Below are 57,671 nucleotides of genomic sequence, written 5' to 3'. Positions count from 1 at the left end.
TTCTGGGCCTCGCTGCCATAGGTGGCGAGGATTTCCATGTTGCCGACGTCGGGCGCGTTGCAGTTGAAGATCTCGGGCGCGGCGAGCGAACGGCCGAGAATCTCGCAGAGCTGCGAATACTCGAAGTTCGACAGCCCCTGCCCCTCCGGACCGTGATGGTAGAACAGGTTCCACAGGCCCTGCGCCTTCGCCTTCTCCATAAGGTCCATGGCGAGCGGCCGCGGCTGCCATTTCTCCGCCTCCGGCGGCGGCTCGAGAAGCGCGCGTTCGTTCGGATAGACGTGCTCGCGCATGAACGCGATGAGCCGTTCCCGCAGCGCGGCCGCGTGCGGGGAGAGTTCTGCAAACATGGTGTCCTCCGTCAGGCGCTCTTCAGCCCGACCTTCTCCCGTTTGATGACGATTCCGGCGGCGTCTCGGTCCCAGGTGTCGCCGGTGATGCCGGCTTCGCGCAGTTTCACTTTCTCGATCTTGGCGGTCGGCGTGCGCGGCAGGGCATCGACCACCCGCACGTAGCGGGGGATCATGAAGTGGGCCATGCGCGGCCGCAGGAACGCGATCAGTTCGGCCGGATCGAAGCTCTCGCCCTCGCGCAGGGCGACCACGGCCATGACTTCGTCCTCGGCGACCTCGCTCTTCACCGCGACGGCGGCCGCCTCGCGCACCGCCGGGAAGGCGAGCACCTCGGATTCGACCTCGAAGGAGGAGATGTTCTCGCCGCGGCGGCGGATCGCGTCCTTCAGCCGGTCGACGAAATAGTAGTTGCCTTCGGCATCCATGCGGAACCCGTCGCCGGTATGGAACCAGCCGTTGCGCCAGGCCCGCATCGTCGCTTCGGGATTGGCGGCATAGCCGTGGTTCAGCGCCCAGGGGCAATCGGTGCGCACGACGAGTTCGCCGACGGTGCCCACCGGCACCTCGCAGTCGTTCTCGTCGACGATGCGCACGTCGACGCCGTCGCGCTTGCGCCCGGCGCTGCCGAGCGCGGTCGGGTTGGGCTGCGAGACGATCGGCATGGAGATTTCGGTCATGTTGAAATGGGTGTGGATCTCGGTGCCGAAGCGTGCATGGAACTGCGGCGCGGTGTCGTTCAACGGCACGTAGGTGCAGGTCCGCAGCGTGTGGTTCCGGTCGTCGGACCCCGGCGGCTGCTTGAGCAGGAAGCTGCCCATCACGCCGAGCAGCACCGCCGTGGTGATGCCGGTCTCGCGCACGGTCCGCCAGAAGGTCTCGGTGTTGAAGGAATCGACCATGACGATCGAGCCGCCATGGATGAGCATGGCGGTGACCGGCATGACCCCGCCCGAATGGAACATCGGCAGGTTGATCATGTAGCGGTCGTCCGACCGCAGGAAGGGCGCCGCCGCCGCCATGGCGTAGAGGTGCATGTAGGACGACATCACCCCCTTGGACGGACCGGTCGTGCCCGAGGTGAAGATGATCGACTGCATGTCCCACGGCGCGATCGGCCGCTCCAGCGCGGGAGCGGTGTCGTCGTCGCTCTCCAGTGCAGCGGACGGGAGCACCTTCAGGCCATCGAGGGGTTCGCCCTCCCCGCACAGGACGACGATCTCTTCGAGCCTGGCACGCTCGATCTCGCCGAGCCGCCGGTAGAGGTCCGCGTGGACGATGCCGAGCCGGGCCTCGGTGAGCGACACCGCATGGCGCAGCAGGTTGCCGCGGTAGGCGAGATTGAGCGGCACGAAGACCGCGCCGAGATAATTGAGGCCGAACCAGACCTTCAGGCACTCCATGCCGTTGGGCAGCCAGACCATGACGCGCTCGCCCTGCCGCACGCCGAGCGCCCGCAGCGCGTTGGCGGTGCGGATCGTCTCGCGCAGCGTCTGCGCATAGGTCCAGCGCGTGCCGTCGGCGAAGATCGCGAACAGCTTGTCGGGCTGCGTCGCCGCCCATCGCTCGAGCATGTGGCGCTGGATGCAGGCTTCGGGCGCCGGCATGCGCGGATCGACGTGATAGTCCATCAGTCCCTCCCTCCGGTCATCGGGCTCACGCGCCCGCCCCGCCGCTGCCGCTGGCGATTTCGGCGAAGAGCGGCTTGCGGGTGATCTTCATTTCCGCGCGCATCTCGTCCTGGAGATGCGCCCTGATGCGTCGCGTCGCCTCGGCGCAGGGCGGCTCGCCGCGGCGCGGCCAGAGCGCGGCGACGACGTCGCCGACGACGGCGTCGAGCGCGGCCTTCTCCGCCGCGAGCGCCGCCGCGGCCGCATCCGGACCGGCCGCGGCGACGTCGGCGACCGGCAGTCCGGGCACGAGCGCGGCGACCTCGTCGAGCAGCCGGCGCTTGTCGGCGATGCGTCCGACGAGGGTGGCGTGCGACCACTCCACGCGGGGCGCGATGTTGTTGAGCAGGTCGATGACGGCGACGGCCTGTCCCCGCGCATAGGAATCGGCGACGTTGGGGATGACGTCGGCGCGCAGGGTGGCGATGATGCCGTCGATCAGGCGGGCGAGCGGAATGTTCACGACGCGCGCTCCATGGCGGATTCGACCTGCAGCAGCATGCGCGGGATCTGGGCGCCCATGCCGGCCATCCTGAGATCGTTGAACCCCCGGCGGGCGAAGCAGTCCGTCGCGCCGTAATGCATGATGGCGAGCTTGAACGTGCCGAAGGCTTCCCAATAGGCCATGTCGGCCAGCGACACCGCGTGCCCGGTCAGCACGGCATAGCGGTCGCGCAGTTCCTCGCGCTCGAAGAAGTGGCACATGTAGGGCGAGCGCCCGCGCCAGGCCTGCAGGCAGACCCAGCCGAGGTCCTCGATCGGGTCGCCGAGGCGGACCAGTTCCCAGTCGAGGATGGCGGTGATGCGGCCCTCGCGCTCCAGGAAGTTGCCGATGCGGAAGTCGCCATGCGTGATCGAGATGCGCCGCGCCACGGGCGCGCGTTCCCGCAGCCACGCCGCCGCCATCTCCAGGAGCGGCACCCGCTCGGGCGACCATCTCGCCAGGAGCCCCATCCAGTGCTCCACCTGGTCGGCCGCGGTGCGGGCGACGTCGGTGGTTCCGTCGATGCGGGCGACGTCGGTTCCCTGCCAGCGGAAATCGTGCAGCGCGGCCAGCGCCCCCACGAACTGCGTGCCGAGCAGCACGCGCCGTTCGTCGTCGAAGGCCGGGCCGCCGTCATGCGTCCACGGGATCGGCGCTTCGCCCTCGACCAGATCGCAGACGAAGAAGGGGGCGCCGAGGATGGAGGTGTCGTCGGAGTACCAGTAGACCCGCGGCACCGGGACACTGCTTCCGGCGAGCGCGGCGAGCGTCACGAATTCGGGGAAAGCCCTGTAGGGGCCGAAGATGCCGGCCGGCGGCCCCGCCCGCAGGATGAGGTCGCGCTCGAACGCGTCGCCGCCCTCGCTCCAGCGCGCCCGGAAGCCGTAAGTCACCCAGGAGAAGCCGACGGTGAAGCGGCGCAGCGGGCCGATCTCGACCGTGCTCCTCGTCTGCGCCGCGACGAAGGCGGCGAGTGCCGCCCGCACCGTCTCCGTGTCGGTCGGGTCGAAGACCGGTCCCTCGCGGTCGGCCGGCAGCGCGCGTGCCACGAGCCCGGTCATCGCGCGACGCCTTCCCGGGCCGGATCCTCGACGCCGAGGACGATCCGGACGTCGCGCCAGAACAGGCGCAGCATCTCGAGCAGCATGAGGCCGAAGGCGAGCGGCATCATCGCCATGATCGGCCAGACCGGCAGGAAGGACGTGCCGATCTGCATGGTGCGGTTCTGTTCGATGCCGACCCAGACGAACCGTGCGACGAACCAGAGGAAGACGGCATAGACCGCGATCTCGACCGCCAGCGCAAAGGCCATCAGGGCGGCGCGGCGGCGCGGCGGCTGCGAATCGGCCACGATCTCGAGCCGCGGGAACAGGCCTTCGCGGTGGGCGATCGGCAGCGCCCAGAAGACGAGAAGCGGAAACAGGACGCGCTCGATGATGTTGTAGGCACCGGGAATGAGGTCGGCCTGCAGGAAGTAGCGGCCGGCGACGCTGATCACGGTCACCATCATCATGGCGAACAGCATCGACCCCGCTCCGATCGCGGCGAGGCCCCATTCCAGTTTCCAGACGAGTTTCCAGAAGCGCATTGCGATGTCCGGTCAGTTGAGGTGGCTCGGCAGCCAGGTGGCGATGCCGGGAAACAGCATCATGGCGGCCACGACGACGGCTGCCGAGACGGCCGAAAATGTCATGCAAGGCCGGAACACGGGCCCGACCGGCGTGCGCGCCGCCGTCGCGGCGGTGAAGGCGACGAGGCCGACGGGCGGCGTCAGGAGGCCGAGCGAGATGACGAAGCAGGCGAGCACGCCGAACCAGATCCGGTCGACGCCGGCCGCCTCCACCATCGGGATGATGATGGGAATGGTGAGAACGATGATCGTCACCTCCTCCAGCACCATGCCGGCGAGGAACAGGCCGGCCATCAGCACCAGGATGAGCGCCGTCGGGCTGGCGATCAGCGGATCCGCGAAATGAAGGAGTTCGGTCGGCAGGCGGGAGAAGGACATGAAGCGCGAGAAGATCTGCGCGGCGATGAGCAGCATCAGGATCATGGCCGAGACCTTGACGGAATCGATCAGGGCGGCAGCGATGTCGGCCGCGCCGACCCGGCGCATGGCGATCATGCCGACGAAGGCTGCGAAGGCACCGAGCGCACCCGCCTCGCCGACGGTGACGACGCCGCCGTAGATGCCGCCGAAGACCACCGTCATCAGCACCACGACGAAGACGAAGGCGCTGAACGACCGGCGCAGGCGGGCGGGATCCTCCGGCTCGGCGGTGCCGAGCCCGTCGACGGCGCCGGTCTCCACCTCGCCGAGGAAGTAGAGGCAGCCGACATAGACCGCCATGCACAGCATGGCCGGGCCGATCGAGCCGATGAAGAGGTGGCCGATCGGCACTTCCGTCAGCGATCCGTAGATCATGATGAGCAGGCTCGGCGGGATGATGACCGAGAGCGAGCCGGAGATCGCCGCGAGCGCCACGGAGAAGCTGCGCGTGTAGCCCACGCGCTGCAGTTCGGGTCCGGCCAGCGTCGCCAGAGCCGCGGCGCTCGCCGTGCCGGAGCCCGAGACGGCGCCGAGCAGGCCGCCGGTGATCAGCGTCGCGACCCCGAGCGGAAAGCGGCGGTAGCCGGCGATCCGGTGGCCGACCCGGAACAGGTCGACGATCACGCCGCCCTTGAGCAGGAGCTGGGCCATCAGGAGATAGAGCGGGATGATCGACAGCGTGTAGCTCGACGCCGTGTAGAAGGTGTCGCCGCCGACGATGCCGTTCAGCACGCCCGGTCCCATCCACAGCATGATGCCGAGGAGGCCCGCGCCGAGCAGGCAGGTCGCGATCGCCTGGCCCGCCATCATGAAGACGACGGTCCAGAGCGTGACCGCCCAGATGATCCAGTCCTTCGACATTCCCGGTCTCCGGTTCGGAGAATGAAGCGGCGCCGCGGGTCAGTTCCCCGGCGCCGCGACGATCACTGCGCCAGATATTCGGCGACGCCGGCGGGCAGCTTGCCGCCCTCGGCCTGGATCAGTTCGGCATAGAGCTTCGCGGTGGCGCGGGCCGGATGGCCGTTGGCCTCGGTCTTCTCGATCCAGGCCTTCCAGGTCTCGGCCGCCGCGGTCTCGACATGCGCCTTCATCGCCGGCGACAGGTCGTTGATGGAGGTGAACTCGCCGCCGTCCTTGGCGATGGATTCATCGCGCACCGTGCCGACGCGTGCCTCCCATTCCTGCGCATTGGTCAGGGCGACCTCGCGCGCCGTCTTGTCGAACAGCGCCTTCTGGTCGTCGGTGAGGTCGTTCCAGGCCTGGTCGCTGATCGCCAGGTAGCTCTCCCAGTGGCCGATCGAGACGTCGACGATCGAATGGCGCAGCAATTGCTGCAGCGAATAGGACGGCCAGTCGGAGATGGCGATGACGAGCCCTTCGATGGTGCCGCGCGAGGCGGCCTCGAAGGCCTGCGACCCGGGCATGGTGACGGGCGTCGCGCCGAGCTTCTCCAGCATGATGGTGTGCAGGGCCGAGCCGGCCCGCAGCGGCACGCCGTTGAAGTCGGCCGGCTCCTTCAGCACCTTCTTCACGGTCGAGATCGAATAGGGCGCGGTGGCGCCGAGCGCCCAGACGTGGATCCCCTTCGAGGCGATCTCGTAATCGTGGAAGGTCTGGTCGCCCTTGATCTTGGCCTCGGAGTCCAGGAGCTTCTGGAAGGCACGCGTGACCATGGGCGAATCCGTACCGTAGGTCGGAAGCTGGGTCACGTCGGACAGCGGGAAGCGGCCCTCGTGATAGGGGGCGAGCAGCGGTGCGGCGACCGAGATCGTCCCGCTCGTCAGCGCGTCGAGCTCGCGGCCGACCGAGGTCAGCTCGCCGGCATAGAAGCGCGTGAACTTGACGTCGCCGTTGCTGCCCTTCTCGATGGCATCGGCGAACGGGTCCATATGGGCGCCGACCCACAGATGCGGCTTGCCGAGGCCGGTGGAGATGATGAGATCGGCGGCGTGCGCCGACAGGGTCAGCGCGACGGTGGCGACCGCGGTGGCGGCCAGCAGCTTACGGGCATGCGCAAACATTCTGTTCCCTCCCTTGGAACAGCCGGTGTCGTTTCGAGACGAGCTCGACCGAACGGCCTGGTTGTGGAAATCGGACCGGCCTCCACCGGTCCGCGGCATCCCTTCTCCCGGCAGGGAGCTCTCTCCCATGGGACTGCCGATGCGTCACATGCTAGACCGATTTCCGATTTTGTAAACAGAAATGAACGGTGACTCATAATTCATTTCGGATTTGACGACGCCGCTCCCGTCCCTTACCCTGTGCCCGACATGCCAGCAGCCATCTCGCCCTCCCGCGACGCGGTCGCCAGATTGAAGCCCGGCGCGCCGAAGCCGCGGCTGACGCGCGCCGAAAAGGCGGAGGCGACGCGCGCGCGCCTGTTCGAGGCCGCGATCGAGATCGTCGGTGAAATGGGCTACGCGGCGGCGTCGGTGGCGCTGATCACCGCCCGGGCCAAGGTCGCGCAGGGCACCTTCTACAACTACTTCGAATCGCGGCAGGACCTGCTCGACCAGCTGCTGCCCTCGCTCAGCCTGCGCCTGCACGCGCTGATCCGCCAGCGCGTGATGGAAGCGCCCGACGACGCGATCGAGCGCGAGAAGGCCCGCCTCGCCGGCTTCTTCGAGTTCCTCGAGAAGGAGCCGCATCTGTTCAAGATCATCAGCGAGGGCACGGTCCAGGCGCCGAAGGGCTTTCGCGCGCATCTGGAGATGCAGTCGGCGAGCTACCGGCGCGCGCTCGAGTACGAGCGCCGCCGCGGCAATCTCCTGATCGATGACCCGCTGGAGATCGACATCCTGTCGCAGATGCTGATCTCGACGCGCGAATATCTGTCGGGCCGCTTCTGCTACGAGGACGGGCAATTCGTCCGCCCCTCGGCCGACGTCGTCGACACCTACGAGAAGCTGCTGCGCGGCAGGATCTACAAGTGACGGAGCCTGCCGCGATCGCGTCACCGGACGTCGCCTCCTTCTTCCACGTCAACGTCAACTGCACGGACTTCGAGCGCTCGCTCGCCTTCTACCGGCTGATCGGCTTCGAGCCCGTGAACACCTTCGAGGGTGACGCAAGCTTCGGCGCCGTCGGCCTCGGGCCGGTGCTGCGCCTGCCGGACGACTGCGCCGGCCGCGCCGTCCTGCTGAAGCTTCGGGGCGACGGGCACGGCCCACGGCTCGACCTGATCGAGTGGACCGCCCCGCGCGAGGCCCCGCCGCCGCCGCGCAGCCTCGCCCAGCCCGGCGTCGGGCGGATCTGCCTGCGCGCCCTGGACGCCGATGCCGTCCATGCGCGCCTGGCGGCCGCGGGTCACCACGGCTACACCCCGCCGGTGCGGATCGTCCTCGGCGGCTCGGTCATCAAGGTCTTCTGCGTGGAGGACCCCGACGGCGCGATCATCGAGTTCATGGAGTTCCTCGGCCGCGCCTGAGCCCGCCCGACCTTCCGATCGCAGCGTCCCGCGCCGCCGCAGAGCGGGGTGCGAGCACTGCGGGCGATTTTAATGAAGTGCCTTCATCAGATCACCCGCCGCTTCTCTCTCGCGTGACTCCCGAGGGCTTGAGGCAGGAGTCGGCAAGCCGATGGCGAAAGCGCCGGGCTCACCGAAAGCGGGTTGACAGCACTGATGAGTTGAATTCATCTTCTTCCCAGCGGAGGAGGAGATAGCGTGAACCATCCCGTCAGGAGCAAGCCGCTCATTGCGCACCGGCGCGTTGCGCCGCGTCGCGAGATCGCCGGCCAACCGGGCCGCAGGCCGGACGCCGCCGGGACGGGGATGGTCGCGATCCGCCGGCCGGCCGAAGCGGGCAAGGCGCCGTCCATCGCCCTCCCCGCCTTCCCCCGCGCCGTCGCGGACGATCCGCGCTGCGCCGATTTCCGGTCTTGAGGAAGGGGCTGCCGACGATGTCTTCCCCGATCCGCTTCTACATGGACTTCGCCTCGCCCTACGCCTATTTCGCCAGCCGCGCGATCGAGGCGGTCGGGGCGGAGTTCGGCCGGCCGGTCGAATGGCGGCCGATCCTGATGTGGGCGGTGCTGAAGGCGCACGGCATCGCCGCGCCGATGGACGTGCCGGTCAAGCGGAGCTATCTCCTTGCCGACATGGAGCGGTCGGCGGCCTTCCACGGGCTGGATTACCGGCACCCGGTGAAGCTGCCGATGTCGGCGCATCTGGCCGCGCGGCTCCACCATGCGGTGGCGGCCGAGGACCCGGCCACCGCCGGCCTGCTCGCGCATGCCCTCTTCGAGGCCTTCTTCCGCGACCATCGCGACGTCGCCGACATGGAGACGCTGGTGGCGATCGGCGCCTCGGTCGGGCTGTCGCGCGAGACGGTCGTCGAGGGCGCGACCGGTACGGCCGGGCGCGCGCTCCTCGAAGCCGCCGTCGCCGAGGCGATCGGGGCCGGCGTGGTCGGATCGCCCTATTTCATCGTCGACGGCGAGGGCCTGTTTGGTGCAGACCGTCTGCCGCAGGTGCGGTGGCTGCTTTCTGGAGGACGGGCATGAGCGATTTCGCCGACGTGAACTACGGGGTCGAGGCGGGCGTGGCGCGGCTGGCCGTCAACCGGCCCGACAAGCTCAACGCCTATCGCGACCGGACCGCGGACGAGCTGCGGGCGGCGCTTGCGCGCGCCGAAGCGGATCCGTCCGTCAAGGCGGTGCTGCTCACCGGCGAAGGCCGCGCCTTCGGTGCCGGCTACGATCTCTCCACCATCGACCCGAACGCGACGCCCGCGCTCGACGACGTGCTGCAGATCCACTTCAACCCGCTGGTCGAGGCGATGCGCCGGTCGCGCCTGCCGATCGTGGCGGCCGTCAACGGTCCCTGCGCGGGGGCGGCGGTCGGCATCGCGCTCGCCGCCGACATCGTGCTGGCGGGGCGATCGACCTATTTCTACGAGCCCTTCGTCGGCATCGCACTGGTGCCGGACGCCGGCAACACGCTGTTCCTGTCGCGCATGCTGGGCCGTGTGCGCGCGTCCGGCATGATGCTGCTCGGCGACCGCATCGACGCCGCGCGGGCCCTGGACTGGGGGCTGCTCTGGGAGGTGGTCGACGACGAGCGCCTGCAGCCCCGCGCTTCCGAGATCTGCGCGAAGCTCGCGGGCCTCGACGGAGACGCCGTCGCGGCGACGAAGAGGCTGATCGCGAACGCCGCCGATTTCGGTGCCGCCGAGCAGCTCGCCCTCGAACGCGACCTGCAGGGCGAAGCCGGCCGCACGCCGGCGATGAAGCAGCGCATCGCCGCCTTCTTCGCGCGGCAGAAGAGCTGAACGCGCCCACCGGTCCGACTCGCCGCGCCTCCGTCCGCCCCGGTCCCGTCCGTCATCCGCGTCCTGGAGCGCGGCCGCCCGAGATCGCGACACTCGCGGCGTCCGCGCGGCGCCCTGCCCGCTCTTGCGTTCCACGTCCGCAGCGATCCGTCGACCGGTCCAGCCGCCGCCGTCGGAACGTTCATGCCGGTCCGACCGCGCAGACCTCGTCCCCGGCGGATGAAGAGGAAGCTTCGCCTCTATGGCTCAGTCATAGCCTATGATCTATGCCCGCCGATAGCGTGCAGGCAGGTTGCTCCGCCCGGGTCATGGTGAAACAGTCCCCGTGAGGCCGGCGGGAGGAAGCTGCCGGCAACACGCGATCCGGTCCGTCCGGCATCAGGGAGGAACAGCATGACACTGACCAGACGATCGGCCATGGCCGCCATTCTCGCAATCGGCGCGGGACTGCCACTGTCCGGTGCGGCGACCGCACAGGACCTCGACACGCTGCGCGTCGGCAAGTCGGTGACGAGTTCCCTCGCCTTCTCCGCGCTGCAGGTCGGCGAGGCGGCCGGCATCTGGGAGAAGGTCGGGCTCGACATCGAGTTCTTCGCCTTCGCCGGCGACGCCAAGATGCAGCAGGCCTTCGCCGCCGGCGAACTGGACATCGGCCTCGGCTCCGGTCCGAGCATGGCCTATGCCGCCAAGGGCGTCCCGATCACCACCGTTGCGACGCTCGCCGGCCCGCCGCGCAACATGGCGCTGGTCGTCGGGGGCAAGTCCGAAATGAAGGCGATCGACGATCTGAAGGGCAAGCGCGTCGGCGTCACCACCGCGGGCTCGCTGACGGCCTGGATCGTCGACGAACTCAACCGGCAGAAGGGCTGGGAAGGCGAGGACCGCCTCCAGCCGGTGGCGATGGGCGAGATGCGCACCCGTCTCGCCGCGATGGAATCGGGCGAACTGCCCGCGAGCGTCACCTCGACGGTGCAGGGCTACGATCTCGAGGATCGCGGGATGGCGCGCGTGCTGGTCGATTTCGGCGACCTCGTCCCGCATTTCCACACCCACGTCATCTTCGCGCATACCGACGTCGTCGAGGAACGCCCCGAGGTGATCGAGAAGTTCCTGAAGGGCTGGTTCATGACGGTCGAGCACATGAAGGCCAACAAGGACAGCTCGATCAAGGTCTCGGCGGCGGAGATGAAGGTCAGCGAGCACATCGTCGCCAAGGTGTTCGACACCGAGATGGGCATGATGTCGACGGACGGCAGCTTCGATCCGGACGCGATCGACGTGCTCAAGAAGTCCTTCGTCGAACTCGGCATCCTCGACTACGAGCCCGAGATCTCGGAACTCTATACCGACCGCTTCATTCCGGTCGCATACTGACGCGGCGCGCGCGGCCGGCCGGTCCGGCCGCGCTCCCATTCTCGAGAACAGGAATCACGATGAACGCGCCCGCCTTCCGCGCCACGACCGATGCTGCCTCGGCTCCGGTCGTCATCTCGGTCAAGAACGTCAGCAAGCGGTTCGGCGCCGCCGGATCGAGCCAGTCGGTCCTCGCGCTCGACGACGTGTCGCTCGACATCCGCAAGGGCGAGTTCGTCTGCCTGCTCGGGCCGTCCGGCTGCGGCAAGAGCACGCTCCTCAACATCATCGGCGGGCTGACCGACGCCAGCACGGGCAGCGCCCGCATCGAAGGGCGCGAGATCAAGGGCCCGACGCCCGACGCCATCTCCTTCGTGTTCCAGGAAAGCACGCTGTTCCCCTGGTACACGATCGTCGAGAACTTCAACATCGCGCTGAAATTCCAGGGCGTGCCGCCGTCCGAATGGTCCGACCGCACGATGAAGGCGCTGAAGTCGGTCGGCATGGCGACCTTCGCGAACCATTATCCGAACCAGCTGTCGGTCGGCATGCGCCAGCGCGTCAACATGGCCCGCGGCATCGCGCTGAAGACCGACGTGCTCCTGATGGACGAGCCCTTCGCCGCGCTCGACGAGCAGACCCGCATGGTGCTCGGCGAGGATCTCTCGACGCTGCTGGCCGAAACCGGCAAGACCATCGTCTTCGTCACCCACAGCCTCGCCGAGGCGGTCTTCCTGTCGGACCGCATCATCGTCATGACCGCCCGGCCGGGCCGGATCAAGACCGTGGTGGAGGTCGGCGAGCCGCATCCCCGCTCGCCCGACTTCATGCTGGAGCCGCGCTTCAGCGAACTGCGCAACGAACTCTACGCCCTGCTCCGCGACGAGATCCGCGCGGCCACCGCCGCGATGCGCGATCCGGTCGCCGCGCCCGTCTCACTGCACGGAGGCTGACATGGCGGGCAAGGACGCCAACACGCTCGGCACGCGCGCGATCCAGATCGGCTTCCTCGTCGCCGTCGGCCTCGTCTGGTGGGCGCTGGCCGCCAACCGCATGGTCCCGCCGCTGTTCCTGCCGCACCCGGAGGCGGTGTGGCGCGCCTTCGTGCGGCTGGTCTCCGGCGGCCAGTTCTGGTCGGCGGTGGGCGTCACGCTGACGTCGATCGTGCAGGCCTACGGCATCGCCGTCGTCTGCGGGCTCGCCGTCGGCTATCTCGTCAGCCGCTCGCGCTATTCCACCAGGCTGTTCGAGCCGCTGATCGCGGCCTGTTTCGCGGTGCCGATCACCCTGTTCTTCCCGATCTTCATCCTCGTCTTCGGCATCGGGCCTGCCTCGAAGGTCGCCTATGGCGCGGTCTACGGCTTCTTTCCGGTCGCCCTCAACACCATCGCGGGCTTTTCCGGCGTCGGCGCCCATTACGTGAAGGCGGCACGCTCGATGGGCGCCTCGCGTGCGCAGATGTTCCGCCACGTCCTCCTGCCCGCGGCCTTCCCGGTGGTGGTGACGGGGCTGCGGATCAGCTTCTTCATCTGCTTCGCGTCGGTCCTCGGCGGCGAGGCCATCTCATCGGCGTCGGGCGTCGGCAACAACATCGCCCATGCCGCCGAACTGATGGAGCCGGCGCGGATGTTCGCCTGGATCGTCTTCGTGATCGTCACCGCGATCATCCTCAACATGGTCGTCTCGCATGTCGAGAGCCGGGGCCGGGAGCACTAGGCGATGTCGATTGCCGATCATACGACGGTGCGGCCCGGGGCGCCCGCGCGGCGCATCGGCGCCTTCTTCGACGGTCCGGGCGGCATCGTCCGGGCACGGCTGGCGCTGATCGTCGTGGCGATCCTGGCGCTGGAAGTCTACGCCCGGCTGTTCGCCAATCCCACCTTCTTCCCGCCGCTGACGGAGGTGGGACGCAGCCTCTTCGACACCGTGCTCGCGGACCCCCAGATCCGCGGCGCCGTCGCGGCCGCGATCTGGCAGATCACCATCGCCTACGGACTGTCGATCGCGGTGGGGCTGGGGCTCGGCCTCGCCGTCGGCTGGACGAGCTTCGGCCGCCGGGCGACCTTCCCGATCGTCCTCCTCCTCTACGCCATCCCGCAGGTGGTCCTGCTGCCGCTGTTCGTGCTGGTCTTCGGCCTCGGCGCCGGCTCCAAGATCGCCTTCGGCTTCAGCCACGGCGTGTTCCCGATCCTGGTCAACGTCGTGGCCGGCATGCGCAACGTCAACCAGCTCTACGTGCGCGGCGCGCAGTCGATGGGTGCCAACCGGATCGACCTGTTCCGGCACGTGATCTTCCCGCACATGGTGCCGAGCTTCTTCGCCGGCCTGCGGCTCGGCATGACCATGACCCTGCTCGGCGTCATCCTGGCCGAACTCTACGTCTCGACCCAGGGCATCGGCTACTTCACCAAGGTCTTCGCCGAGACGATGGATCCCGCCCCCCTCTACGCGATCATCCTGCTTCTCGCGGCGATCGCCATCACCTTCAACGAAATCGTCCGCATCGCGGAACGACGCTTCACGCGCTGGCAGGCCTAGCGCGGGTCCTCCGGAGAAACATCGACATGAACATCGTAGGAACCGACATCGGTGGCACCTTCACCGATCTGGTGGGCTGCATCGACGGAAAGATCGTCACGTCGAAGACGTCCACCGTCCCCGCCGATCCGACCGAAGGGGTGGCGACCAGTCTCCGGCTCGCCGGCTGCGACATGAAGAGCCTGTCGGAAGTGCTGCACGGCTCGACGATCGCCATCAACACGGTGCTGGAACGCAAGGGCGCGCGCACCGCGCTGATCACGACGCGCGGCTTCCGCGACGTCTACGCCATCGGCCGCGGCAACCGGATCGAGGCGTTCAACCTGTTCTTCCACCGGCCGAAACCGCTGATCGAACGCGAGTTCCGCTACGAGATCGACGAGCGCATCAATGCCGCCGGCGAGGTGCTGACGCCGCTCGACACCGGCGCCCTGGAGACGATCCTCGACGACTTCCGTGCCAACGGCATCCAGGCCGTCGCCGTGTGCCTGCTGCATGCCTATGCCAATCCCGATCACGAGCGCCGCGTCGGGGAGATCCTGCGCAAGGCGCGGCCGGACCTCTTCGTGACGCTGTCGCACGAGATCCTGCGCGAGTATCGCGAGTACGAGCGGACCTCCACCACCGCGCTCAACGCCTTCATCGGCCCCCGCGTCAAGGCCTATCTCGGCAAGCTCGAAAGCCACCTGCGCGGCGCCGATTTCGGGGGCAAGGTCCACATCATGCGCTCCAACGGCGGCGTGATGTCGATCAACCTCGCGCAGGGCCAGCCCGTCTCGATGATGGAATCGGGACCCGTCGCCGGCATGATCGGCGCCGGGCGGCTGGCGTCGCTGCTCGGCTACGACCGCTGCATCGGCTTCGACATGGGCGGGACGACCGCCAAGTCGAGCCTCATCACCAACGGTGCGCCGGCGATCGAGGACGGCTACGTCATCGGCGACCATGCCAGCGGACAGCCGATGCAGCTTCCCGTCGTCGACATCGTCGAGGTCGGCGCCGGCGGCGGCTCGATCGCCTGGATCGACGAAGGCGGCGGGGCGCATGTCGGTCCGCAGAGCGCGGGCGCCGATCCCGGCCCCGCCTGCTACGGCAAGGGCAATGCCGACCCGGTGGTCACCGACGCCAACCTCGTCCTCGGCCGCATCAATCCCCGGCGTTTCCTAGACGGCGGCATGCCGCTCGACGTCGAGGCCGCGCGCCGCGCGATCCGCGAGAAGATCGCCGGCCCGCTCGGCCTGTCGGTCGAGCAGGCCGCGCTCGGCATCGTCCGCATCGCCGACAGCGCCATGTCACTGTCGGTGCGCGCGGTGTCCGTCAACAAGGGCGTCGACCCGCGCGACACGGCGATGATCGCCTTCGGCGGCGGCGGACCGCTGCATGCCGGCTCGATCGCGCGGGAGATCTTCATCCCGACGGTCATCGTTCCCAAGCTGCCCGGCACCTTCTCGGCGCTCGGCATGCTGATGGCCTCGTGGCGTCAGGACTTCGTCCGCACGCTGATCGGCCGGCTGGGCTCGCTCGACGTCGCGACCGTCCGCACCGTCTACGAGGAGTTGGACGAGGCCGGCCGGGCGCAGCTCGCCGCCGACGGCATCGCACCCGGCGCGGCGCGCTTCGAATTCTTCGCCGACCTGCGCTATGTCGGCCAGGAACACGCCATCCCCATCCCGATCTCGCGTCCGGACGATCTCACCGACGGCCATGCCGGCCTGAAGGCGGCCTTCGACGTCGAGCACGACCAGCGCTACGGCCAGTCCGCGCCCGACGAATCCATGGAGGTCGTCAACCTGCGGCTCATCGTCACCTCCGACCGTGCCGACACGCTCGCCGAGCGCTGGCTGAGCGAGCCCTGGCAGGCGGAGGCCGCGCGCGACGACACGACGCGCCCCGTGATCTTCGACGACGCCGCCAAGCCGCTCGACGCGCGCATCGTCTGGCGCCCGGCGCTCCGGCCCGGCGACGTGGTCGAAGGCCCCGCCGTGATCGAGGAGCAGAATTCGACGACGCTGGTCGCCCCCGGCGACCACGTCACGGTGGCCGACACCGGCCATCTGATCATCCGCATCGGACGTTCCCACTGAGGCCCCCCATGTCCCAGATCGACCCCATCACCGTGGAAGTGGTCCGCAACGCCATCGTCGCCTATGGCGACGAGATGGCGAACGTCCTGGCCAAGTCCGCCTACAACATGATGATCTACGAGGTCCGCGACTATTGCTGCGGCTTGATCGACACCAGCGGCCGGATGATCTCGCAGAACCGCGGCGGCCTGCCGATCTTCCTCGCCGACCTCGGCGTGGCCGTCGAGGACGGCATCGCCCGATACGGGCTCGACGGCTTCGAGCCCGGCGACGTGCTGGTCATGAACCACGGCTACGTCTGCGGCCAGCACCTGAACAACGTCGTGCTCTACGCGCCCTGCTTCCATGAAGGCCGCCTCGTCGGCTTCGCCGCCAACCGCGCCCACTGGGTCGACATCGGCGGCATGCGCCAGGGCTTCGGCTCCTCGGCGACGACCGAGATCTTCGGCGAGGGCCTGCAGATGCGCTCGCTCAAGATCTTCCAGGCCGGAAAGCCCAACCAGACGCTGTTCCAGATCATCCGCGACAACGTGCGCTATCCCGACGCGAGCCTCGGCGACATGCGCGCGCAGATCGCCTCCTGCCAGGTCGGCGCCCGGCGCTACGGCGAACTCCTCGCCCGCTACGGCCAGGCGACCGTTGAGGCATGCATCCGGGAGGTCTGGAACCAGGCCGAGGCGACGACGCGGCGCGTGATCGAGAACATTCCCGACGGCGTCTACGAAGCCGAGAGCTTCCTCGACAATGACGGCCGCAACCTCGACAAGCCGCTGCGCATCAAAATCACCGTGACGGTGAAGGGGTCCGACCTCACCATCGACTACACCGGCACCAATCCGCAGGTACAGAGCCCGCTGAACTCGGGCCGCTCCGGCGGCATCGCCGGCGCCCGCGTCGCCTTCAAGGCCCTGACGTCGCCCGACGTCGACGTCAACGAAGGCTGCTTCCGCCCGCTGAACGTCATCCTGCCGGAAGGCACCATGCTGAGCGCCAAGCCGCCGGCCGCGCTCGGCCAGTGGAGCATCGCGCTGCCCACCGTCATCGACACCATCCTCAGGGCGCTGGCGCCTGCCATGCCCGACAAGGTGCCGGCCGCGCACAAGGGCGACATGGGCGGCTGCTCGTTCTTCGGCTTCCGCGAGGACGGCACCCGGTTCCTGCTGATGAACATCTTCGGCGGCGGCTGGGGCGGCCGGCCGCACGAGGACGGCGAGTCGGCCGCGGTTTCCGTCTGCCAGGGCGACGTGCGCAATTCTCCCGTGGAACTGCAGGAGATCAAGTATCCGGTGCTGATCGAGCGCCATGCGCTGCGCCAGGACAGCGGCGGGCCCGGCGAGCACCGCGGCGGCCTCGGGCTCGAGCTCACCTACCGGGTGCTGCAGACCTGCAAGGTCAACATCAATTTCGAGCGGACGCTGAACCCGCCCTGGGGCCTGAACGGCGGCCACGAGGCGGCGATCAACGAGGGTCGCGTCCGCAAGAAGGGCGGCACCGAGCGGGTGGTCTACAAGGAGACCGAGATCCTGCTCGAGGAAGGCGACGAGGTGACCTTCCTGACGGCCGGCGGCGGCGGCTTCGGCGATCCCGCGCGCCGCGCGCGGCGCGCGGTCGAGGGCGACCTCCGGGCCGGCCTGATCTCGGACCGGGCGGCCCGCTCCGCCTATGGCTACGCGCCGGCCCCCGCCGGCGCCGAACTGGCCGGAGCGGAGTGATGGCGGCGTCCGGACTCGCGCGCGACCGGATCGATCGCGTCTCCTCGATGATGAAGGAGGCCGGCGTCGACACGCTCGTCGTCTACGGCAACGCCTGGCAGAACGACTGCATGCGCTACGTCGCCGATTTCGGCATCCTCGAAGGCCAGGGGCTGGCCGTGATGCGCCGGTCCGGCGAGGTAACGCTCTATCTCGACAGCCCGCTCGAGGCGGACCGTGCCGGCGTCGAGAGCCCGGATCTCACCATCGTCCACGTCACCGATCTCGTCGCCGCCGTCGGCAAGGTGATGGCGAATGCCGGCAATTCGCGCATCGCGGCCGCGCCCATGCACCTTCTGCCGCGCGGGATCGCGGCGCGCTCGGCACAGCTTCGCCTGACCGACCTGACGCCGCAGCTCGAACTCCTGCTGATGCGCAAGCTTAACGCGGAAGTGGACGCGATCCGCGCCGCCGCGCACCTCGCCGACGAGGGCTATGCGGTGTTCCTCGAGGCCGCCCGGCCAGGCCGCGCGGATTACGAACTCGTCGCCGAGGTCGAGGCCTTCTACCGCGCCAAGGGCGTCGACGACAACTTCATGATCCTCGGCTGCGGCGGCACCGAGGTGCGCGGCATGGCGCCGCCGAGCGGCAAGCGCCTGAAGAAGGGCGACCTCGTCACCACCGAACTCACGCCCTGCATCGGCGGCTACTACGTCCAGATCTGCCGCACCCTGGTGATGGGCGAGCCGAGCGCCGAGCAACGGGCGGCCTTTTCGGTCTACGACGCGGCGCTGGAAGCCGGCATCGCGGCGGTGCGCCACGGCGCGCTGGCCTCGGATGTCGCGCGTGCGGAGAACGACGTGTTCCGCCGCCACGGTCTCGGCGACTACGTCACCGACGCCTACACCCGCGTCCGCGGGCACGGCCTCGGGCTCTACGTCGACACCAAGCCGCAGATCCTGGAGGACGTCCACATCCCGCTCGAAGCGGGAATGACGATCATCGTCCATCCCAACACCTATCATCCGGCTGTCGGCTACATGGTGCACGGCGACGCGCTGATCGTGCGGCAGGACGGAGCGGACGTGCTGACGGCCACGCCGCGCCGTCTGTTCAGCGTACCCGCGTGAGGAGGACGGCATGCGTCGCGGACTGATCGTCTGGAACCCCGAGGAGATCACCCGGGCGGCGCTCGACGCCCGCCTGGAGCGGCTGCGCGCGGCCCTGTCGAGAGACGGGCTGGACGCGATCATCCTCTACACCAACTTCGTGCGGCCGGCTGCGGTCGCCTACATGAGTTCCTTCTCGCCCTACTGGGCGGACGGCCTGCTGTTCATTCCCGCCGCCGGAGAGCCGATCTTCTCGACCTCGATGTCGACGCGGATGAACGGCTGGATCAGGTCCGTGAACCCGGTGGGCGACGTCGTCAACACGCGCCGGCCGGGCGTCCACGTCGGCGCCTGGCTGAACGATCATCCGGACGTCCGCAAGGTCGGGGTGGTCGAGATCGAAGGGCTTCCCGCGGGCATCTACGACGACCTCGCGGCCACCGCCCCGCAGGTCGCGCTGGTCGATGCGACCGCCCTATTCGCGGAGTTCCGCGGCCATGTCGACGCTACGGAGCACGCCCTCCTGTCGCGGGCGGCCGCGCTCGCCGACGAAGGGCTCGCCGCGGTCGACCCCCGGACCATGACGGATGCCGGCGCCGCGGTCGGGCGCGTCGAGCAGGTGGCGCGGCTCGGCGGCGCGGAGGAGGCCTACGTCGCCATCGCGCCCGACACGGCGTCGGACCTGCGGCTCGCGCGATTGTCCGGACCGGTCCGGCTCGGCCGGAGCTTCGCGGTGCGGTCGTCCGTCGCCTACAAGGGCGCATGGGTGCGGCGCACGCGCAGCTTCTCGGCCGACCCGGCGATCGCCGGACGGATCGCGCAGCTCGACGTCTGGTTCAAAGACCTTCTCGCCGAACTCGATCCGGGCCGGGGTCTGGCGCCGCAGATCGAGGCGGCGGCGGTCGCTGCCGGCGGCAGCCATCCGCGCGTGCTGGTCGAAAGCTGCAGCGGGACCTATCCCCTGCAGGCCATCGCATCGCCGGCGCAGCCGCCCCGCCCCGGCACGCTCTACGTCATCAGCCTCGCCATGCGGGCCGGCGAGACCGGCTGGATGGCGGCGGCGCCGGTGGTTCCCGGCCTGCCCCTCGCCGCGGCGTCGCCGGCGTCGGACGCCGCCTGATGCTCGGGGCGCTGGCCGAAAGGGTGCTTGCCGAGGCGGCTCCCGCCGACCTCGACCTGCGCGTCGCCGATGCGCTCAACGGCGCCTTCGCCGGCCTCGCGGCGCAAGAGGGCGGGATGCTGCTCGACCGGCTCAGGCCAGACGACGCGGCCGGACGCGCCGCCCTCGCCGCCGCGCTCATCCGCCTCTCCGAGACGGACGACATCCATCTCGGCTCCTGCATCACGCCCGGTTCGGTGGTGATCCCGGTGGCGCTCGCCCTGTCGGCCGAAATCCGCGGCGACGATCCCGACCGCTTCTGCCGCGCGGTTGCGGCCGGCTATGCCGCCGGGCTGCGGCTCGGCACCGCGATCGGCGGCGCGCGCGCGATGGAGGCGGGCGTCTGGCCGACCTTCCTCGCTGCACCGCTGATGGCCGCGACGACGGCGGCCGTGCTGCGCGGCTGCGACGCGGCCGGGCTCGCCAATGCCATGGCGCTGGCGCTCATCGGGCGCAGCGGGCGGCTCGGCCGGCCGGTCGGCAACGACACCGCGCGCTGGATCGCCTTCGGCCGCGCGGTCGGCAGCGGGATCGAGGCAGAAGCGGACGCGGCCGCCGGCTTCGTCGCCGACACGGGCCTCGTCTCCGAGGCCTGGCTCGCCGCCCAGTCGGCACCGCATCTCGTCGACGCGGGCGCGCTGCTGCGGCCGGACGGCCCCGGCATCGACGACACGGGCTACAAGCCCTTCGCCACGGCCCGGCAGGGCGCGACCGCCGTGGCCGCGCTCCAGGCTCTGGTGGTCGAGGAAGGGCTGGACCCGGCGACGATCGACCGCGTCCTGGTCGAGGTGCCAACCGGCAGCCACATGCTGGTGTCGCGGCCGCTCGTGGCGAACGACCGGCTGAGCACGCTGTCGAGCGCGGGATATCAGCTCGCGGCTGCCGCGCTCGCCCCCGATCTCCTGTACGACGCCGCGCGGCTCTACGCACCCGATGCCCGCATCCTCGCCTTCGCCGGACGGGTGGAGACGCGGGCCGCCGCCGACCTCGATGCCGACTGGCCGCGCTCCTGGCCGGGTCGGGTCAGCGTCGCCGTCGGCGGCCGGACGCTGCGGCGCGAAGTGAACCGGCTGGCGACCGATGCCGGCGCGGAGGGCGCCGAAGCGGCCGTTCGGCTGAAATTCGATCGCATGGCGGGCTGCCGTCCCGGAGGGCTGCGGCTCGAGCGCGGGTCCTGCGCCACCGGCGCAGGGCGGGCGGGGCTCTGGGAGGCGTTCCGGTCGCACTGCGACGACGGACGGAAGGAGTTCGACGGCCATGCACATCGTTGATTCGCATTTCCACTGGTGGCCGCGGCCGTTCTTCGAGGACCTGTGCCGCCGCACCGGCTTCCCGCGCGCGGTCGTCAACGATCTCGGCGGGTATACCTACCGGCGGCGGGCCGACGGCGCCGGCGACATCCGCAGCTGGGCGGCCTGGTACGACCTCGACGAGCAGTTCGCGCACATGGACGGCCTCGGCCACCAGGTCGACGTCGTCTCGTCGATCGGCCCCTTCTCGGTCTATTTCTCCGAGCTCGAGCCCGCGCACGGCCGCGACGAGGCGATGAAGTGGAACGAGCACATGGCCGGCGCCCAGCGCGCCTATCCCGGGCGGTTCTGGGGCAGCGCGGCGGTCCCGCTCGCCGACACGCAGGTCGCCCTCGACGTGCTGGAGCACGCGGTCGGAACGCTCGGCCTGATCGGCGTCAATCTGCCGGGCAGCATCGGCAGCGATCCGAACATCGACGCCCCGCGTCTCGAACCCTTCTACGCGCGGCTGGCCGAGCTCGGCGTCCCTGCCTTCCTCCATCCCACCGACGCGATCTTCGCCGACATGCTTTCCGGCTACGGCGGCGCGCTGCATCTCAGCCTCGGGCGGGTCATCGAGGTGAGCGTGGCGGCCTCGCGCCTCGTCCTGTCGGGCATCATGGAGCGCCATCCGGGGCTCAAGCTGGTGCTGTCGCATACCGGCGGCGCCCTGCCCTACCAGTCAGGCCGCATGGACAAGAACACGAAGAACGCCCGGCTGCCGCAGCCGGCCAGCACCTATCTCCGGCGCATGCACACGGATACGGTGTCGCCGCATTCGGCCGGCATGCGCTTCGCGATCGAGTACTACGGCATCGACAACGTCATGTACGGCACCGACTACCCGTGCTGGGATCCGGCCACCTGCCTGGCGCTCCTGGACGAGCTCGACCTTCCGGACGAAGACCGGACGAAACTGTTCCGGACCAACGCGGTCCGCATCCTCGGCCTGGCGGGCGCCGACGACCGCCGCTGACGGCGCCTATCGCGGCGGCGGCGCCGATCCCGCCGGATCGGACCGCAGGAAGGCGAGGAAGGGTTCGGCCGCCGCCGGCAGCGGCCGGTGCTCGGTCAGGGCGATGCGGACGTCGAGGAGCATGGGCTCGCAATCGACGTCCAGCAGCGCGAGCCGCCCCGATTTCACGTCCTGCTCGACGCTCGTCCAGAACGAGCACGTCAGGCCGACGCCCGCCAGCACGAGTTCGCGCAGCGGCGTGTATTCGTTGGTCTGCGCCACGACGTTGACCTCCGGCACACCCGCATTGTGCAGGACCTGGCGGACCGCCCGGCCGAACATCGACGGCGGCGGCCCGACGAAGGGAAAGGTGGCGAGCACCGAGGGCGCGATGCGCCTGGCGCCGGCCAGCGGATGTCCGGGCGCCGCGACCACCACCAGCCTTGTCCGGGTGAGGATGTTCGAGCTGACGTCGGTGACCGGGTCGTAGCTCACGAACTGGCCGATGTCGGCGGTACCGGAGCGGATGTCGCCGATCACGTCCTCGATGGTGCCGATGCGCAGCACCAGTTCGACCCCGCGGTTCTGCGAAGCGAACTTCGCCAGATCCGCCTGCATCCGCAGCGCCAGCGACCGCTGGCACGAGAAGACGATGCGGGTCACGTCCCGCCGCGCCGACTGGTCGAGGCTCTGCTCCAGCGCACGGGCGGAGGCGAGGATCTGGCGGGCGTGGCGAAGCACGAGTTCGCCGGCTTCGGTCAGCGCAGGACGCCGGCCCGGGCGGCGCTCGAACAGCGGCGCGCCGACCTGGGCTTCCAGGCTGGTGATGTGGGCGCTGACGGAGGCCTGCGAGATGTCGAGCCGGGTCGACGCGGCGCCGAAACCGCCGAACCGCACCACCGCTTCAAGCACCTCGAGCTGTCGCAGCGTGAGTGACAGCATCAGGGCCGCTCCGCCCCCGGAACAGCCGGAACGCCCGACACCGCCTCGCGACGAACCGCGGCACATCTTCGCCCGACACCGCCCGGCCAGGGCGCGCGCACGTCTCCCTGCCTCATTCCTTCGGTCCCGCCCGCAGGTCGCGGGCCTTGCGGCCGACATATTTCGCCGCGACCTCCGGATCGACGTCGGCCGCGTCCACCACGCCGATCAGGACACCCGTCCGGTCCGACCGGCCGCGCGCGGCGCGCAGCGCCTCGCTGGAGATCGTGGTGCGGGCGGCCGGCCGCCGCGCCCAGGCGGCCAGCCGGTCGACCAGCGCCGCGCGCACCGCCTCGTGGGCGGGCGACGCCCCCAGATCGTCCAGTTCGCCCGGGTCGGCGTCGAGGTCGAACAGCATCGGCCTGAAGCCGCCCTCGAAATGGATCAGTTTGAAGCGCCCGTCGAAGACCATGAACATGCGCGCCTCGGCGGGGCCGAGACCGAGCGTTCCGGCGAGCGTCGTCGCCGCATAGTCGTATTCGCAGAACACCGCCGCGCGGGCCGGCGCCGCCCCGCCGCGCAGAACCGGCAGCAGCGAGAAGCCCTCGAGCACGTGGTCGAGGCGGGCCGGGTCGCCGCCTGCCGCCTCCACGAAGGTCGGCAGCAGGTCGATGCTCTCGACCAGCGCGTCGCAGGTGGTGCCGCGCGTTGAGTCCGCCGCCGGCGACGGGTCGTAGACGATCAGCGGCACCTTCACGCTGGCGTCGTGGAAGAAGGTCTTCTCCCCCATCCAGTGGTCGCCCATGAAGTCGCCGTGATCGGAGGTGACGACGATCATCGTCTCGTCCATCCGCCCGGTCTTCTCCAGCCAGTCGATGAGGACGCCCATCTGGTCGTCGCACTGCTTGATCAGGCCCATATAGGCCCGCAGCACCTTGTCGCGGACGTCGTCGCGCGACAGGGCCCGGCCGACCGGGGCGTTCTGGAAGCCGCGGAACACCGGATGGTCGGTCTCGCGTTCGGCCTGCGCGCGGACCGGCGGCAGCACGTCCTGCGGGCCGTACATCGAGGCATAGGGCTCCGGTGCGATGTAGGGCCAGTGCGGCTTGATGTAGCTCAGATGGCAGAGCCAGCGCCGGTCGCCCTGGCTCTCGATGAACTCCATGCCGCGGCGCGTCAGGTACGGCGTCTCGCTGTCCTCCTCGCGAATGTTGGCGGGACGATCGGCATTCGTCAGGAACCAGCCGGACAGGACCTTGCCGGCCTCGTCGATCCCGGAATTGGCATGATCGTGCCAGGGGTTGTCGCCCTCGTAGCCTCTCCCGCGCAGATAGTCGTTGTAGGCCAGCGCCCCGCGCGGATCGTAGAACCCGTCCGGACCTTCCGGGCGCATGCCGTCGTCGCGCTCGAAGACGTCGAAGCCGCATTCGCCGACGCGGGCGCCGATCACGCTGTCGGGTTCGAGGCCCAGCCGCCGCATGCCTTCGGCGTCGGCTGCCATGTGCGTCTTGCCGACCAGCCAGCAGCCCATGCCGAGATCGCGCAGATGGTCGCCCATGGTGCGTTCTCCGACCTTCAGCGGAACGTTGTTGAAGGAGGCACCGTGGCTGTGCACGTAGCGCCCTGTATAGGTCGACATGCGCGAGGGGCCGCACAGCGGCGACTGGATGTAGGCCCGCGTGAAGCGCACGCCCCTCCCCGCCAGCCGGTCGATGTGCGGCGTCTTCAGGAAGGGGTGGCCGGAACAGCTCAGATAGTCCCACCGAAGCTGATCGAACATGATGAAGAGGATGTTCCTGGGCTCCGCCATGCGGCTCTCACTCCCTTCGTCGACGCCCTCGCGCGACGGACCGGCGCAGGGCTTGCGCCGCGACCGTAGCGGCGATCCCCGCGCAAGGGAAACCGGAAACCGCGATCGGCCGCCGCGCGGGTGGCCTTCGGGCGAGAAACGCGCCGGCGGCGCGCAGGTCCGTCCGGCCGCGGCCTCTTTACGCGCCGTTTATGCCGCGCCCTCGCCTTCCACATCGCGCGTTGATGGCGCCGAGGCCTAGATCGGGGGCTCCCGAAACCCCGGAGCCTCCCATGCTGGACATCCTCTTCATCGCGCTTGCCGCCGGCTTCTTCCTCGCCGCAACCCTCGGCGTTCGCCTGCTCGAACGGCTGTGAGGCGCGCCATGACGATCGATCTCATCGTCGGCGGCGCCGTCGCGGCCCTCCTCCTCGTCTATCTCGGCATCGCGCTGGTCAGGCCGGAACGGTTCTGACCGCACAGGCCGCGGTCCGGTCCGCCCGGACGTCGCGCAAGGATATCCCTCATGGCACCCGACATTCTACAGTTCATCCTCTACGCGGTCGTCCTGACCGCGCTCGCCTGGCCGCTCGGCCTCCATCTCGCAGCCGTCTACGAAGGCCGGCCGACCGTGCTCTCGCCGGTGCTGGCACCGGTCGAGCGCGGCATCCTGGCGCTCGCGGGCGTCCGTGCCGGCGAGCGCCAGCACTGGACGCGCTATGCGCTGTCGGTGCTCGCCTTCAGCCTCGGCTCGGTGCTGCTGCTCTACGCCATCCTGCGGCTGCAGCACCTCCTGCCCTTCAATCCGCAGGGCTTTGCCGCGCTGCCGCCCGACCTCGCCTTCAACACCGCCGTCTCCTTCGCCACCAACACCAACTGGCAGGCCTATGGCGGCGAGACCACGATGTCGTCGCTCAGCCAGATGGCGGGCCTCACCGTGCAGAACTTCGTCTCGGCCGGTGCCGGCATGGCGGTCTGCGCGGCTGTCATCCGCGGCTTCTTCGGCCGCGAGCAGAAGGTCCTCGGCAATTTCTGGGTCGACCTGACCCGATCCGTGCTCCACGTCCTGCTGCCGCTCGCCATCCTCCTGACGCTCTTCCTGGTCTGGCAGGGCGTGCCGCAGAACCTCGTCGCCTCGGCGACCGCCACGACCGTGGAAGGCGCGCAGCAGACCCTCGCCCAGGGCCCGGCCGCCTCGCAGATCGCCATCAAGCAGCTCGGCACCAATGGCGGCGGCTATTTCAACGCCAATTCGTCCGTCCCCTACGAGAACCCCACCCCGCTCTCGAACTTCGCCGAGATGATTGCGATCCTGCTCGTCCCGGCCGCCTTCTGCTTCATGTTCGGCCGCATGGTGCGCGACATGCGCCAGGGGGTCGCGATCTTCGCGGCGATGGGCGTCCTGTTCCTCGCCGCGCTCGCGCTCACCTACGGCTCGGAGATCGCCGGCAACCCCGCCTTCGCGCCGCTGCCGGTCGAGCAGGCGGCCGGCAACATGGAGGGTAAGGAGGTCCGCTTCGGCGTCGGCAATTCCGCGCTCTGGGCCACCGCCACGACGGCCGCCTCCAACGGCTCGGTCAATGCCATGCACGACAGCTTCATGCCGCTCGGCGCCCTGGCGCCCATGCTCCTGATGCAGGTCGGCGAGGTCGTGTTCGGCGGCGTCGGCTCCGGCTTCTACGGCATGCTGTCCTTCGTCGTGCTCACCGTCTTCCTCGCCGGGCTGATGGTCGGCCGCACCCCCGAATATCTCGGCAAGAAGATCGAGGCGCGCGAGGTCAAGCTCGCGGTGATCGCCTTCCTCGTCATGCCCTTCGGCGTGCTGGGGCTCGGCGCGCTCGCCGCCGTGCTGCCGGTCGCCCTCGCCTCGCTGCAGGACGCCGGACCGCACGGGCTCTCCGAGATCCTCTACGCCTATTCCTCGGCGACGGGGAACAACGGCTCGGCCTTCGCCGGTTTCGGCGCGAACACGCCCTACCAGAACGCCATGCTCGGCATCGCCATGCTTCTCGGCCGCTTCGCCACCATCGTGCCGATGCTGGCGATGGCCGGGTCGCTGGCGGCCAGGAAGTCGGCGCCGGCCTCGTCGGGCACCTTCCCGACGCACGGTCCGCTCTTCGTCACCCTGCTCGTCGCCGTGATCCTCATCCTCGGCGGCCTCACCTTCTTCCCGGCGCTGGCGCTGGGCCCCATCGCCGAGCACGTCTCGATGCTCGCCGGCCGGACCTTCTGAGCCCCGCCCCCGGAGACCTTCCCATGCGCACCCCATCCGACATGTCCCTCTTCGACCGGCGCGTCACCGGTCCCGCCCTGCGGGCCGCCTTCGCCAAGCTCCACCCGCGCGTCATGGCGAAAAACCCCGTCATGTTCGTCACCGAAGTGGTGGCCGCACTGTCGACGCTGCTCTTCCTGCGCGACCTCGCCGTCGGCGGCGTGAACCTCGCGGTGTCCGGCCAGATCGCGGCCTGGCTCTGGTTCACCGTCTATTTCGCCAATATCGCCGAGGCGATCGCGGAGGGCCGCGGCAAGGCCCGCGCCGACACGCTGCGCGCCACCCAGTCCGAGACGCCGGCGCGCAAGCTGGCGTCGCCCGGCGCGGACACCCATGAGGTGGTGTCCAGCCGCTCGCTCAGATCAGGCGACCTCGTGCTGGTCGAGACCGGCGACATCGTGCCCGCCGACGGCGAGATCGTCGCGGGCATCGCCTCGGTCGACGAAAGCGCGATCACGGGCGAATCCGCCCCCGTCATCCGCGAGGCCGGCGGCGACCGCTCGGCGGTCACGGGCGGCACGCGGGTCGTGTCGGACCGGATCACGGTCCGCATCACCGCCCGGGCCGGCGAAAGCTTTCTCGACCGCATGATCGCGATGGTCGAGGGCGCGGAGCGCCAGAAGACGCCGAACGAGATCGCGCTCGACATCCTGCTCGCCGGCATGACGATCATCTTCCTTGTCGTGGTGGTGACGCTGCAGCCCTTCGTCATCCATTCCGGCGCCTTCGTGCCGGTGATCTTCCTCGTCGCCCTGCTCGTCACGCTGATCCCCACCACGATCGGCGGGCTGCTCTCGGCCATCGGCATCGCCGGCATGGACCGGCTGGTGAAGGCCAACGTCATCGCCAAGTCGGGCCGTGCGGTGGAGGCGGCCGGCGACGTCGACGTGCTGCTTCTCGACAAGACCGGCACCATCACCTTCGGCGCGCGCATGGCCGACGCCTTCGACACGCTGCCGGGCGTCGCGCCGCGGGCGATGGCCGAGGCCGCGCTGCTGTCCTCGCTCGCCGACGAGACGCCGGAGGGCCGCTCGATCGTCGACTTCGCCCGCAAGCTGCTCGGCGCCGCATCGGACGGAGAAGGCCGCGTCGCCGAGGCGATCCCCTTCTCGGCCAACACCCGCCTCTCGGGGGCGACGCTGCGCGACGGGTCGGCGCTGCGCAAGGGCGCGGCGGACTCCATCCTCGCCTGGTGCGGGACGACGGCCACCCCGGAACTGCGCAGCCTGGTCGAGGCGATCGCCCGGTCCGGCGGCACGCCGCTGCTCGTCGCCCGCGACCGCAAGGTGCTCGGCGTCGTCCACCTCAAGGACATCGTCAAGCCCGGCATCCGCGAGCGCTTCGCCGAGCTGCGCCGCATGGGCGTGCGCACGGTCATGGTCACGGGCGACAATCCGCTGACGGCTGCGGCGATTGCCGCCGAGGCCGGCGTCGACGACTTCCTCGCCGAGGCGACGCCCGAGCGCAAGCTGGAGCTGATCCGCAAGGAGCAGGCCGAAGGCAGGCTGGTGGCCATGTGCGGCGACGGCTCCAACGACGCGCCGGCGCTGGCGCAGGCCGATGTCGGCGTGGCCATGAACACGGGCACGCCGGCCGCCAGGGAGGCCGGCAACCTGATCGACCTCGATTCGGACCCGACGAAGCTCATCGAGATCGTGCTGGTCGGCAAGCAGCTGCTGATCTCCCGCGGCGCGCTCACCACCTTCTCGGTCGCCAACGACGTGGCGAAGTATTTCGCCATCCTGCCGGCGCTGTTCGTCACCGCCTATCCCGCGCTCGACGCGCTGAACGTCATGCGGCTCGGCAGCCCCGGCAGCGCCATCCTGTCGGCCGTCATCTTCAACGCGCTGGTCATCGTCGCGCTGATCCCGCTGGCGCTGCGCGGCGTCCGCTACCAGCCCGCCTCCGCGGCGAGCCTGCTGCGCCGGAACCTTCTCGTCTACGGTCTCGGCGGGCTCGTCGTTCCTTTCCTCGGCATCAAGGCGATCGACGTCATTGTCAACGCCGCCGGCATCGTATGAGGTGACGCCATGCTTTCCGAACTCAGACCCGCGCTGACCCTGCTCGCGCTCTTCACCGCCCTCACCGGCATCGCCTATCCGTTGGCCATGACCGGCGCCGCGCAGGCGCTGTTCCCCGCGCAGGCGAACGGCAGCCTCGTCGAACGCGACGGCCGGATCGTCGGCTCCGCGCTCGTCGGCCAGGCCTTTTCGGGTGACGCCTACGTCCACGGGCGCCCGTCGGCGGCCGGCGCCGGCTACGACGCGTCTGCGAGCGGCGGCAGCAATCTCGGACCGACCTCGAAGGCGCTGATCGACCGTGTCGCGGCCGATGCGCAGCGCATCGGTGCGGCGAACGGCGGCGGGCGCGTCCCGCTCGATCTCGTCACCGCCTCCGGCTCCGGCCTCGATCCGCACGTCTCCCCGGAGGCGGCGTTCTATCAGGTCCCGCGCGTCGCCGCCGCCCGCGGCGCCGACGTCGCGGCGGTCCGGGCGATCGTGGCCGCGCATGTCGAAGGCCGAACCCTCGGCCTCCTCGGCGAGCCGCGCGTCAACGTCCTGCGGCTGAACCTCGCGCTCGACGAGCGCTTCCCCGTTCGCGCGGCCGGCGGGTGACCATGGAGAGGGAAAGCCGCCCGCACCCGGAGGCCCTGCTCGCGGAAGCCGCCAAGGAGGGTCGCGGGCGGCTGAAGATCTTCCTCGGCGCCGCGCCGGGGGTCGGCAAGACCTACGCCATGCTGGAGGCGGCGCAGCGGCGACGGGCCGACGGCGTCGACGTGGTCGTCGGCGTGGTCGAGACGCATGGCCGCGCCGAGACCGAGCGGCTGACCTTCGGTCTCGACGTGCTGCCCCGCGCCCGCATCCCCTATGGCGGCCGGCTGCTGGCCGAGATGGACCTCGACGGCCTCCTGGCACGGCGGCCGGCGCTGGCCCTCGTCGACGAACTCGCCCACACCAACGTGCCGGGCAGCCGCCACGCCAAGCGCTGGCAGGACGTCGAGGAACTGCTCGCCGCCGGCATCGACGTCTATTCGACGCTCAACGTCCAGCACCTCGAGAGCCTCAACGACGTCGTCGCCCGTATCGCGCGGGTGAAGGTGCGAGAGACGGTGCCCGACAAGGTGCTCGAACTCGCCGAGGAGATCGAGCTCATCGACCTGCCGCCGGAGGAGCTGATCGAGCGGCTGCGCCAGGGCAAGGTCTACGTCCACGACCAGATCGCCCGCGCGGTCCAGAACTTCTTCTCCAAGGGCAACCTGACGGCGCTGCGCGAACTCGCCATGCGGGTTGCCGCCGACCGCGTCGACGCGCAGATGGCCGCACACATGCGCAGCCACGCCATTCCCGGCCCCTGGCCGACGCAGGACCGCGTGCTGGTCTGCGTCAACGAGGCGCCGGTCTCCAAGGCGCTGGTGCGGGCGGCCCGGCGCATGGCCGAGCGGTCGCGCACCGACTGGATCGCCGCCAGCGTCGCCACGCCGCGCTCCGAGCACCTGTCGGACGCCGCCAAGGATGCGATCGCCGAGACGCTGCGGCTGGCCGAATCGCTCGGCGCCGAGATCGCCACGATCAACGCCGAGAGCCACGTGGCCGACGAGATCCTGGCCTTCGCGCGCGCCCGCAACGTCTCGCGCATCGTCATCGGCCGGCCGCGGCCGCGGCTCCTCACCGCCTGGTTCACGCGCGAGACCGTCGCCGGTGAGATCATCCGCAAGGCCGCCGAATTCGAGGTGACGATCGTCTCGGCCGATCCGGCGCAGGCCGGCACGTCGCCGATCCGCGGCCCCTCGCTCCTCCCCGGGCGCGACTACGGCGCCTATCTGTGGGCGACCGGCGCGGTGGCGGCGGCCACCGTCGTCGCCGTCTTCGTCAACCGCGTCTTTCCGGTCGAGAGCCTGTCGCTGTTCTTCCTGGTCGCCGTGCTCGGCGTGGCCGCGCGCTTCGGGCTCTGGCCCTCGATCTACACCAGCGTGCTGGCGTTCCTCGGCTACAATTTCTTCCTCACCGAGCCCTTCTTCACCTTCGAGGTCGCCCACCAGGACCTCGTGCTGACGCTGTTCCTGTTCCTGGCGGTGGCGATCGTCACCGGCAACCTTGCCGCCCGCCTGCGCGACCAGGCGCGGGCGCAGCGCGCCATCGCCAGGCGGACAGGAAACCTGTTCGACTTCGCCCGCAAGGTGGCGAGCGTCGCCTCGCTCGACGACGTCGTCTGGGCAGCCGTCACCCATGTCGCCTCCACCATGCAGTGCTCCTCGCTGATCCTGATGCCCGACCGCGACGGCACGCTGTCGATCGCCGGTGGCATGCCGCCCGAGGACCATCTCGAGCCCAAGGACCGGGGCGCGGCCGAATGGGCCTGGTCGCGGCGCGAGCCGGCGGGATGGTCGTCGCCGACGCTGCCCACGGCGAACTGGCTGTTCCTGCCGATGAAGAGCGCTGAGGCGGTGCACGGCCTGCTCGGCGTCCGCTTCGGGACGCGCCAGTACATCACCACCGAGGAGCGGCGGCTGCTCGAATCGCTGGTCGATCAGGTCGGCATCGCCATCGAGCGCACCAGGCTCGCCGCCGACATGGAACAGTCGCGGCTGCTGGCCGAGACCGAGAGCCTGCGCGCTGCCCTCCTCTCCTCCGTCAGCCATGACCTGCGCACCCCGCTGGTCTCGATCATCGGCGCGGCGACGGCGCTGGTCGATTCGGGCGAGGCGCTCGGCCGGGAGGGGCGCAACGCGATGGCCGAGACGATCCGCGACGAGGGCGAGCGGCTGAACCGCTACGTCCAGAACCTGCTCGACATGACCCGGCTCGGCTACGGCGCGCTGAAGGTCTCGCGCGAGCCGGTCGACCTGCGCGAAGTCGTCGGCCGCGCGCTGCGGCGGCTGGCGCGCGACCTCGCCGGCCACCGCGTGGTGCGCGATCTCGACGCCGCGCTGCCCGACGTTCCGGGCGATGCCGTGCTCCTCGAACAGGTCGTGACCAACATCCTCGACAATGCCGCCAAATACGCCCCCGCGGGCACCGCCGTCACCGTCTCGGCGCGGCAGGCCGGCGGCGACGTCGTCCTGTCGATCGCCGACGAGGGACCCGGCATCCCCGAGGCCGACCGGGCGCATGTCTTCGACATGTTCTTCCGCGTGCGCGCCGGCGACGGGCAGCCCGGCGGCACGGGGCTCGGCCTCGCCATCGCCCGCGGCATCGTCGACGCGCATGGCGGCTCGATCCGCGCCGAGGCGGCCTCTCCGGGCGGTCGCGGCACGCGCATCATCATCGCCCTGCCGCTTGCGGCGGGCGCCGAGGGTAGGAAGCCATGAACACCGGCCGCATCCTGCTCGTCGAGGACGATCCCGGCATCCGCCGCTTCCTGCGGGTGGCACTGGAAGCGCAGGGGTTCACGCTGCAGGAGGCCGCGTCCGGCCGCGAGGGCATCGGCCTGGCCGCCACCGCGCAGCCCGATCTCGTCGTGCTCGACCTCGGCCTGCCGGACATGGACGGCAAGGCGGTGATCGCCAGCATCCGCGACTGGTCGCCGGTGCCGATCCTGATCCTGTCGGTGCGCCAGGCGGAGGAGGAGAAGGTCGCCGCGCTCGACGCCGGCGCCAACGACTACGTCGTCAAGCCGTTCGGAATCGGCGAGCTGCTGGCGCGCGTGCGGGCGCTGCTGCGCGCCGCGCGCGGCGGTGCGGCGCCGGTGCCCGAGATCGTGCTGCACGACCTGCATGTCGACCTCGCCCGCCACGCGGTGACGCTCGCGGGCGAACCCGTGAAGCTGACGCGCAAGGAGTTCGACCTCCTGGCGCTGCTGGCGCGCAATGCCGGCCGCATCGTCACGCACCGGCAGCTGCTCGCCGACGTCTGGGGGCCGGCGCACGAGCACGACCTGCAGTACCTGCGCGTCTTCGTCGGCCGGCTGCGCGCCAAGCTCGGCGACGACCCGGCCGCGCCGCGCTTCATCCTCAACGAGCCCGGCGTCGGCTACCGCTTCCTGGACTGAAGCCGCCGGCCGCAGCCCTCCCGCCGCCGTCCGGCCCGTGTCATACTGCCGTCGCGGACCCGCCCCACAGAGGCGGTCGAGCAAACCCACCGTCCGGAGCATGCCATGAACCGCCCGTCCTTCGTCGTCAGCCGCCGCCTCGTCCTGCAGGGCCTCGCCGCCTCGGCCGTCGCTGCCGCGCTTCCTGCCGTCGCGCGCGCCCAGGCGGGCGGCGATGCGGTGCTGTTCACCATCGCCGACCTGCATGCGCCCTATGCCCGCCTGCCCGCCCTGCTCGCGCGGCTGCGCGCCCTGCGCGCCGAAGCCGGGCGGCCGGCGGCGCTCCTGATCAACGGCGACGTCTTCGAGCGCGGCAACACGGTCTGCCTGAAGTCGAACGGGGCGGCCGACTGGGCCTTCCTCGAGGCGGTGGCGGCCGAGATGCCGGTGGTGCTCAACCTCGGCAACCACGAAACGGCCATCCTCGACGACATGGCGAGCTTCGTCGCCCGCGCCGACCGCGCCGGCGTGCAGGTGATCTCTAACCTCGTCGACAACCGCACCGGCCGCTTCTTCGCGCCCTTCGACGCCCGGCTCGGGCTCGGCGGCCTGGACGTCTCCGTTCTCGGTCTGGCGGCGACCAATCCCTTCGTCTACCGCAAGCCGGTGCGCGACACGCTGACATTCCTCGACACCGCCCGCTTCGTCGCCGATGCCCTGCCCGGTTCGAGCGCCGGCGCCGACGTCAGCGTCGTCATGAGCCATGCCGGCGTCAGCCCCGACAAGACCTTCCTCGCCACGCTCCCGGCCGGCAACATCGTCCAGGGCGGACACGACCATCTCGATCTCGCCATGACGCTCGACGGCCGCACCTATGTCCACGGCGCCAGTTGGGGCCGCAAGATCGGCATCGTCGAACTCGCGAAGGGCGCCGCCGCGACCTACCGCGCGGAAGAGGTCGCGCCGTCGGGCGGCGACGCGGCGCTCGCCGCGCTGATCGAGGCGATGAAGGCCGAGCACCTCACCGACGCCGACCGCGCCGTCGTCGCCGAATTGCCGCGCGCCTTCGACCTGCACGCGTCGATCCTCATTGCCACCGAGGCGCTGCGCCAGGCGACCGAGGCCGACGTCGCCATGCTCGGCCACACCACCTTCGGCGCGCCGCTCGCCGCCGGCCCGCTCTCTCGCTACGACTTCGACGCCTTCGTGCGCTTCGGCGGCGGCGTCAGCGTCGCCGCGATCACCGGCGCGCAGCTGTCGGCGATGCTCGCCCGCGCCAACCAGTTCATGGCCGAGACGCTCGACGGCATGACCGGCGACTACGTCCACGTCGCCGAAATCGACGTCGACCCGGCCAGGACCTATCGCCTCGCCGTCAACGACTGGACCGCCCAGAACCAGCAGGCCTATCTCGGCACCTCCGACCTCGCCTTCGAGAAGGTCGAGGGCCTGGAGCTCAAGGCGCTGATCGCGGAGCATCTCGCCGCGACGTTCTGAAGCGCGTCTCCCGCGACCGGCACCGGTGTCGGGAGACATGTACGAAAACCGGGACCCGAAGCGCGCGGAGCGGATCGGAAGGATCGCGCCACGCTTCGGGGCGATCGCACGTCCAAGGTTTCACCTCGGCGACAGGACGAGCGGGTTTAGCGCGACCGCTCACTCGCTCCACGTCGCGATGGCGACGCGGAAGGGCACGGCGCCGTGGCGCGCGAGATCGAGCGGATCCGCCCGGTTGCGGAGAAACCGGGTCGGACGCGCTTCGATGATCAGGTCCGCGGCCATACCGGCACTGATCGGCCCGCTGAAGGTGAGCCGGCAGGTCCCTCCCCGACCGGTGTGGTTTCGATAGCGCAGGAGTGCGACCAGCCGATTCCCGGACCTCAGTTCGAAGTCCACGCGGCGTCGTACCGGTGGAAGTTCGCAGTCGAGACCGAGCGAGAGCGCGAACGGACCGTTCGACGTGGGCAGCGGCGCCGGCTGCAGGGTGGCCTTCATCGCGGCAACGGCCGGTTTCGGGATCCGGGCCAGCCGGGAGCCGCGCCAGACCGGCATCGGCGGAACGACGCCCCGCCCGCTGGAACGGCTGCGCATCCTCTGCTGCTTGGCGATGCCACGCGCCAGCCAGACGGCCAGCCCGTATGACCCGCGAGGCTTCGCCTGCAGCAGTCCCGAAACGCGGGCGAGAAAGCCACTGCGATCCGCGAGCGTCCGGAGGTCGTCGAGGACGCCGGCCGGCACCGGAGAGCCGATCTCCTCTGCGAGGTAGGATAGGGCGACCATCGTCGGCACGGCGATCCTCCGGTGCTCAACGGTCTCCATCAGGTCCGTCCAGCTCATTCCGTCCTCGCGAAGGGCCGCATCGCAGTCGACGAGCCAGTCGCTGTGCGTGTGCGCATCCAGTCCGCCATGGGCGATCGCCATCGCGATCCGGTCCGACGCGGCGGGGACGAAGACGGAGACGCCGCCGAACGCGGTCCCGATCGCCCGCCGCCACAGGCCCTCCTCGTCGGCGGAACTCGCGTGAACCGGATGATAGGCCTGCTGATGCAGGTCGACGTCGCCGAACTCGCCCTTCTGGAAATTGAGCGACGGCAGCCATTGCAGGCGCCCGGCCAGCGCATCGGCGCTGCCGCCCGTGGCCGGTTCCCAGCCGAGGGCGCGCAGAATCGCGAAGCATTCGCTCATGTGGGCCGGGCGAACGAGGACGTCGATGTCATGCGAGACGCGGCCTTTCTGCAGGCGCGCGTCGAGCGCCACGCGGGCGGCCCCCTTTATCAGCATCGTCGGAACTGCGGCCTCACCGAAGGCGCGGAGCGCCGGCTCGGCCTCCCGCACGGCCAGTCTCGATCGCGACCACAGCATCTTCTGCAGTCCCACCAGGCGGGGATAGGCCGGATGATCGGCCAGCCGCCGGCCGAAGCGGTGAGAAATCGTCGCAAGCAGCCGATGTTCGCGGAAGCCGGCCGTCTCGATATCGTTGCGAACGAGCCAGTCCCGGGCGAGTTCGAGAGCCCGGTCCTCGGGAAGCAGCGCGGCCTTGAGCAGCCGGTCGAGGTCGGCCGAGGGCCAGGCCCATCCGTAGTCGGGGAAACGTCCGGACACCGCGCGCATGCCCTAGGATCCCGCCTTGGACGCTTTCTGGCGAAGGATCGCATTCCGGGCAGCGGTCAGATAGCCGCGGTTCCGCTCCGTGTTCGAAGCCACGTCGGAGAGGCTGCCGGTCCGGATCCGTCGGAAGGCGACGACATCGGACATCATCTCGAGGAGATGGGCCTGTTCCCGCGCGCGCTGGATCCAGTCGATCATGTCGCCGACCCGTCCAGGCAGGTCGACCATCGCGCCCACGCCGTGGAGAACGTCCCGGCGAATCGTCAGCGTGGTTCTCGTCCAGCCGGCGACGGCCGGGCCCAGCCCTTCCTCCGGAGTGCTCCGGAAGGTTCGCCAATGGCCGAACACGCCCGCCGCAGCCGGTGCCCCCGCCAGATGCGCCAACTGGAGTTCCATCTTTCCGGGAGCCCAGAGATCGTCGGCGTCGAGGAATGCGACGCATTCCGACCGGGCGTTGCGCCAGCCGGCGGTCGTGGCGGCGCCGGGACCCGTCCGGACCGTCTGCCGGATCGTCCTGAAAGGTATCCCGGCAGCGGTCGCAGCCTCCACGGTCCCATCCGTCGAAGCATCGTCGACGAGGATGATCTCCGTCGCAGGATATGTCTGGCCGGCCACGCTCAGCAGCGTTTCGGCAATCGTCGCCGCCGCGTTCCAGGCGGGGATCACGACGGAGTATCCGGCAGGTCGATGTGCCATCGCGATCAGATGCCCGCCGCCGTCAATGTCTGGGTCGTCCCGAAAATCGGCTGAAGGTCGGCAAGGGAAGGATCCCGGCGCCGGCGCTGCGCCGAGCGCGCCAGCGCCCGAAGGAAGCCTTTCCTCACCTCGTCCGTCCTGTTCGTGAGGCTCTCCGCATGCTGGCGGTAGTAGACGCCGATCGTATCGGGAAAGATCGCCTTGCGGCGCATCTCGAAGGCCCTGAAGAGGAAATCCGTGTCTTCGCCCTGGCTGAACGTTTCGTCGAATTCTCCGACCCGCCGGAGGAAGTCCATCCGGAAAATGCCGGCTCCCAGCTGGATTCCGCGCGACGTCTCCAGCACCGCTTCCGCGGACGGGCCGAGGGTGTCGTCGTCGAGCCGATCCACACGACAGACGCGCGCATAGAGGAACTCGGCCGAGCGGTCCTGCAGGAGCGGCATGTCGGCAGCGTAGCGCTCCGCCGGAGACATGTCGTCGGAATCGAGGAAGCTGACGTAGTCGGTATCGGGCGAAAGGCTGCGCAACGCGGTGTTGCGGGCCCGCGTGACACCCTGGTTCTCCTGAACGATCAACCGGATGCACGGGGCTTGCGCAGCCAGGCCGAGCACGACGTCACGAGAGCGATCGGTCGACCCATCGTCCACGACCACGATCTCCAGATCGGCAGCGCCGCGCTGCCTGAGAAGGGAACGGATAGCCGGCCCCACATGCTTCTCGCGGTTGTAGACGGGCATGAGGACGGCGAGCTTCATGCGCTCCCTCCCGCGATGAAGGCGCCGATCGTCCCCGCCACCTCCTTCGGGTCGGGTCCCAGGTCCAGATGGAAGACCGGCAGCCGCGCGACCAGGCGGCTGAAGAAGCGAAAGCCGCTCTCGCGCTCGCCGGGCATCTGGTAGACCGCGCTCGGCGCGAGTGCCAGCAGTGCCTCCGCACGGGTCGCCGGACGGATCGTCGTTCTCGGCGAACCGGTCCTCGGCAAGAGGACGGCTGCGACCTCGAGACCGTCCGCCGGCACGAGGGCTCCGATCTCGGAGGCCCGGAACTGCACCTTGCCCTGCCAGTTCAGGTTTCTCGGGCCGAGCAGACGGTCGAGTCCCAGACGTTCCATGCCCTTCGCATCCTGCTTCAGGGTCGAATAGACGGGATGAGCAGAGACGGCGTCCTGCGACATGTCGACGAGCACGTAATCGTCTCCGACGCTGCTCAGCCCGTTCAGAATGCCCGCCAGGACGGTCCCGGACTTGCCGGCGCCGCCGGCTCCGGCCAGAAGGACGCCGCGGCCGTCCAGGCCGAGACAGCCCGCATGCGTCATGCGGCGGCCCTGCGCTGCATACGCCCAATGCAGGAACGCGCGAAGCGGAGCGCCGGGTTCCCACGGCGGAAACGCCTCCGGCCCCTTCATGAGCTGGACGCCGCGATGCGCCTCGAGATCGTAGAACTGCCAGAACCGCAGATCGTGGAAGAGGCTGCCCTGGAGGCCCGCCTCGCCGAGGAGCTTCGATATCTCGTGCGGCTTGTACGGCTCCCTGCCCCAGGACGACGGAGCCGGCGCCTGCAGCGCCCCGGTATGGAGCACGCTGACCTCGACCTCCAGCCGGGATGCTCCCGGAAGCCCGTCGCCGGCGGCGAAGGCCGTCCGCGCCGCGTCGGCGAGCGGGCTGTCCGGGATGCGTATCCGCAGATCGATTCCCGGAAGCGAAACGTCGATCCGCTGCAGTTCGCACTCCTGCTCGCGAGAAGCGAACTCCAGAAGGCTCCGCCCGTACTGCGCCATCGTTGCGGGAGTGACAGGATCGAACCGGCGCTCTTGCAACAGCATCGGGAACGAATCAGGCGCGCTTGACTGCGGGCCAGCCCTCGGGCTCTTCCACGTCGTGGATCGGATCGGCCACGAAGAGATCGGCCATGTCGTCGAACACCGACACGTCCGGGGGCTCCTTCGCGCGCGAGACCTGGTCGGCGAGGGAAGCGGAGAGGGGAACGGGTGCCACCTCGGGACGGGGAACCAGCAGACCATAGTCGCAGATCGTGGCCAGAAAGGCCGGGATCTCGCCGCCGAACGACGATGTGGTGACCAGTTCCGCGGGCGCGACCCCCGCCATCAGGCTCTCCCAGACGGCGCTACCGCCATCCGAGAAGCTGTAGTACTTCCCGTTGCCCAGATCGACGACCACGACGTCGCCGTCGAAGGATTCGAAGGCAATATCCTGATTGGCCACCGCGTAGGGAACGCTCAGGTCATGCAGGTTCTGGAGGGGCGACATCGATTTTCACCTGGAGAGGATCGCGGTCCGGCCGTGTGCTGGCGACCTGATAGCGCGAAACATTCCCTTTAGCAATCGATGCAACTCTACCGGTTTTCGGCTAAGGCCATGCTCGATGATCGCATCAATTCTTGAGAAAAACCATCTGGACGAAATGCAATGGCATTCCATCATGTTCTGAAGCACGCCTTCCGGAAGCATGTTCGCGGCGACTATCCCTATGCCGCCGACGCTCCCGACGACGTCAGCCAGAGGATGATCTGGGCTTGCCCGGTCCGGTCATCATCCGACCTGCTCGTCTATACTGCCCACAACCCGATGGCACCTTTGGGCGCGGCCCAGCTGGTGGGCCGATACCTTGCAGGGCGCCGCGTCCTGTTCCTCCTCAAGCTCACCTGGTCCGCGCGCGCTCCGCACATCGTCCGCCGACTCGCGTCGATCGTGGACATCTACCGCCATCGGAGACCGGAACACGATTTTCTCGTGCTGTGCAACGAGCCCGAAGAAGTGGCCCTCATGTCGCGCGCGGGGCTGAAGACGGTCTTCTTCAATCACAACGCGCTCGTGGACGAGTTCGTGTTTCGGGAAGGCAGCCATCAGGAGAAGGACTTCACGGCGGTCTACAACGGCGCGATGATCCCGTGGAAGCGCCACGCACTCGCGGCTCTCGTCGACCGGTGTGCCTTCATCTACTATCGCAACAACGACGTCACCGCCGAGGAGGCGATCCGCTACCTCTTGTCGCTGAAGGCGCTGATGCCGCGCCACGCGTTCATCAACGAGGTGCGCGACGGCGAGATCGTCGCGATTTCCAGACAACGGGTCATGGAGATCCTTACCCGCTCGCGGGTCGGGCTCTGCCTATCGGCGGTCGAAGGCGCCATGTATGCCAGCATCGAGTACCTGCTGTGCGGTCTCCCGGTGGTCTCCACGGACTCCCTGGGCGGGCGCGATCAGTTTGCCGACGAAGCCTACTGGCTGACCGTGGACGACACCAGAGAGGCCGTCCGGGACGGGGTTGCCGAAATGGCCGGCCGGGCCTTTCCGGACGGCCTGATCCGCGAGCGGACACTGACGAAGATGCTTTCCTTCCGGAGCACCCTTCGCGACGCCGTCGCGGAGGTGACCGACGGGCGCATCGCGATGCCCGACGATCTTCACGACGTCGCCTACAGGCCGCCCCGCGCATACCTTTCCGGCCCGCAGCTTCGGCAGGTGCTCGCCGAAGGAGAGTAGCGGCGACGCCAGCGTCGCCTTCCTCCCCGGCCATGTCGCGCATCGGCGGCTCCGCGGCAGGCGTCGAGCAAGGGCGCACCCTGCCTCCCCGTCCGGGCCCCCGCAACGCCGGCTTGAAGCGGGTTTCTTGTGTGTAATGTTATAACGTTCTTGACGGGCGTTACAACATAACATACTCGGCCGTCAGGACCACCCGCACGAGGCCCCGACGATGACGGTCATGAATCATGCCGCCCGACTTCTGGCCGTCGCGATCGCCGCGACTGCTCTTCCGGCGCAGGCCGGCGAAAGGCTGGACGTGGTCGCGTCCTTCTCCATCATCGGCGACTTCGCCCGCGAGGTCGGCGGCGACCGCGTCGCAGTGACGACGCTGGTCGGCCCCGACAGCGACGCCCATGTCTACGAGCCGAGGCCTGCCGATGCGACGGCGCTCGCCCGCGCCGACGTCGTGCTGGTCAACGGCCTGATGTTCGAGGGCTTCATGCAGCGTCTGGTCGAGGCCAGCGGCACGGCGGCAGCCGTCGCCGTGCTCAGCGACGGCGCCGACATCCTCCACGATCCGAACGGCGGGCATTATCACTATTCCGGCGGCAAGGCCGTCTTCCATGCCGCGCCGGACGATCCGCATGCCTGGCAGTCGGTGGCCAACGCCAGGACCTATGTCGGCAACGTCGCGCGGGCCTTCTGTGCCGCCGACGCGGCCGGCTGTGCGAACTACATGTCCAACGCCGCCGCCTATGTCGAACGACTCGACGCGCTCGACCGCGAGATCCGGCAGGCGATCGAGGCCCTGCCGCAGGACCGGCGCGTGGCCGTCGTCGCCCACAACGCCTTCCGCTATTTCGAGCGCGACTTCGGCGTCGCCTTCCTGTCGCCGCAGGGCGTGTCGACCGAATCGGAGGCGTCCGCGGCCGACGTCGCCTCGCTGATCCGCGACATCAGGGAGAAACGCGCGGCCGCCGTCTTCGCCGAGAACATCGCCGATTCCCGCCTCGTCGAGCGGATCGCCGACGAGGCGGGGCTTTCGATCGGCGGCACCCTCTATTCCGACGCGCTGTCGCCGGCCGGCGGACCGGCCCCCGACTATGTCGGGATGATGCGCCACAACGTCCGCACCCTCGCCAGCACCCTCGCCGCCGACTGAACCGGCGGGGCACACCGACGCGAAGTTCGAATAGCCTTTGTCCTCATGGAGTTGAAGAAGATGATGAAACGATTGATTCCGGCGGCGTCCGCGCTGGCCATGGCCGCCGCGCTCGGCGGCGGCGCGGCGCTCGCCGACGAGGACGACGTGACCGCCTGGAGGCTGTTCGTGTCCGACCACGCCGCGCCCGTGGTGACGGTGATCGACGCGCTCGACGGCGACATACGCGACACGTTCACCGTCAAGGGACCGGCCTCGCTCTACCGGACGTCCAGCGGCGAGACGGTCTTCGCGGTGCAGGGGGCCGCGGGTGAAGTCGGCGCGATCCGCAGCGGCATCGCCTTCCACGACCATGGCGACCACGGCGACATCGACATCGAGGACGCCGAACTGCTGCCCGTGCGTCTCGAGGGCACCCGGCCGGCCCATTTCGTCGAGTTCCAGGGCATTGTGGCGCAATGGTTCGACGGCGAGGACACGGTCCGCGTCTTCAGCGAGAAGGCGGTGCTGGACGGGACGCTCGACCTGCGCACGGCAAACGTCGTGGCGCCGCATCACGGCGTCGCGGTGCCCTACCAGAACCACGTCGTCGTCACGATCCCGAACCCGCAGGACGCGTCCAGGCGGCCGATCGGCGCCCGCGTGGTCGATTTCGCCGGCAAGACGGTCGGCGAGGACGCCGCCTGCCCGGGCCTGCACGGCTCGGCCTCGTCGGGCAGCCTCTATGCGCTGGCCTGCGAGACGGGCCTGCTCCTGATCCGTCAGGACGGCGGGGTGCCGGTGATCGAGCACCTGCCCTACGGCTCGGCGCTGCCTGAGGGGAGTTCCTCGACGCTGATCGGCGGCAAGGGCCTGCAGTACTTCATCGGCAATTACGGCCCGGACCGTATCGTCGTGGTCGATCCGTCGGAAGGCGACGACGGCTTCAGGCTCGTCCAGCTGCCGACGCGCCGCGTCCATTTCGCCGTCGACCCGATCCGTGCGCGCTTCGCCTACGTCTTCACCGAGGACGGCCGGCTCCACAAGGTCGACGTCCTCGACGGCGCGATCGCCGGCTCGCTCGCGCTCACCGATCCCTATTCGATGGACGGCCACTGGAGCGATCCGCGCCCGCGCATCGCGGTCGCCGGCGACAGCATCGTCGTCACCGATCCGCTGGGCTCGAAGCTGCATCTGGTCAGCGCGGAGACCTTCGAAAAGACCGGCGAGATCGCCGTCGACGGCAAGCCCTTCAACGTCGTCGCCGTCGGCGGCACCGGCAAGGTGCACGAACACGACGAGGCCCATGCGCATGGCGGCGACAAGGCGCACGGCCACGACCATGCCCACGACGAGGCGGCCCGCCAGATCTACAAGGGCTACTTCGAGGACAGCCAGATCGAGGATCGCCCCCTGTCCGACTATGCCGGCGACTGGCAGTCGGTCTACCCCTACCTTCGGGACGGCACGCTCGACCCGGTCTGGGCGCACAAGGCCGAAAGTGGCGACCAGACGGCCGACCAGTGGAAGGCCTATTATGAGATCGGCTACAAGACCGATGTCGAGCGGATCACGATCGAAGGCGACGTCGTCACCTTCTACCGCGGTGGCGCACCGCTCGCGGGCCACTATGCTTATGACGGCCGCGAGGTCCTGACCTACAAGAAGGGCAATCGCGGCGTCCGCTTCATCTTCCGGAAGGTCGAGGGCGACCCCGCCGCCCCGCAGTTCATCCAGTTCAGCGACCACAGGATCGCGCCGGCCACCGCCGACCACTACCACCTCTACTGGGGCGACGACCGCGCCGCGCTCCTGGAGGAGGTCACGAACTGGCCGACCTACTATCCCTCGTCGCTCGATGCCGAGGCGATCGTGCACGAGATGCTCGCGCACTGACCGACCGCATCGACCCGCACTGCCTTCCGCCCGGCCGCTTCAGGCCGGGCGCCCTCTCCCCACCTCCGAACATCCGCCCGATCCAGAGGTTCGCCATGCCCGAAACGGCCAAGCCCTCCAACCGTCTCCCCGTCACCGTCCTGTCCGGCTTCCTCGGGGCCGGCAAGACGACGCTGCTCAACCACGTCCTCAACAACCGCGAGGGCCGCCGCGTCGCGGTCATCGTCAACGACATGAGCGAGGTCAACATCGACGCCGCGCTCGTGCGCGACGGCGGCGCCAACCTGTCGCGCACCGACGAGCAGCTGGTCGAGATGACCAACGGCTGCATCTGCTGCACGCTGCGCGACGATCTCCTGAAGGAAGTCCGCCGGCTGTCGCACGAAGGCCGCTTCGACTATCTGCTGATCGAGGGCACCGGCATCGCCGAGCCGCTGCCGGTCGCCACCACCTTCGACTTCCGCGACGAGAACGGCGACAGCCTGTCCGACGTCGCCCGGCTGGACACGATGGTCACCGTCGTCGACGCCGCCAACCTGCTGAAGGACTATTCCTCGCATGATTTCCTGCGCGACCGCGGCGAGGGCGACGACCGCGCGCTGGTCGACCTCCTGGTCGAGCAGATCGAGTTCGCCGACGTGGTCGTGCTGAACAAGGTCTCCGACACGCCCGCGGCCGATCTCGACCTCGCCCGCAAGATCATCCGCGCGCTCAACCCCGACGCCGAGCTCGTCGAGACCGATTTCGGCCGGGCGCCGCTCGACAAGGTGCTCGACACCGGCCGCTTCGACTTCGAGAAGGCCTCGCAGCATCCGCTCTGGTTCAAGGAGCTGAACGGCTTTGCGGACCACGTGCCGGAAACGGAGGAATACGGCATCCGCTCCTTCGTCTATCGCGAACGGCGGCCGTTCCATCCGATGCGGCTGAAGGCCTTCATCGAACGCTCCTGGCCGGGCGTGGTGCGCGCCAAGGGCTTCTTCTGGCTGGCGACGCGGCCGCATTACGTCGGCGAGATCAGCCAGGCCGGCGCCCTGATCCGGACCGGAAAGCGCGGCTTGTGGTGGTCTTCGGTCCCCCGGCACCAGTGGCCGGACCATCCGGAATGGCGCGCGACGATGAAATCCTGGCTCGATCCGGTCTGGGGCGACCGGCGCCAGGAGATCGTCTTCATCGGCTGCGACCCGATGAACGAGGCGCAGATCCGCGCCGAGCTCGATGCCTGCCTCGTGCCGGAGACCGACTTCATGCCCGGCCGCTGGCGCGATCTCGCCGATCCCTTCCCGAGCTGGGAACGCCAGGCGGCGTGAGCCGCGCCGGTCGCCGTCACCCTCTCCTCGAACCGGCGCCCCCGCATCGCTGGGGGGGCGCTTCTCTTTCTGGTTGGCGGCGGTCGATCCCGGCGATAGCCGGCCGCCACGGAGGCTGCGTCACATCGCGGGCAGGATGGCGATGTCGCGCAGCATGTCCGGGGCGCCGGTGATGTCGCCCGTCTTCGTCGCGGTGCCGGTCGCGACGTCGATCGTGTAGAGCACGCCGCCGGCCGCCAGCCAGGCGGTGTTGGTGCCGTCGGCGGTCGTCTGCACGTCCATCGCCACCCTGTCGGCCGCCGGAATGCCCAGGCTGCCGATCGTCTTCAGCACGCCGTCGTTCGGCTTGACCTGCTGGATGAAGGTGCCGGCCGCGTCGACGTCGTACATCGCCGTCTTCTCGGGCTTGCCGTAGGAATTGATGTAGGCGGTCGCGATCACCTTCGGCTCGCGCTCGGCGTTCGGATCACCGGCCTCGAAGGCCAGCTTGCCGTCCTCGGTCACCTCGCCGGTGTCGACGTTGGCGCGCAAGTTGGTGCCGTCCGAGCCCATCAGGCGCAGCCGGTCGGCCATCGGGTTGAAGTCGATGCTGGCCGTCACGCCCTCCGGCAGGTTGATGGCGAGCTTGGCGCCGGCCGTCGCCGCGCCCGTCGCCGTGTCGATGGTCACGATGGTCCCATCCTTGGTGACGCCGTAGAGCTTGCCGTCCGACGGCCGCAGGTCGATGCCCTGCAGCATCTCGACGCCCTCGACCTCGACGGTCCTGGAAATCTCCGGCTTGTCGGTGTCGAACCACACCAGCGTCCTGTCGCCGGTGAGGCCGATGGCGGGCGCGGCCGCGGCGGCGCCCGTCAGCGCGGCCAGGGCGGCGGAGGCGGCGAGGCTGCGGATGATCGAGGAAGAGGTCATGGCATGTCTCCTGTTGCATCGAATTCCGGCAGGCGGTCCTTCCGTCGGCCGGCGGTTACGGGGCCCTTACCCGCCGGACGTGGCTCCGGATGCAGCGCGACGAAATTTTTCGTCCGGGCTTGCATCGGCGGCCGGCATCCCGTGTGTAAGGAGACGAACAGGAGCGGCAGGACGGGCATGGCGCCGACCGACGGCATCGAGGACGACTGCGAGCGGCTGCTGGCACGGGTGGCCGGCGGCGACCGTGCGGCACTCGGCCGGCTCTTCGCCGCCGAGGCCGGACGGCTGATCGCCATCGCGCGGCGCATCGTGCGGCGGCGCGAGGTCGCCGAGGAGATCGTCCAGGACGCGTTCGTGGCGGTCTGGCGGCGGGCGGCGAGCTTCGATCCGGCGCGCGGCGCCGGCCGCGCCTGGCTGACCGCGATCGTGCGCAACCGTGCCCTCAACGCGGTGCGCGACGGCTCGCGGCTGGATTTCGCCGACGAGGCGCAGCTCGCCCTCTTCGCCGACCGCGGCGCCGACGCCCATGCCGCCTACGACGCCCTGTCGGACGGCGACGCGCTGCGCCGCTGCCTGTCGGCGCTGGAGCCGCGGCGGCGCGAATCGATCCTGCTCGCCTATGTCGTCGGCTGGACCCATGGCGAGATCGCGGCCCGGCTCGACGCGCCGGTCGGCACCGTCAAGGCGTGGATCCGGCGCGGCGTCATCGCGCTGCAGGAGTGCCTGTCATGAGCGCCCGGGACGATCGCATGGCCCGCGCGGGCGACTACGTGCTCGGCCTGATGGACGAGGCGGAGCGGCTGCGCGCCGAGGCGGACATGGCCACCGACGCCGAGTTCCGCGCCGCCGTCGACAGCCTCGCCGCCCGCATGGCGACGCTCGACGACACCGCCGGCCGCGATCCGGTTCCGGAGGGGATGTGGGCCGCCGTCGAGGCCCGGCTGGGCGAAGCGGACGCCGATGCTGCACCCGCGTCAACTTTGGCCGTCGACTCCCCGCCCCCCGTCCCGGTCGTCGATCTCGCCGCGCGCCGGCGGCAGTCGACCTGGCGTCCCGCCCTGATGGCCGCCGGCATCGCGGCGGCCCTTGGCATCGGCTACCTCGCGGGCACGACGCTGTCGCCGCGGCCGCAGCCGGTCGTCGTCGTCGTGCTCGACACGCCGGACGCCGTGCCGGGCGCGATCTTCGAGGCCTTCGCCGACGACACCGTGCGCATCGTGCCGCTCAGGGATTTCGCGGTCCCCGAAGGCAAGACGCTGCAGGTCTGGACGCTCTACGACCCGGCCGTGGGCCCGGTCTCGCTCGGCACCCTGCCACGCGCGACGCCCGCCGTCCTGCGCGGACCCGACCAGCCGCTGCCGAAGGCCGACCAGCTCTACGAGATCACGCTCGAGCCCGCCCCCGGCTCGCCCACCGGCAAGCCCACCGGCCCGATCCTGGTCAAGGGCTTCGCCACGCGCCTGCCGGACTGAGAGACGGGGACAGTTTACCGATATCCGCGAACCCATCGCCCCCCAAGCGAACCGTCCCGCGATATCGGTAAACTGTCCCCGCCCTCCGCCCCCCCAGGGACAGTTTACCGATATCCGCGCATCCTTCGCCCCGCAAGCGGACCGTCCGCCGATATCGGTAAACTGTCCCCGGCCCCGCCCCGTCCCTCAGAACGGCAGCCGGGCGTTCTCCTTCACCTCCTTCATGACGAAGAAGGTGCGGGTCTGGCGTACGCCGGGCAGCGCGATCAGCTTCTGGCCGTGCAGCTTGTTGAAATCGGCCATGTCGCGGACGCGGATCTTCAGCAGATAGTCGAAGTCGCCGGCCACGAGGTTGCAGTCGAGCACCTCCTTCAGTTCCAGCGCCGCGCCTTCGAAGGCGGCGAAGCTCTCCGGCGTCGAGCGGTCGAGCACCACCCCCACCATCACCAGCGCGCCGAGCCCGACGGCACCCGGCGCCACCTCGGCGCGCACGCCGGTGATGAAACCCTCGTCGAACAGGCGCTGCGTGCGCCGGTGGCAGGTCGCCGGGCTGACGTTCACCTTGGCGGCGAGGTCGGCATTGGAGAGCCGGCCCTCGGCCTGGAGGGCGCGCAGGATGCGCAGGTCGACGCGGTCGAGAACGGTCATGGAAGAACCTTTCGTCATCCAGCGCCCGGATGGAATCTTCTGGAGATTTTCTAGCTGGGATGCGGTTGATCGGGAAGTCCGGTCGGCCACTTTGGAAGCACATTTCGCGTCTCTTGCCCTAGGATCCGCGCCGAAACCGCCATGGAGCCCGCACGATGTCCCTTCTCGAAAAGTTCGAACGCTATCCCCTCACCTTCGGCCCGACGCCGATCGAGCACCTGCCGCGGCTGTCGGCGGCCATCGGTGCCGACGTCGAGATCTGGGCCAAGCGCGACGACTGCAATTCCGGCCTCGCGATGGGCGGCAACAAGCTGCGCAAGCTCGAATACATCGTGCCGGACGCCATCGCGTCGGGCGCCGACACGCTGGTGTCGATCGGCGGCGTCCAGTCCAACCACACCCGCATGGTCGCCGCGACCGCGGCCAAGATCGGCATGAAGTGCGTCGTCATCCAGGAGAAGTGGGTGCCGCACTACGACGCCGTCTACGACCGCGTCGGCAACATCCTGATGACCCGCCTGATGGGCGCCGATTCGCGCCTCGTCGACGACGGATTCGACATCGGCATCCGCAAGAGCTGGGAGGACGCCATCCAGTCGGTGAAGGATGCGGGCGGCAAGCCCTATCCGATCCCGGCCGGCGCCTCGGTGCACAAGTTCGGCGCGCTCGGCTATGTCGGCTTCGCCGAGGAGGTGGCCGAGCAGGAGAAGGCGCTCGGCTTCACCTTCGACTACGTCATCGTCTGCGTCGTCACCGGCTCCACCCAGGCCGGCATGATCGTCGGCTTCGCCGCCCAGGACCGCGCCGACCGCGTCATCGGCATCGACGCCTCCGGCACGGTGGCGCAGACGCGGGCGCAGGTGCGGTCGATCGTCGACAATACGGCCGGACTGGTCGGGCTCGGCCGCGCCGTGCGCGAGGACGAGATCGTCATCAATCCCGACTACGCCTATCCCGCCTACGGCGTGCCGTCGGAGGAGACCAACGAGGCCATCCGGCTCGCCGCCCGCACCGAGGCGATGATCACCGACCCCGTCTACGAAGGCAAGTCGATGCAGGGCATGATCGATCTGGCGCGAAAAGGCTTCTTCCCGAAGGGCTCGCGCGTCCTCTACGCCCATCTCGGCGGCGCGCCGGCCATCAACGGCTACAGCTACTACTACCGCGAAGGCTGAGGCCCCTCGCCCGGCCGTCCGGGCACGGTCGGGCGATCCGCCCGCGCGGACCCGCCGGCAGGGCGGCCCGCCCGCCCGCTACTCCGCCGCGATCCGGCGCGCTTCGGCGGACGTCGTCTCGACGTCGGCGATCATGCCGCCCGCCGCCAGCAGTTCGGCGAAGCGGCCGCCGCGGGCCGCAAGCTCGGTGTAGGTCCCGGTCTCGGCGACGCGGCCGTTCTCCAGGAAGACGATGCGGTCGGCATTGCGGATGGTCGACAGGCGGTGGGCGATGATGAAGGTGGTGCGGCCGCGCCGCAGCCCGTCGATCGCCTGGCGCACCTTCTCCTCGGTCTCCACGTCGAGCGCGCTTGTCGCCTCGTCGAGCACGAGGATCGGCGCATCCTTCAGCACGGCGCGCGCGATGGCGATGCGCTGGCGCTCGCCGCCCGACAGGCGGTTGCCGCGCTCGCCGGCCAGCGTGTCGTAGCCCTCCGTCTTCTGCAGGATGAAGTCGTGCGCGGCCGCCGCGGCCGCCGCGCCATGCACCTCCTCGTGGCTCGCGCCCTCCCGGCCGAAGCGGATGTTGGCCTCGATCGAGCGGTCGAACAGGCCGGCGTCCTGGTAGACGGTCGCGATCTGGCGGCGCAGCGAGGCGCGGGTGACGGTGGCGATGTCGATGCCGTCGACGAGGATGGCGCCCGACTGCGGGTCGCGTACCCGCTGCAGCAGACCGATCAGCGTCGACTTGCCCGAGCCCGTCGGCCCGACGATCGCCACCGTCTGACCCGCCGCCACGTCGAAGGTCACGTCCTCCACGCCCGCTCCGGATCCCGGGAAGCGGAAGCTCACCTGCCGGAACGAAACGTCCCCGCGCACCTTCTCGAGCTCCACCGCGCCGGTCGGCTCGTCACGCAGCTCGGCCGCGTCCTCCATGCGGAAGAAGTCCTCCAGCTTGGCGCGCGCCTCGAAGATCTGGGTGAAGAAGGCGGTGATCTGGTCGAGCCGGCCGATCAGCAGCGTGGCGAAGCCGGTGAAGGCGATCAGGTCGCCGACGCGCAGTTCGCCGCGCTCCACCAGGACGGCGCCGATCAGGATCACCGCGATCATCGACAGCGTCGCCGCGAAGCGGTTGAGCGCGCTCGCCAGCGCCCACCAGTCGAGCACCGGGTTCTGCGCGGAGATGAGGGCGGCGGCGTAGTCGCGCAGCAGCCGCGCCTCGTCGGCCACCCGCCCGTAGCCCTGCACCACGGCGACGTTGCCGACCGAATCGGCGACGTGCGAGAAGACTCGGTGGTAGTGGCGCTCCACGCTCGCCTGGCCCTGCCGGGTGCGCGCCATCACGAGCCGGTTGATGGCGACGTAGAGCACGCCGAGAACCAGCAGCACCAGGAACATGCGCCTGTCGAGCGAGAACGCCGTCGGCACCAGGAGCACCAGCGACACGGCGGTGGCCATGTGCTGGCGCATGAATTCGAGCCACAGCGTGAACATCGCCTCCAGCGCCCGCAGCAGCGTGTGCTGCGACACCGAGGTGCCGCGTGCCTGGTGCCAGGCGAGCGGCATCGCCATCAGCCGCTCGTAGGCCTCCGTCATCACGACAGCGCGGCGCTTGTGGGCGAGCCGGTCGGCGCTGCGGGCGACGAGCACGAAGGCGACGATGTTGAAGACGCCGAGACCGGCCCACAGCGCGACGGACTGGCCGACGCCCTGCTTGCTGGTCACCGCGTCGACGATCCGGCCGAAGGCGATCGGCTCGATGATGGCGACGGCCGCCAGCACCACGTTGGCCGCGCAGATCAGCGCCACCTTGCCGCGCTCGGCGGCAAGCAGGCGCAGCGTCCGCCAGTAGATCTGGAAGAGCGACATGGTCAGGACCTCATGCCGCCTTCGGGGGCGCAGGAAGGAAGGCGCCGGCGAAGGACGATGCCTCCATCAGTGCCCGGCCATCGGACGGGGCCACCACCACCGTGACGAGGTGATCGCCCTCGGCGGTCACCGGGAAGCTGCCGTCCGTCTCCGCGCCGTCGACCGTGACCGACGCAACCGCGCCCCGCCGCACCTCGATGCGCCACGTCGCCGCGCCGAGCCGCAGCACCGCCTCGAAGCCGTTCCAGGCCGGCGGCAGGGCGGGCGCGACGGTGACGCGGTCGCCCGTGCGCCGGATGCCGAGGATGCCCTCGACGGCGGCGCGGTAGAGCCAGCCGGCCGAGCCGGTGTACCAGGACCAGCCGCCGCGTCCGTCGCGACCCGGCCCGGAATGGACGTCGGCGGCCACCACGTAGGGCTCGACCCGGTAGCGTTCGGCCGCCTGAGCGTCGAGCGCATGGTTCACCGGATTGAGCATCGAGAACAGCCGGTAGGCGTCCTGCGCCTGCCCGAGCCCAGCCAGCGCCAGCACCAGCCAGGCGGCCGCGTGGGTGTACTGACCGCCGTTCTCGCGCACGCCCGGCGGGTAGGCGCGGATGTAGCCGGGATCGCGGCCGCCCTCCGCGAAGGGCGGATCGAACAGCTTCACCACCCCGGCCTGCGGATCGACCAGCTGGCGCAGCGCCGACGCGACGGCCATGCGGCCGCGCTCCTCGCTCGCCCCGCCCGACAGCACCGCCCAGGACTGGGCGATGGAATCGATCCGGCATTCGTCCGACAGGTGCGAGCCGAGCGGCGTGCCGTCGTCATAGGTGGCACGACGGTACCATTCGCCGTCCCAGGCCTCGGTCTCGAGCGCGGTCCGGAGCTTTTCGGCATGGGCCGACCATTCCTGCGCACGCTGCGGATCGCTGCGGGCGACGAGCGGCGCGAAGTCGCGCAGCGCCTTGAACAGGAACCAGCCGAGCCAGACGCTCTCGCCGCGGCCGTCCTCGCCGACGCGGTTCATGCCGTCGTTCCAGTCGCCGCCGAGGATCAGCGGCAGGCCGGAGGCGCCGGTGCGCGCGATCGCGAGATCCAGCGCCCGGATGCAGTGCTCGCGCACGGTGGCACGGCCGGTCGAGACCTCCGGCAGGAAGAAGGCGTCGTGTTCGCCCGGCTTCAGCGCCGCCCCTTCGAGGAAGGGCGTCGTTTCGTCGAGGATCGACGCGTCGCCCGTCACCTCCACGTAGCGCGCGACGGCATGGGCGAGCCACACCACGTCGTCGGCGATGCGCGTGCGCACGCCGGGTCCGTTCGGCAGCCACCAATGCTGCACGTCGCCTTCGGGGAACTGCCGGGAGGCGGCGTTGAGGATCTGCGCGCGCGCCAGCGAGGGATCGTGCAGCAAAAGCGCCAGCGTGTCCTGCAGCTGGTCGCGGAAGCCGTAGGCGCCGCTCGACTGGTAGAAGGCCGAGCGGGCCCGCACCCGGCACGCCAGCACCTGATAGGCGAGCCAGTGGTTGACGATGTGGTCGAAGGACGGGTCGGGAGTCGCCACCGACAGGGTCCGGCCGAAGCCGTCCCACTCGCCGCGGACCCGCCGTTCCCGCTCCTGCGGCGTCGTCGCGCGGTGCCGGCGCACGAGGTCGAGCGCGGCCGCGCGCGAACCGGCGTCGCCGAGCAGGAAGGTCGCGTGCAGCGTCTCGCCGGGGGCCACCTCGACGTCGCGGGCCACGACCGCGCAGGGATCGCGGCCGGCCTCGACCGGGCCCGACGGCAGGGCGCCGGCCAGCACCATGTCGGGGAACCGCACGTCGCCGCGGCCGAGGAATTCGGCACGGTCACAGCCGAGCGCCACGTCCGTGGCGTCGCTGCAGAGGAAGGACACGCGGTCGCTGTAGTCGATGCTGAACGGATTGCGCGCGGTCAGCACCCCCTCGGCGCGCTCGACCCCGGGCAGGATCATGGCGGCGGTGCGCGCGCGGCCGTTGCCCAGCACCCACTCCGCATAGGCGTAGAGCCGCAGCCGAACCGGCTCCGTCCCGCCATTGGTGATGGCGAGCGTCGAGGCCTTCACCGGATCGGCCGGGTCGACGAGCTGGGTCAGCGCGACGTCGAGGGTCCCCTGCCGTCGCGAGAAGCGCGAGAGGCCCTGCGTGTGGCGCGCGACATAGGCCGCCTGCGGATCGCGCAGCACGGCGGCGGTCGGCGCGAAGGCCTCGCCCGTGTCGCGGTCGACGATGTAGAAGCCCTCGCCAGGACGGTCGGCGACCGGGTCGTTCGACCAGGGCGTGATCTGGAAGTCGCGGCTGTTGCGGCTCCACGTCGAGGATGCGCCCTCGGCCGAGACCTGGAAGCCGAAGGCGTCGTTGGCCACCACGTTGATCCAGGGCTGCGGCGTCCAGCGGTCGCCGTCGAGATGCACGACGTAGTCCCGCCCGTCCTCGTCGAAACCGCCGAAGCCGTTCCAGAAATCGAGCGTCTCGGACAGTTCGGAGGCGCGGTTCGCGCCGGCGTCCGGCACCAGCCCGGCCTCGCGGCGCGGCACTGCCAGCACCGGCCGCTGGCGCGCATGCTCCATGGCCAGCGTCTCGGCGCGCTCCAGCTGCTGGAAGACGGTGCCGTTGCGGGCGTTGAGCAGCACCCGCGCCGCCGCCACGATGGTCTTCAGCGTCTCCGCCTCCAGCCGGTCGGCGCGCAGGGCGAAGATGTGGTGGCGGCCGCCGTCGGCGCCCTGGCGCAGCCGCTCGGCCGAGCAGAGCCGTTCGAGTTCCTGCTGGAAGTCCTGCGCGTAGCTCGGCAGTTCCTCGTTGAGGACGACGAGATCGAAGATCACGCCGCGCGCCCGCAGATAGCCGTGCAGCCGGAGCGTCGTGGCCACCGGCTCGACGTCGTCGGGTCCGCTGACGCGCAGCACGACGATCGGATGGTCGCCGGAGATCGAGGCCGGCCACAGCAGCGACTGCGAGCCCAGCCCTTCCGCGATCACCTCCGGGGCCGCGCGCAGTTCAGGATTGGCGAAGTGCAGGAAGCCCGCGAGACGCTGGGCGCCGGCCGCCTCGATGAGCGTGAGGCCGTGATGGCGGGTCTGGATCTGCGACCGGGTCCAGGCATGCGCCGCCTGGCGGTCGAACGCCTCCTGGTCCTCGAGCCGCAGCGCCATGTCGTCGGCTTCGGCGCGCGTGGGCGCGACGACGGTCCAGAAGGTGACGACCGTCTTCTTGCCGGCCGGCACCCTCACGCGGCAGCGCAGCGCCGCGACCGGGTCGAGCACGTGGCCCTCCCCGCCCGAGAGGGACGCACCCGGCTGCATGGCGGCCGGATCGGCGATGCTGCGGCCGCGGCCGATGAAGGCGCGCCGGTCCGTCTCGGCCTGCCGGTCGAGCACGATGCCCGGCTCGGCGGTCGCGAAATGCACCATCACCGGCGCGCGCTCGCCCGGCGAGCGGGGATTGCGCGTGGCGTGCAGCCTGCTGCGGTCGGCCGACAGTTCCGTCCGCACGAACATCTTGGAGAAGGCGGGATGCGAGGCGTCGCCCGACCGGTCGCCGAGCACGATTTCGGCGAAGGAGGTCAGGTCGATCAGCTTCTCCTCGGGACCGTCGTTGACGAGCGTGACGCGGCGCGCCTCGCCGTCGACGTCGCTGAGCACGATCACCTCGACCTCGGAGCGGAAGGTGCCGATCCACTTGCGGAAGGTCGCGCGATCGTCGGCCAGGATGGTCTCCGCGCGCTCGTCCGTATGCGCCTTCGGCGCGCCGGTGGCCGACCACCATTCGCCCGAGGCCGCGTCGGTCACGAAGACGAAGCTGCCGGACCGGTCCTCGGACGGATCGCCCGCCCAGCGCGTCACCGCCACGTCGCCGCACCGGCTGTAGCCCGTGCCCTGCGCGGTGACGAAGACGCCGTAGCGGCCGTTCGACAGGACGCTCGCCGAATGGCGCGCCACGGCCGGCTCGGCGAAGCGGCGCAGGTCGGCGCCGCGGCCTGCGCTCGCGGACTTGATCCGGGTCGGCGCCTCTTCCTCGCTGCCGACCACGTTGATGATCTGGCGCGGCGCCTTCTCCTGCAGGAGCAGCTCGGCCGCCTCGATCAGCGGATCGGCATGGAAGCGGTCGCGCATGCGGCCGTTCATGATGGCGTTGCCGATGGCAACCACCGACATGCCCTGGTGATGTGCCATGTAGTTGCGCACCGTCACGTGGGTCTTGCCGGCCGGCAGCCGCTCGGGCGTGAAGTCGACGGCGTCGACGTAGCCATAGGCGCCGAGCGCGCCGAGGCGGCGCAGTTCGGCAAGGTTGGCGGCCGCCTTCGCGGGCTCGAACTGGGCGGCGAGGAAGCTCGCATAGGGCGCCACCACCATGTTGTCGGCGAGCCCGCGCTTCAGGCCCAGGCCCGGTACGCCGAAAGCCTGGTACTGGTAGTTCATGTCCTGGTCGCGGGCGCTGTAGGCCGCTTCCGAGATGCCCCACGGCACGCCGTTCGACCGCCCGTAGGAGATGTGACGGCGGATGGCGAGGTTGCTCGACTGGTTGAGCAGTCCGCCGAGCGGCTCCTTCATCACCAGCGGCGGCATCAGATATTCGAACATCGAGCCGGACCACGAGACGAGCGCGCCGCGCAGCGCGATCTCGGTCAGCGGCCGGCCGAGCCGGAACCAGTGCTCCGTCGGCAGGTCGCCCTTGGCGATGCCGAACAGGCTGGTCAGGCGGGCCTCGGAGGCGAGCAGGTCGTAGCAGGCCTCGTCCAGTTCCTGGTCCTCGACCCGGTAGCCGATCGACAGGAGCTTGCGATCCTTGCGCAGCAGGAAGGAGAAGTCCGTCCGCAGCGCGAAGCGGCGGGCGCGGTCGGCGACAGCGAGCAGCCTCGCCCGCAGCTCCGCGATGCCGCGCTCGTCGAGCTCGACGTCGGCCACGTGGGCCGCGCAGGTCGTCTCGAGCGCGATCGCCCAGTCGAGCAGCAGCCGGCTCTTCTGCGACCGCGTCTCCTCGTTCAGCGCGAAGGCGAGCTTGCGGATGTCGGCGGCGATGACCGGCAGGCTGACGATCCCCATCGACGCCGTGGCCGGCTCGGCCAGGATCGAGTCGACCGAGCGGCGCAGGCCCTCCAGCCGGTCGGCGAGACGGTGGCGCATGGCGCGCAGCGAGCGGCGGTCGTCCGGCAGGTCGGCCAGCGTCTCCTCCAGCACCCGCGCCACGTCCGAAATGCCGGCGAGGTCGCCGTGAAGATGGATGGCGAGCGCCTCGGCCCAGCTGCGGTAGGCGGCCGACAGCGTCAGCAGGTGGCCGGCGAGGTTGCCGCTGTCGACGCTCGAGACGTAGCGCGGGGCGAGCGGGACCAGCGTGCGCGTGTCGTACCAGTTGAAGAGATGCCCGCGATGCTGCGGCAGACGCTCCAGCACCGACAGCGTCCGGTCGCCGCGCTCCACGGCCTCGGCCAAGCTGATCCAGCCGAAGTCGCGCGCCGCGATCACCGACAGGAGATACATGCCGACGTTGGTCGGCGACGTCCGTCCCGCGACCACCGGAACGGGTCCTTCCTGGAAATTGTCGGGCGGCAGCATGTTGTGCTCGGCCGTCACGAAGGTCTCGAAGTAGCGCCAGGTCCGGCGGGCGGCGATGCGCAGCTCCGTCGTCACTTCGGGCGACATCGCCAGCCGCTCCTCGCTGACCAGCGGCCGGCTCACCGCCCAGGCGATGACGGGCGACGACAGCCAGAGCAGCGAGAAGGCCGCGGCGAGCCACACGGTCGGTCCGCCGGCGAGCGCGGCCGGCACCAGCGCCAGCGCCACGACGGGGGCCACGCCCCACATGCTCAGTACATGGTAGGCGAGACCGCCCTTGGCCGTGCGCGCCGTCTGCGAGGCGGTGCGCCACTCGAGCAGGCGGCGGCGGCTCACGCCCATGCGGTAGGCCGTGCGCAGGATGGCGTCGGCCATCGAGCTCGCCTGGTGGGCGGCGAAGGCGACCGACAGCACGACCTGGCCGGTGGCGGAAAGGAAGTCGCCGGTGGCCGCGCGGGCATGGCCGCGATAGGAGGTCTGGCGCGGCCGCACGATCAGCGCCCGGATGACGTCGACCGTCGGCGCGAAGAACAGGCACAGCATCAGCACGGCCTGCCACAGCAGCGCCTCGCGCAGCGGCAGCAGCGCCCAGGCGGCCGACGACGCGCCGATCCAGGCGACCGGCATCAGCGAGCGTCGCAGATTGTCGACCATCTTCCAGCGCGACAGGCCGGGAATGCCCGACGACGGCGCCACGAGCAGCGGCAGCAGCTGCCAGTCGCCGCGGGTCCAGCGGTGATGGCGCGCGACGTCGACCGAATAGCGGGTGGGATAGTCCTCGACGAGTTCGACGTCGCTGGCGAAGCCCGCATTGGCCCAGGCGCCTTCGAGAAGGTCGTGGCTCAGCACCGTACCTTCCTCGATCCGTCCTTCGAGCACCATGCGCATGGCGTCGACGTGGTAGAGGCCCTTGCCGGTGAAGCTGCCGCTCTCGAAGACGTCCTGGTAGACGTTGGAGACCGCGAAGACGTAGGGGTCCATGCCGCGGTTGGCCGAGAAGACGCGCTGGAACAGCGAGGCCTCGTCGCCCGTCGTCAGCGAGGGGGTGACGCGCGGCTGCAGGATGGCGTGGCCGGAGACCACGCGCCGGCGGGCGGCGTCCACCACCGGCCGGTTCAGCGGATGCTGCATCTTGCCGACCAGCCGGCGCACCGCGTCGCGGGTCATGCGCGTGTCGGCGTCGAGCGTCATGACGTAGCGCACGTCGGTCGGCAGCAACGGGTCGTGCGGCAGATAGGTGGTGTGGGCGTCGCCGCGCAGCAGCGCGTTCAGCTCTTCCAGCTTGCCGCGCTTGCGCTCCCAGCCCATCCAGCAGCCCTCGCCCGCGCTCCAGACGCGGCGGCGGTGCAGCAGGAAGAAGCGCGGCGCGCCCTCGCGGGGGTGCTTGCGGTTCAGCTCGGCCACCCGCTCGCGCGCCAGGTCGAGCAGTTCGGCGTCGCCCTCGGCCTGCTCGACGCGCGCGTCGGGCCAGTCCGACAGGATGGCGAAGT

47 protein-coding genes and 1 pseudogene (2 of these 48 cut by a window edge) are annotated in these 57,671 nt (G+C 69.9%); 30 read left to right on the top strand and 18 right to left on the bottom strand.

What is annotated here, in order from left to right; all coding sequences use genetic code 11:
* The 7 genes from IAI54_RS02865 to dctP all read right to left on the bottom strand — a co-directional run.
* A protein-coding gene (locus IAI54_RS02865; RefSeq protein WP_187970923.1) for an acyl-CoA dehydrogenase family protein crosses the window boundary here: on the bottom strand, positions 1-350 show its 5' portion. 868 nt of this gene lie to the left of the window's left edge; the window shows 350 of its 1,218 coding nt (coding positions 1-350); its start codon is at positions 348-350; the stop codon falls past the left edge of the window.
* Positions 351-361: 11 nt separating this feature from the next.
* Positions 362-1,981, bottom strand: coding sequence for an AMP-binding protein (locus tag IAI54_RS02860; RefSeq protein ID WP_210321200.1), 1,620 nt, complete (start codon positions 1,979-1,981; stop codon positions 362-364).
* A gap of 25 nt (positions 1,982-2,006) precedes the next feature.
* Complete coding sequence (locus IAI54_RS02855; protein ID WP_187970922.1) at positions 2,007-2,483, bottom strand: hypothetical protein; 477 nt, start codon at positions 2,481-2,483, stop codon at positions 2,007-2,009.
* A complete protein-coding gene (locus IAI54_RS02850; protein WP_187970921.1) occupies positions 2,480-3,565 on the bottom strand; it encodes a phosphotransferase family protein in 1,086 nt (361 codons plus the stop codon). The genes IAI54_RS02855 and IAI54_RS02850 overlap by 4 nt, the downstream gene beginning before the upstream one ends.
* Positions 3,562-4,092: a TRAP transporter small permease gene (locus tag IAI54_RS02845; protein ID WP_187970920.1), complete on the bottom strand. Its 531-nt coding sequence runs from the start codon at positions 4,090-4,092 to the stop codon at positions 3,562-3,564. Before IAI54_RS02845 ends, IAI54_RS02850 begins: the two co-directional genes overlap by 4 nt.
* 12 nt (positions 4,093-4,104) lie before the next feature.
* Complete coding sequence (locus IAI54_RS02840; RefSeq protein WP_187970919.1) at positions 4,105-5,415, bottom strand: TRAP transporter large permease subunit; 1,311 nt, start codon at positions 5,413-5,415, stop codon at positions 4,105-4,107.
* 62 nt (positions 5,416-5,477) lie between these two features.
* A complete protein-coding gene (gene dctP / locus IAI54_RS02835) occupies positions 5,478-6,575 on the bottom strand; it encodes a TRAP transporter substrate-binding protein DctP (RefSeq protein ID WP_187970918.1) in 1,098 nt (365 codons plus the stop codon).
* A gap of 249 nt (positions 6,576-6,824) precedes the next feature.
* Here dctP and IAI54_RS02830 point away from each other — a divergent pair, with 249 nt between their 5' ends.
* The 15 genes from IAI54_RS02830 to IAI54_RS02760 all read left to right on the top strand — a co-directional run bounded on the left by IAI54_RS02830 (position 6,825) and on the right by IAI54_RS02760 (position 22,023).
* Positions 6,825-7,487: a TetR/AcrR family transcriptional regulator gene (locus IAI54_RS02830; protein WP_187970917.1), complete on the top strand. Its 663-nt coding sequence runs from the start codon at positions 6,825-6,827 to the stop codon at positions 7,485-7,487.
* On the top strand, positions 7,484-7,981 hold the full coding sequence (locus IAI54_RS02825) for a VOC family protein (RefSeq protein WP_187970916.1): 498 nt from the start codon (positions 7,484-7,486) through the stop codon (positions 7,979-7,981). The genes IAI54_RS02830 and IAI54_RS02825 overlap by 4 nt, the downstream gene beginning before the upstream one ends.
* Positions 7,982-8,218: 237 nt before the next feature.
* Positions 8,219-8,437 (top strand): hypothetical protein, encoded by a 219-nt coding sequence (locus IAI54_RS02820; RefSeq protein ID WP_187970915.1) that lies wholly within the window; start codon positions 8,219-8,221, stop codon positions 8,435-8,437.
* Positions 8,438-8,454: 17 nt separating this feature from the next.
* On the top strand, positions 8,455-9,057 hold the full coding sequence (locus IAI54_RS02815) for a 2-hydroxychromene-2-carboxylate isomerase (protein WP_187970914.1): 603 nt from the start codon (positions 8,455-8,457) through the stop codon (positions 9,055-9,057).
* Complete coding sequence (locus IAI54_RS02810) at positions 9,054-9,824, top strand: enoyl-CoA hydratase-related protein (RefSeq protein WP_187970913.1); 771 nt, start codon at positions 9,054-9,056, stop codon at positions 9,822-9,824. The genes IAI54_RS02815 and IAI54_RS02810 overlap by 4 nt, the downstream gene beginning before the upstream one ends.
* Before the next feature lie 393 nt (positions 9,825-10,217).
* Complete coding sequence (locus IAI54_RS02805) at positions 10,218-11,198, top strand: ABC transporter substrate-binding protein (protein WP_187970912.1); 981 nt, start codon at positions 10,218-10,220, stop codon at positions 11,196-11,198.
* Positions 11,199-11,257: 59 nt separating this feature from the next.
* The gene (locus IAI54_RS02800; RefSeq protein ID WP_187970911.1) at positions 11,258-12,130 is read left to right on the top strand and encodes an ABC transporter ATP-binding protein; all 873 of its coding nucleotides are present in this window, start codon (positions 11,258-11,260) and stop codon (positions 12,128-12,130) included.
* A 1-nt stretch (position 12,131) separates the two neighbouring features.
* On the top strand, positions 12,132-12,893 hold the full coding sequence (locus IAI54_RS02795) for an ABC transporter permease (RefSeq protein ID WP_187970910.1): 762 nt from the start codon (positions 12,132-12,134) through the stop codon (positions 12,891-12,893).
* A 3-nt stretch (positions 12,894-12,896) separates the two neighbouring features.
* A complete protein-coding gene (locus IAI54_RS02790) occupies positions 12,897-13,715 on the top strand; it encodes an ABC transporter permease (protein ID WP_187970909.1) in 819 nt (272 codons plus the stop codon).
* Positions 13,716-13,741: 26 nt separating this feature from the next.
* On the top strand, positions 13,742-15,799 hold the full coding sequence (locus tag IAI54_RS02785) for a hydantoinase/oxoprolinase family protein (RefSeq protein WP_187970908.1): 2,058 nt from the start codon (positions 13,742-13,744) through the stop codon (positions 15,797-15,799).
* A gap of 8 nt (positions 15,800-15,807) precedes the next feature.
* Positions 15,808-17,511, top strand: a complete 1,704-nt coding sequence (locus IAI54_RS02780; protein ID WP_187970907.1) for a hydantoinase B/oxoprolinase family protein — start codon at positions 15,808-15,810, stop codon at positions 17,509-17,511.
* Positions 17,511-18,620: a M24 family metallopeptidase gene (locus IAI54_RS02775; RefSeq protein ID WP_187970906.1), complete on the top strand. Its 1,110-nt coding sequence runs from the start codon at positions 17,511-17,513 to the stop codon at positions 18,618-18,620. Before IAI54_RS02780 ends, IAI54_RS02775 begins: the two co-directional genes overlap by 1 nt.
* Before the next feature lie 10 nt (positions 18,621-18,630).
* Positions 18,631-19,719 (top strand): aminopeptidase P family N-terminal domain-containing protein, encoded by a 1,089-nt coding sequence (locus IAI54_RS02770; protein ID WP_187970905.1) that lies wholly within the window; start codon positions 18,631-18,633, stop codon positions 19,717-19,719.
* A complete protein-coding gene (locus IAI54_RS02765; RefSeq protein ID WP_187970904.1) occupies positions 19,719-21,029 on the top strand; it encodes an MmgE/PrpD family protein in 1,311 nt (436 codons plus the stop codon). Before IAI54_RS02770 ends, IAI54_RS02765 begins: the two co-directional genes overlap by 1 nt.
* The gene (locus IAI54_RS02760; protein WP_187970903.1) at positions 21,016-22,023 is read left to right on the top strand and encodes an amidohydrolase family protein; all 1,008 of its coding nucleotides are present in this window, start codon (positions 21,016-21,018) and stop codon (positions 22,021-22,023) included. Before IAI54_RS02765 ends, IAI54_RS02760 begins: the two co-directional genes overlap by 14 nt.
* Before the next feature lie 6 nt (positions 22,024-22,029).
* Here IAI54_RS02760 and IAI54_RS02755 read toward each other — a convergent pair whose 3' ends face one another.
* Both IAI54_RS02755 and IAI54_RS02750 read right to left on the bottom strand, forming a co-directional pair.
* Positions 22,030-22,944, bottom strand: coding sequence for a LysR family transcriptional regulator (locus IAI54_RS02755; RefSeq protein ID WP_187970902.1), 915 nt, complete (start codon positions 22,942-22,944; stop codon positions 22,030-22,032).
* 112 nt (positions 22,945-23,056) lie between these two features.
* Positions 23,057-24,733: a sulfatase-like hydrolase/transferase gene (locus tag IAI54_RS02750; protein ID WP_187970901.1), complete on the bottom strand. Its 1,677-nt coding sequence runs from the start codon at positions 24,731-24,733 to the stop codon at positions 23,057-23,059.
* Between the two features lie 364 nt (positions 24,734-25,097).
* On the opposite strand from IAI54_RS02750, the gene kdpF reads away from it, so the two are divergent.
* The 7 genes from kdpF (at position 25,098) to IAI54_RS02715 (ending at position 34,448) form a co-directional block, all read left to right on the top strand.
* Positions 25,098-25,187: a K(+)-transporting ATPase subunit F gene (gene kdpF / locus IAI54_RS02745; protein WP_187970900.1), complete on the top strand. Its 90-nt coding sequence runs from the start codon at positions 25,098-25,100 to the stop codon at positions 25,185-25,187.
* Positions 25,188-25,238: 51 nt separating this feature from the next.
* Positions 25,239-26,945 (top strand): potassium-transporting ATPase subunit KdpA, encoded by a 1,707-nt coding sequence (gene kdpA / locus IAI54_RS02740; protein WP_187970899.1) that lies wholly within the window; start codon positions 25,239-25,241, stop codon positions 26,943-26,945.
* Positions 26,946-26,968: 23 nt separating this feature from the next.
* Positions 26,969-29,005: a potassium-transporting ATPase subunit KdpB gene (kdpB, locus tag IAI54_RS02735; RefSeq protein WP_187970898.1), complete on the top strand. Its 2,037-nt coding sequence runs from the start codon at positions 26,969-26,971 to the stop codon at positions 29,003-29,005.
* 9 nt (positions 29,006-29,014) lie between these two features.
* Positions 29,015-29,599 carry a potassium-transporting ATPase subunit KdpC gene (kdpC, locus tag IAI54_RS02730; protein WP_187970897.1) on the top strand — a complete coding sequence of 195 codons (585 nt, stop codon included), beginning with the start codon at positions 29,015-29,017 and terminating at the stop codon, positions 29,597-29,599.
* Between the two features lie 2 nt (positions 29,600-29,601).
* Positions 29,602-32,292 carry a sensor histidine kinase gene (locus IAI54_RS02725; protein ID WP_187970896.1) on the top strand — a complete coding sequence of 897 codons (2,691 nt, stop codon included), beginning with the start codon at positions 29,602-29,604 and terminating at the stop codon, positions 32,290-32,292.
* Positions 32,289-32,972 carry a response regulator gene (locus IAI54_RS02720; protein ID WP_187970895.1) on the top strand — a complete coding sequence of 228 codons (684 nt, stop codon included), beginning with the start codon at positions 32,289-32,291 and terminating at the stop codon, positions 32,970-32,972. Before IAI54_RS02725 ends, IAI54_RS02720 begins: the two co-directional genes overlap by 4 nt.
* Positions 32,973-33,077: 105 nt before the next feature.
* Positions 33,078-34,448, top strand: coding sequence for a metallophosphoesterase (locus IAI54_RS02715; RefSeq protein ID WP_187970894.1), 1,371 nt, complete (start codon positions 33,078-33,080; stop codon positions 34,446-34,448).
* Between the two features lie 159 nt (positions 34,449-34,607).
* Here IAI54_RS02715 and IAI54_RS02710 read toward each other — a convergent pair whose 3' ends face one another.
* From IAI54_RS02710 to IAI54_RS02690, 5 genes are read right to left on the bottom strand one after another with little or no spacing between them, the layout of a single operon-like run.
* A complete protein-coding gene (locus tag IAI54_RS02710; RefSeq protein WP_187970893.1) occupies positions 34,608-36,062 on the bottom strand; it encodes a nucleotidyltransferase family protein in 1,455 nt (484 codons plus the stop codon).
* Between the two features lie 3 nt (positions 36,063-36,065).
* Complete coding sequence (locus IAI54_RS02705) at positions 36,066-36,725, bottom strand: glycosyltransferase family 2 protein (RefSeq protein WP_235679232.1); 660 nt, start codon at positions 36,723-36,725, stop codon at positions 36,066-36,068.
* 35 nt (positions 36,726-36,760) lie between these two features.
* Positions 36,761-37,510, bottom strand: coding sequence for a glycosyltransferase family 2 protein (locus IAI54_RS02700; protein ID WP_187970891.1), 750 nt, complete (start codon positions 37,508-37,510; stop codon positions 36,761-36,763).
* Positions 37,507-38,577: a serine kinase gene (locus IAI54_RS02695; protein ID WP_187970890.1), complete on the bottom strand. Its 1,071-nt coding sequence runs from the start codon at positions 38,575-38,577 to the stop codon at positions 37,507-37,509. The genes IAI54_RS02700 and IAI54_RS02695 overlap by 4 nt, the downstream gene beginning before the upstream one ends.
* A gap of 10 nt (positions 38,578-38,587) precedes the next feature.
* Positions 38,588-39,022 (bottom strand): PqqD family protein, encoded by a 435-nt coding sequence (locus IAI54_RS02690; RefSeq protein WP_187970889.1) that lies wholly within the window; start codon positions 39,020-39,022, stop codon positions 38,588-38,590.
* A gap of 159 nt (positions 39,023-39,181) precedes the next feature.
* Between IAI54_RS02690 and IAI54_RS02685 the strand changes: the two genes are divergently transcribed.
* From IAI54_RS02685 to zigA, 5 genes and pseudogenes are all read left to right on the top strand, one after another.
* Positions 39,182-40,258, top strand: coding sequence for a glycosyltransferase family protein (locus IAI54_RS02685; RefSeq protein WP_187970888.1), 1,077 nt, complete (start codon positions 39,182-39,184; stop codon positions 40,256-40,258).
* A 211-nt stretch (positions 40,259-40,469) separates the two neighbouring features.
* Positions 40,470-41,402, top strand: a complete 933-nt coding sequence (gene aztC, locus IAI54_RS02680; RefSeq protein WP_187970887.1) for a zinc ABC transporter substrate-binding protein AztC — start codon at positions 40,470-40,472, stop codon at positions 41,400-41,402.
* Between the two features lie 45 nt (positions 41,403-41,447).
* Positions 41,448-42,596: pseudogene (gene aztD, locus IAI54_RS02675) on the top strand (zinc metallochaperone AztD); the annotation flags it as partial.
* A gap of 69 nt (positions 42,597-42,665) precedes the next feature.
* Entirely contained in the window at positions 42,666-43,277 is a 612-nt protein-coding gene (locus tag IAI54_RS29195) for a ZinT family metal-binding protein (protein WP_420838290.1), read from the top strand.
* Positions 43,278-43,372: 95 nt separating this feature from the next.
* A complete protein-coding gene (zigA, locus tag IAI54_RS02670) occupies positions 43,373-44,584 on the top strand; it encodes a zinc metallochaperone GTPase ZigA (RefSeq protein ID WP_187970886.1) in 1,212 nt (403 codons plus the stop codon).
* A gap of 120 nt (positions 44,585-44,704) precedes the next feature.
* Here the strand turns inward: zigA and IAI54_RS02665 are convergent, their stop codons facing one another.
* Positions 44,705-45,493, bottom strand: a complete 789-nt coding sequence (locus IAI54_RS02665) for a DUF4394 domain-containing protein (protein WP_187970885.1) — start codon at positions 45,491-45,493, stop codon at positions 44,705-44,707.
* Between the two features lie 177 nt (positions 45,494-45,670).
* On the opposite strand from IAI54_RS02665, the gene IAI54_RS02660 reads away from it, so the two are divergent.
* Complete coding sequence (locus IAI54_RS02660; protein ID WP_187970884.1) at positions 45,671-46,225, top strand: sigma-70 family RNA polymerase sigma factor; 555 nt, start codon at positions 45,671-45,673, stop codon at positions 46,223-46,225.
* Positions 46,222-46,965, top strand: a complete 744-nt coding sequence (locus IAI54_RS02655; RefSeq protein WP_187970883.1) for an anti-sigma factor — start codon at positions 46,222-46,224, stop codon at positions 46,963-46,965. The genes IAI54_RS02660 and IAI54_RS02655 overlap by 4 nt, the downstream gene beginning before the upstream one ends.
* A gap of 186 nt (positions 46,966-47,151) precedes the next feature.
* Here IAI54_RS02655 and IAI54_RS02650 read toward each other — a convergent pair whose 3' ends face one another.
* Entirely contained in the window at positions 47,152-47,613 is a 462-nt protein-coding gene (locus IAI54_RS02650) for an Lrp/AsnC family transcriptional regulator (RefSeq protein ID WP_187970882.1), read from the bottom strand.
* A gap of 155 nt (positions 47,614-47,768) precedes the next feature.
* On the opposite strand from IAI54_RS02650, the gene IAI54_RS02645 reads away from it, so the two are divergent.
* Positions 47,769-48,788 (top strand): 1-aminocyclopropane-1-carboxylate deaminase, encoded by a 1,020-nt coding sequence (locus tag IAI54_RS02645; protein WP_187970881.1) that lies wholly within the window; start codon positions 47,769-47,771, stop codon positions 48,786-48,788.
* 78 nt (positions 48,789-48,866) lie between these two features.
* Here the strand turns inward: IAI54_RS02645 and IAI54_RS02640 are convergent, their stop codons facing one another.
* Together IAI54_RS02640 and IAI54_RS02635 are read right to left on the bottom strand one after the other, a co-directional pair.
* Positions 48,867-50,636 (bottom strand): glucan ABC transporter ATP-binding protein/ permease, encoded by a 1,770-nt coding sequence (locus IAI54_RS02640; protein WP_187970880.1) that lies wholly within the window; start codon positions 50,634-50,636, stop codon positions 48,867-48,869.
* 10 nt (positions 50,637-50,646) lie between these two features.
* Positions 50,647-57,671, bottom strand: the 3' portion of a protein-coding gene (locus IAI54_RS02635) for a glycoside hydrolase family 94 protein (RefSeq protein ID WP_187970879.1). Its footprint extends 1,546 nt past the window's final position; the window shows 7,025 of its 8,571 coding nt (coding positions 1,547-8,571); the start codon falls outside the window, past its right edge; it ends in the stop codon at positions 50,647-50,649.

Source organism: Aquibium microcysteis (assembly GCF_014495845.1).
In the GTDB taxonomy this organism is placed as follows: domain Bacteria; phylum Pseudomonadota; class Alphaproteobacteria; order Rhizobiales; family Rhizobiaceae; genus Aquibium; species Aquibium microcysteis.
Note: the sequence above shows the minus strand (reverse complement) of the source record. Positions and strands in the feature narration are given on the sequence as shown.

Excerpts from the sequence above, each read along its gene's own strand:
- IAI54_RS02860 (WP_210321200.1), bottom strand. The coding sequence starts at position 1,981 with ATGGACTATCACGTCGATCCGCGCATGCCGGCGCCCGAAGCCTGCATC.
- IAI54_RS02850 (WP_187970921.1), bottom strand. The coding sequence starts at position 3,565 with ATGACCGGGCTCGTGGCACGCGCGCTGCCGGCCGACCGCGAGGGACCG.
- IAI54_RS02845 (WP_187970920.1), bottom strand. The coding sequence starts at position 4,092 with ATGCGCTTCTGGAAACTCGTCTGGAAACTGGAATGGGGCCTCGCCGCG.
- IAI54_RS02840 (WP_187970919.1), bottom strand. The coding sequence starts at position 5,415 with ATGTCGAAGGACTGGATCATCTGGGCGGTCACGCTCTGGACCGTCGTC.
- dctP (WP_187970918.1), bottom strand. The coding sequence starts at position 6,575 with ATGTTTGCGCATGCCCGTAAGCTGCTGGCCGCCACCGCGGTCGCCACC.
- IAI54_RS02830 (WP_187970917.1), top strand. The coding sequence starts at position 6,825 with ATGCCAGCAGCCATCTCGCCCTCCCGCGACGCGGTCGCCAGATTGAAG.
- IAI54_RS02815 (WP_187970914.1), top strand. The coding sequence starts at position 8,455 with ATGTCTTCCCCGATCCGCTTCTACATGGACTTCGCCTCGCCCTACGCC.
- IAI54_RS02810 (WP_187970913.1), top strand. The coding sequence starts at position 9,054 with ATGAGCGATTTCGCCGACGTGAACTACGGGGTCGAGGCGGGCGTGGCG.
- IAI54_RS02805 (WP_187970912.1), top strand. The coding sequence starts at position 10,218 with ATGACACTGACCAGACGATCGGCCATGGCCGCCATTCTCGCAATCGGC.
- IAI54_RS02800 (WP_187970911.1), top strand. The coding sequence starts at position 11,258 with ATGAACGCGCCCGCCTTCCGCGCCACGACCGATGCTGCCTCGGCTCCG.
- IAI54_RS02795 (WP_187970910.1), top strand. The coding sequence starts at position 12,132 with ATGGCGGGCAAGGACGCCAACACGCTCGGCACGCGCGCGATCCAGATC.
- IAI54_RS02790 (WP_187970909.1), top strand. The coding sequence starts at position 12,897 with ATGTCGATTGCCGATCATACGACGGTGCGGCCCGGGGCGCCCGCGCGG.
- IAI54_RS02785 (WP_187970908.1), top strand. The coding sequence starts at position 13,742 with ATGAACATCGTAGGAACCGACATCGGTGGCACCTTCACCGATCTGGTG.
- IAI54_RS02780 (WP_187970907.1), top strand. The coding sequence starts at position 15,808 with ATGTCCCAGATCGACCCCATCACCGTGGAAGTGGTCCGCAACGCCATC.
- IAI54_RS02775 (WP_187970906.1), top strand. The coding sequence starts at position 17,511 with ATGGCGGCGTCCGGACTCGCGCGCGACCGGATCGATCGCGTCTCCTCG.
- IAI54_RS02770 (WP_187970905.1), top strand. The coding sequence starts at position 18,631 with ATGCGTCGCGGACTGATCGTCTGGAACCCCGAGGAGATCACCCGGGCG.
- IAI54_RS02765 (WP_187970904.1), top strand. The coding sequence starts at position 19,719 with ATGCTCGGGGCGCTGGCCGAAAGGGTGCTTGCCGAGGCGGCTCCCGCC.
- IAI54_RS02760 (WP_187970903.1), top strand. The coding sequence starts at position 21,016 with ATGCACATCGTTGATTCGCATTTCCACTGGTGGCCGCGGCCGTTCTTC.
- IAI54_RS02755 (WP_187970902.1), bottom strand. The coding sequence starts at position 22,944 with ATGCTGTCACTCACGCTGCGACAGCTCGAGGTGCTTGAAGCGGTGGTG.
- IAI54_RS02750 (WP_187970901.1), bottom strand. The coding sequence starts at position 24,733 with ATGGCGGAGCCCAGGAACATCCTCTTCATCATGTTCGATCAGCTTCGG.
- kdpF (WP_187970900.1), top strand. The coding sequence starts at position 25,098 with ATGACGATCGATCTCATCGTCGGCGGCGCCGTCGCGGCCCTCCTCCTC.
- kdpA (WP_187970899.1), top strand. The coding sequence starts at position 25,239 with ATGGCACCCGACATTCTACAGTTCATCCTCTACGCGGTCGTCCTGACC.
- kdpB (WP_187970898.1), top strand. The coding sequence starts at position 26,969 with ATGCGCACCCCATCCGACATGTCCCTCTTCGACCGGCGCGTCACCGGT.
- kdpC (WP_187970897.1), top strand. The coding sequence starts at position 29,015 with ATGCTTTCCGAACTCAGACCCGCGCTGACCCTGCTCGCGCTCTTCACC.
- IAI54_RS02725 (WP_187970896.1), top strand. The coding sequence starts at position 29,602 with ATGGAGAGGGAAAGCCGCCCGCACCCGGAGGCCCTGCTCGCGGAAGCC.
- IAI54_RS02720 (WP_187970895.1), top strand. The coding sequence starts at position 32,289 with ATGAACACCGGCCGCATCCTGCTCGTCGAGGACGATCCCGGCATCCGC.
- IAI54_RS02715 (WP_187970894.1), top strand. The coding sequence starts at position 33,078 with ATGAACCGCCCGTCCTTCGTCGTCAGCCGCCGCCTCGTCCTGCAGGGC.
- IAI54_RS02710 (WP_187970893.1), bottom strand. The coding sequence starts at position 36,062 with ATGCGCGCGGTGTCCGGACGTTTCCCCGACTACGGATGGGCCTGGCCC.
- IAI54_RS02700 (WP_187970891.1), bottom strand. The coding sequence starts at position 37,510 with ATGAAGCTCGCCGTCCTCATGCCCGTCTACAACCGCGAGAAGCATGTG.
- IAI54_RS02695 (WP_187970890.1), bottom strand. The coding sequence starts at position 38,577 with ATGCTGTTGCAAGAGCGCCGGTTCGATCCTGTCACTCCCGCAACGATG.
- IAI54_RS02690 (WP_187970889.1), bottom strand. The coding sequence starts at position 39,022 with ATGTCGCCCCTCCAGAACCTGCATGACCTGAGCGTTCCCTACGCGGTG.
- IAI54_RS02685 (WP_187970888.1), top strand. The coding sequence starts at position 39,182 with ATGGCATTCCATCATGTTCTGAAGCACGCCTTCCGGAAGCATGTTCGC.
- aztC (WP_187970887.1), top strand. The coding sequence starts at position 40,470 with ATGACGGTCATGAATCATGCCGCCCGACTTCTGGCCGTCGCGATCGCC.
- zigA (WP_187970886.1), top strand. The coding sequence starts at position 43,373 with ATGCCCGAAACGGCCAAGCCCTCCAACCGTCTCCCCGTCACCGTCCTG.
- IAI54_RS02665 (WP_187970885.1), bottom strand. The coding sequence starts at position 45,493 with ATGACCTCTTCCTCGATCATCCGCAGCCTCGCCGCCTCCGCCGCCCTG.
- IAI54_RS02660 (WP_187970884.1), top strand. The coding sequence starts at position 45,671 with ATGGCGCCGACCGACGGCATCGAGGACGACTGCGAGCGGCTGCTGGCA.
- IAI54_RS02655 (WP_187970883.1), top strand. The coding sequence starts at position 46,222 with ATGAGCGCCCGGGACGATCGCATGGCCCGCGCGGGCGACTACGTGCTC.
- IAI54_RS02650 (WP_187970882.1), bottom strand. The coding sequence starts at position 47,613 with ATGACCGTTCTCGACCGCGTCGACCTGCGCATCCTGCGCGCCCTCCAG.
- IAI54_RS02645 (WP_187970881.1), top strand. The coding sequence starts at position 47,769 with ATGTCCCTTCTCGAAAAGTTCGAACGCTATCCCCTCACCTTCGGCCCG.
- IAI54_RS02640 (WP_187970880.1), bottom strand. The coding sequence starts at position 50,636 with ATGTCGCTCTTCCAGATCTACTGGCGGACGCTGCGCCTGCTTGCCGCC.